At 72.9% G+C, this 56827-nt stretch carries 51 protein-coding genes, 1 pseudogene and 1 riboswitch (2 of these 53 cut by a window edge); of the genes and pseudogenes, 37 read left to right on the top strand and 15 right to left on the bottom strand.

From position 1 onward, the window contains the following. The 4 genes from murJ to ACQPZP_RS24600 all read left to right on the top strand — a co-directional run. On the top strand, positions 1-1525 hold the 3' portion of the coding sequence (gene murJ / locus ACQPZP_RS24615; protein WP_433472078.1) for a murein biosynthesis integral membrane protein MurJ. Its footprint begins 137 nt before the window's first position; only the last 1525 of its 1662 coding nucleotides appear in the window; its start codon lies beyond the left edge, outside the window; its stop codon occupies positions 1523-1525. Further along, positions 1518-2732, top strand: a complete 1215-nt coding sequence (locus ACQPZP_RS24610) for a glycosyltransferase family 4 protein (RefSeq protein WP_433472077.1) — start codon at positions 1518-1520, stop codon at positions 2730-2732. Before murJ ends, ACQPZP_RS24610 begins: the two co-directional genes overlap by 8 nt. Before the next feature lie 235 nt (positions 2733-2967). Further along, positions 2968-3972 carry a TerC family protein gene (locus ACQPZP_RS24605; protein ID WP_433472076.1) on the top strand — a complete coding sequence of 335 codons (1005 nt, stop codon included), beginning with the start codon at positions 2968-2970 and terminating at the stop codon, positions 3970-3972. 75 nt (positions 3973-4047) lie between these two features. Beyond that, positions 4048-6243, top strand: coding sequence for an acyl-CoA dehydrogenase (locus ACQPZP_RS24600; protein ID WP_433472075.1), 2196 nt, complete (start codon positions 4048-4050; stop codon positions 6241-6243). 2 nt (positions 6244-6245) lie between these two features. Here the strand turns inward: ACQPZP_RS24600 and ACQPZP_RS24595 are convergent, their stop codons facing one another. After that, positions 6246-6590, bottom strand: a complete 345-nt coding sequence (locus tag ACQPZP_RS24595) for a hypothetical protein (RefSeq protein WP_433472074.1) — start codon at positions 6588-6590, stop codon at positions 6246-6248. Positions 6591-6718: 128 nt separating this feature from the next. Here ACQPZP_RS24595 and ACQPZP_RS24590 point away from each other — a divergent pair, with 128 nt between their 5' ends. Genes ACQPZP_RS24590 through ACQPZP_RS24580 form a run of 3 tightly spaced genes read left to right on the top strand, consistent with a single transcriptional unit; the run spans position 6719 to position 9418 of the window. Beyond that, complete coding sequence (locus ACQPZP_RS24590) at positions 6719-7153, top strand: hypothetical protein (RefSeq protein ID WP_433472073.1); 435 nt, start codon at positions 6719-6721, stop codon at positions 7151-7153. Next, positions 7150-8019, top strand: a complete 870-nt coding sequence (locus ACQPZP_RS24585; RefSeq protein ID WP_433472072.1) for an AAA family ATPase — start codon at positions 7150-7152, stop codon at positions 8017-8019. The genes ACQPZP_RS24590 and ACQPZP_RS24585 overlap by 4 nt, the downstream gene beginning before the upstream one ends. A 1-nt stretch (position 8020) precedes the next feature. Beyond that, positions 8021-9418: a vWA domain-containing protein gene (locus ACQPZP_RS24580; protein WP_433472071.1), complete on the top strand. Its 1398-nt coding sequence runs from the start codon at positions 8021-8023 to the stop codon at positions 9416-9418. Here ACQPZP_RS24580 and ACQPZP_RS24575 read toward each other — a convergent pair. Next, the gene (locus ACQPZP_RS24575; RefSeq protein ID WP_433472070.1) at positions 9415-10800 is read right to left on the bottom strand and encodes an MFS transporter; all 1386 of its coding nucleotides are present in this window, start codon (positions 10798-10800) and stop codon (positions 9415-9417) included. The two genes, ACQPZP_RS24580 and ACQPZP_RS24575, sit on opposite strands and share 4 nt — an antisense overlap. A 92-nt stretch (positions 10801-10892) precedes the next feature. Here ACQPZP_RS24575 and ACQPZP_RS24570 point away from each other — a divergent pair, with 92 nt between their 5' ends. Continuing rightward, positions 10893-11387 carry a winged helix-turn-helix transcriptional regulator gene (locus tag ACQPZP_RS24570; protein WP_433461625.1) on the top strand — a complete coding sequence of 165 codons (495 nt, stop codon included), beginning with the start codon at positions 10893-10895 and terminating at the stop codon, positions 11385-11387. A 74-nt stretch (positions 11388-11461) separates the two neighbouring features. After that, positions 11462-13132 (top strand): adenylate/guanylate cyclase domain-containing protein, encoded by a 1671-nt coding sequence (locus ACQPZP_RS24565; RefSeq protein ID WP_433472069.1) that lies wholly within the window; start codon positions 11462-11464, stop codon positions 13130-13132. A 9-nt stretch (positions 13133-13141) separates the two neighbouring features. Here the strand turns inward: ACQPZP_RS24565 and ACQPZP_RS24560 are convergent, their stop codons facing one another. The 4 genes from ACQPZP_RS24560 to ACQPZP_RS24545 all read right to left on the bottom strand — a co-directional run bounded on the left by ACQPZP_RS24560 (position 13142) and on the right by ACQPZP_RS24545 (position 16341). Continuing rightward, complete coding sequence (locus ACQPZP_RS24560; protein ID WP_433479672.1) at positions 13142-13774, bottom strand: MBL fold metallo-hydrolase; 633 nt, start codon at positions 13772-13774, stop codon at positions 13142-13144. Beyond that, positions 13771-14856 (bottom strand): S-(hydroxymethyl)mycothiol dehydrogenase, encoded by a 1086-nt coding sequence (locus ACQPZP_RS24555; RefSeq protein WP_433472068.1) that lies wholly within the window; start codon positions 14854-14856, stop codon positions 13771-13773. Before ACQPZP_RS24555 ends, ACQPZP_RS24560 begins: the two co-directional genes overlap by 4 nt. Positions 14857-14999: 143 nt before the next feature. Beyond that, the gene (locus ACQPZP_RS24550; RefSeq protein ID WP_433472067.1) at positions 15000-15641 is read right to left on the bottom strand and encodes an ATP-binding protein; all 642 of its coding nucleotides are present in this window, start codon (positions 15639-15641) and stop codon (positions 15000-15002) included. Positions 15642-15675: 34 nt separating this feature from the next. Further along, positions 15676-16341 (bottom strand): MBL fold metallo-hydrolase, encoded by a 666-nt coding sequence (locus tag ACQPZP_RS24545; protein ID WP_433472066.1) that lies wholly within the window; start codon positions 16339-16341, stop codon positions 15676-15678. A gap of 191 nt (positions 16342-16532) precedes the next feature. On the opposite strand from ACQPZP_RS24545, the gene ACQPZP_RS24540 reads away from it, so the two are divergent. From ACQPZP_RS24540 to ACQPZP_RS24530, 3 genes are all read left to right on the top strand, one after another. Beyond that, positions 16533-17024, top strand: a complete 492-nt coding sequence (locus tag ACQPZP_RS24540; RefSeq protein WP_433472065.1) for a hypothetical protein — start codon at positions 16533-16535, stop codon at positions 17022-17024. A 4-nt stretch (positions 17025-17028) separates the two neighbouring features. Further along, positions 17029-20886, top strand: coding sequence for a tetratricopeptide repeat protein (locus ACQPZP_RS24535; RefSeq protein ID WP_433472064.1), 3858 nt, complete (start codon positions 17029-17031; stop codon positions 20884-20886). Between the two features lie 106 nt (positions 20887-20992). Then, positions 20993-21688 (top strand): Crp/Fnr family transcriptional regulator, encoded by a 696-nt coding sequence (locus tag ACQPZP_RS24530; protein ID WP_433472063.1) that lies wholly within the window; start codon positions 20993-20995, stop codon positions 21686-21688. Here ACQPZP_RS24530 and ACQPZP_RS24525 read toward each other — a convergent pair. Then, positions 21685-22431, bottom strand: coding sequence for a maleylpyruvate isomerase family mycothiol-dependent enzyme (locus ACQPZP_RS24525; RefSeq protein ID WP_433472062.1), 747 nt, complete (start codon positions 22429-22431; stop codon positions 21685-21687). The genes ACQPZP_RS24530 and ACQPZP_RS24525 overlap by 4 nt on opposite strands. Next, positions 22413-24206 (bottom strand): IS200/IS605 family accessory protein TnpB-related protein, encoded by a 1794-nt coding sequence (locus tag ACQPZP_RS24520; protein WP_433472061.1) that lies wholly within the window; start codon positions 24204-24206, stop codon positions 22413-22415. The genes ACQPZP_RS24525 and ACQPZP_RS24520 overlap by 19 nt, the downstream gene beginning before the upstream one ends. Positions 24207-24327: 121 nt before the next feature. Between ACQPZP_RS24520 and ACQPZP_RS24515 the strand changes: the two genes are divergently transcribed. After that, entirely contained in the window at positions 24328-25119 is a 792-nt protein-coding gene (locus ACQPZP_RS24515; RefSeq protein ID WP_433472060.1) for an MBL fold metallo-hydrolase, read from the top strand. Position 25120: 1 nt separating this feature from the next. Here ACQPZP_RS24515 and ACQPZP_RS24510 read toward each other — a convergent pair whose 3' ends face one another. Next, the gene (locus tag ACQPZP_RS24510; protein WP_433472059.1) at positions 25121-25528 is read right to left on the bottom strand and encodes a nuclear transport factor 2 family protein; all 408 of its coding nucleotides are present in this window, start codon (positions 25526-25528) and stop codon (positions 25121-25123) included. Positions 25529-25611: 83 nt separating this feature from the next. Here ACQPZP_RS24510 and ACQPZP_RS24505 point away from each other — a divergent pair, with 83 nt between their 5' ends. The 8 genes from ACQPZP_RS24505 to ACQPZP_RS24470 all read left to right on the top strand — a co-directional run bounded on the left by ACQPZP_RS24505 (position 25612) and on the right by ACQPZP_RS24470 (position 35010). After that, positions 25612-26172, top strand: coding sequence for a TetR/AcrR family transcriptional regulator (locus ACQPZP_RS24505; RefSeq protein WP_433472058.1), 561 nt, complete (start codon positions 25612-25614; stop codon positions 26170-26172). Positions 26173-26390: 218 nt separating this feature from the next. Continuing rightward, a complete protein-coding gene (gene uvrA / locus ACQPZP_RS24500) occupies positions 26391-29228 on the top strand; it encodes an excinuclease ABC subunit UvrA (RefSeq protein ID WP_433472057.1) in 2838 nt (945 codons plus the stop codon). Next, entirely contained in the window at positions 29228-30430 is a 1203-nt protein-coding gene (locus ACQPZP_RS24495; RefSeq protein WP_433472056.1) for a sarcosine oxidase subunit beta family protein, read from the top strand. The genes uvrA and ACQPZP_RS24495 overlap by 1 nt, the downstream gene beginning before the upstream one ends. A 10-nt stretch (positions 30431-30440) precedes the next feature. After that, positions 30441-30722, top strand: a complete 282-nt coding sequence (locus ACQPZP_RS24490) for a sarcosine oxidase subunit delta (protein ID WP_433472055.1) — start codon at positions 30441-30443, stop codon at positions 30720-30722. Next, complete coding sequence (locus tag ACQPZP_RS24485; protein WP_433472054.1) at positions 30719-33352, top strand: 2Fe-2S iron-sulfur cluster-binding protein; 2634 nt, start codon at positions 30719-30721, stop codon at positions 33350-33352. Before ACQPZP_RS24490 ends, ACQPZP_RS24485 begins: the two co-directional genes overlap by 4 nt. Beyond that, a complete protein-coding gene (locus ACQPZP_RS24480; RefSeq protein ID WP_433472053.1) occupies positions 33336-33938 on the top strand; it encodes a sarcosine oxidase subunit gamma in 603 nt (200 codons plus the stop codon). Before ACQPZP_RS24485 ends, ACQPZP_RS24480 begins: the two co-directional genes overlap by 17 nt. 48 nt (positions 33939-33986) lie before the next feature. Further along, positions 33987-34433, top strand: a complete 447-nt coding sequence (locus ACQPZP_RS24475; RefSeq protein WP_433472052.1) for a Rieske (2Fe-2S) protein — start codon at positions 33987-33989, stop codon at positions 34431-34433. Positions 34434-34524: 91 nt separating this feature from the next. Then, positions 34525-35010 carry a Rieske (2Fe-2S) protein gene (locus tag ACQPZP_RS24470; RefSeq protein ID WP_433472051.1) on the top strand — a complete coding sequence of 162 codons (486 nt, stop codon included), beginning with the start codon at positions 34525-34527 and terminating at the stop codon, positions 35008-35010. On the opposite strand, the gene ACQPZP_RS24465 is transcribed toward ACQPZP_RS24470, so the two are convergent. After that, positions 34997-36160, bottom strand: a complete 1164-nt coding sequence (locus ACQPZP_RS24465) for a mechanosensitive ion channel family protein (RefSeq protein WP_433472050.1) — start codon at positions 36158-36160, stop codon at positions 34997-34999. The genes ACQPZP_RS24470 and ACQPZP_RS24465 overlap by 14 nt on opposite strands. Positions 36161-36370: 210 nt before the next feature. On the opposite strand from ACQPZP_RS24465, the gene uvrC reads away from it, so the two are divergent. From uvrC to whiA, 4 genes are all read left to right on the top strand, one after another. Then, a complete protein-coding gene (gene uvrC, locus ACQPZP_RS24460; RefSeq protein WP_433472049.1) occupies positions 36371-38395 on the top strand; it encodes an excinuclease ABC subunit UvrC in 2025 nt (674 codons plus the stop codon). Next, positions 38392-39270 carry an RNase adapter RapZ gene (gene rapZ, locus ACQPZP_RS24455; protein ID WP_433472048.1) on the top strand — a complete coding sequence of 293 codons (879 nt, stop codon included), beginning with the start codon at positions 38392-38394 and terminating at the stop codon, positions 39268-39270. Before uvrC ends, rapZ begins: the two co-directional genes overlap by 4 nt. A 52-nt stretch (positions 39271-39322) precedes the next feature. Continuing rightward, positions 39323-40300 carry a gluconeogenesis factor YvcK family protein gene (locus ACQPZP_RS24450; RefSeq protein WP_433472047.1) on the top strand — a complete coding sequence of 326 codons (978 nt, stop codon included), beginning with the start codon at positions 39323-39325 and terminating at the stop codon, positions 40298-40300. Between the two features lie 61 nt (positions 40301-40361). Beyond that, positions 40362-41342, top strand: coding sequence for a DNA-binding protein WhiA (gene whiA / locus ACQPZP_RS24445; protein WP_149258125.1), 981 nt, complete (start codon positions 40362-40364; stop codon positions 41340-41342). 65 nt (positions 41343-41407) lie between these two features. Here the strand turns inward: whiA and ACQPZP_RS24440 are convergent, their stop codons facing one another. From ACQPZP_RS24440 to ACQPZP_RS24430, 3 genes are read right to left on the bottom strand one after another with little or no spacing between them, the layout of a single operon-like run. Next, complete coding sequence (locus ACQPZP_RS24440; RefSeq protein WP_433472046.1) at positions 41408-42610, bottom strand: hypothetical protein; 1203 nt, start codon at positions 42608-42610, stop codon at positions 41408-41410. Next, positions 42600-43889, bottom strand: a complete 1290-nt coding sequence (locus tag ACQPZP_RS24435; protein ID WP_433472045.1) for a hypothetical protein — start codon at positions 43887-43889, stop codon at positions 42600-42602. Before ACQPZP_RS24435 ends, ACQPZP_RS24440 begins: the two co-directional genes overlap by 11 nt. Beyond that, on the bottom strand, positions 43886-44656 hold the full coding sequence (locus ACQPZP_RS24430) for a hypothetical protein (protein WP_433472044.1): 771 nt from the start codon (positions 44654-44656) through the stop codon (positions 43886-43888). Before ACQPZP_RS24430 ends, ACQPZP_RS24435 begins: the two co-directional genes overlap by 4 nt. A 222-nt stretch (positions 44657-44878) precedes the next feature. Between ACQPZP_RS24430 and gap the strand changes: the two genes are divergently transcribed. The 9 genes and pseudogenes from gap (at position 44879) to glyA (ending at position 53317) form a co-directional block, all read left to right on the top strand. Next, the gene (gap, locus tag ACQPZP_RS24425) at positions 44879-45883 is read left to right on the top strand and encodes a type I glyceraldehyde-3-phosphate dehydrogenase (RefSeq protein ID WP_433461597.1); all 1005 of its coding nucleotides are present in this window, start codon (positions 44879-44881) and stop codon (positions 45881-45883) included. 90 nt (positions 45884-45973) lie between these two features. Further along, positions 45974-47161, top strand: coding sequence for a phosphoglycerate kinase (locus tag ACQPZP_RS24420; protein WP_433472043.1), 1188 nt, complete (start codon positions 45974-45976; stop codon positions 47159-47161). 3 nt (positions 47162-47164) lie between these two features. Further along, positions 47165-47974 carry a triose-phosphate isomerase gene (gene tpiA / locus ACQPZP_RS24415; protein ID WP_433472042.1) on the top strand — a complete coding sequence of 270 codons (810 nt, stop codon included), beginning with the start codon at positions 47165-47167 and terminating at the stop codon, positions 47972-47974. Positions 47975-48110: 136 nt separating this feature from the next. After that, positions 48111-48353: a preprotein translocase subunit SecG gene (secG, locus tag ACQPZP_RS24410; protein WP_433472041.1), complete on the top strand. Its 243-nt coding sequence runs from the start codon at positions 48111-48113 to the stop codon at positions 48351-48353. Between the two features lie 81 nt (positions 48354-48434). Then, positions 48435-48806: an RNA polymerase-binding protein RbpA gene (locus ACQPZP_RS24405; RefSeq protein WP_433461593.1), complete on the top strand. Its 372-nt coding sequence runs from the start codon at positions 48435-48437 to the stop codon at positions 48804-48806. 372 nt (positions 48807-49178) lie between these two features. Then, positions 49179-50303, top strand: a complete 1125-nt coding sequence (locus tag ACQPZP_RS24400; RefSeq protein ID WP_433472040.1) for an MFS transporter — start codon at positions 49179-49181, stop codon at positions 50301-50303. A 96-nt stretch (positions 50304-50399) separates the two neighbouring features. Further along, positions 50400-50891: an Lrp/AsnC family transcriptional regulator gene (locus ACQPZP_RS24395; RefSeq protein WP_433461591.1), complete on the top strand. Its 492-nt coding sequence runs from the start codon at positions 50400-50402 to the stop codon at positions 50889-50891. Positions 50892-51000: 109 nt separating this feature from the next. Next, positions 51001-51801, top strand: a pseudogene (locus ACQPZP_RS24390) (DMT family transporter); the annotation flags it as partial. A gap of 104 nt (positions 51802-51905) precedes the next feature. Beyond that, positions 51906-51992, top strand: a riboswitch (ZMP/ZTP riboswitch). A gap of 53 nt (positions 51993-52045) precedes the next feature. Continuing rightward, a complete protein-coding gene (gene glyA / locus ACQPZP_RS24385) occupies positions 52046-53317 on the top strand; it encodes a serine hydroxymethyltransferase (protein WP_433472039.1) in 1272 nt (423 codons plus the stop codon). Here the strand turns inward: glyA and ACQPZP_RS24380 are convergent. Then, positions 53284-54105: a class I SAM-dependent methyltransferase gene (locus ACQPZP_RS24380; protein WP_433472038.1), complete on the bottom strand. Its 822-nt coding sequence runs from the start codon at positions 54103-54105 to the stop codon at positions 53284-53286. The two genes, glyA and ACQPZP_RS24380, sit on opposite strands and share 34 nt — an antisense overlap. Continuing rightward, positions 54089-55168 (bottom strand): GNAT family N-acetyltransferase, encoded by a 1080-nt coding sequence (locus ACQPZP_RS24375; RefSeq protein WP_433472037.1) that lies wholly within the window; start codon positions 55166-55168, stop codon positions 54089-54091. Before ACQPZP_RS24375 ends, ACQPZP_RS24380 begins: the two co-directional genes overlap by 17 nt. 164 nt (positions 55169-55332) lie before the next feature. Here ACQPZP_RS24375 and ACQPZP_RS24370 point away from each other — a divergent pair, with 164 nt between their 5' ends. The 3 genes in view from ACQPZP_RS24370 to ACQPZP_RS24360 are tightly spaced (at most 50 nt apart) and all read left to right on the top strand, a layout consistent with a single transcriptional unit that may run on beyond the window. Beyond that, positions 55333-56004 (top strand): carboxymuconolactone decarboxylase family protein, encoded by a 672-nt coding sequence (locus ACQPZP_RS24370; RefSeq protein ID WP_433472036.1) that lies wholly within the window; start codon positions 55333-55335, stop codon positions 56002-56004. Then, positions 55997-56584: a GNAT family N-acetyltransferase gene (locus ACQPZP_RS24365; RefSeq protein WP_433472035.1), complete on the top strand. Its 588-nt coding sequence runs from the start codon at positions 55997-55999 to the stop codon at positions 56582-56584. Before ACQPZP_RS24370 ends, ACQPZP_RS24365 begins: the two co-directional genes overlap by 8 nt. Before the next feature lie 50 nt (positions 56585-56634). Then, positions 56635-56827: the 5' portion of an NAD(P)/FAD-dependent oxidoreductase gene (locus ACQPZP_RS24360; RefSeq protein ID WP_433472034.1), read on the top strand. It continues 1244 nt past the right edge of the window; 193 of the gene's 1437 nt are visible here — the first part of the coding sequence; its start codon is at positions 56635-56637; its stop codon lies off the right edge, out of view.

Raw genomic sequence — 56827 nt, 5'->3', positions numbered from 1 at the left:
CGCCTTCTCCCAGACGGTCACCACGTCCTGCCTCAGCCAGGCGTACTTCACCTCGACCCAGTTCCCCAGCATCGTCTACGAGATCGTCGCCGGCGGCGCCCTCGCCAGCATGGTCGTGCCGGTGCTGGCCGGTCCCGCCGAACGCGGCGACCGCGACGAGGTCCGCCGGATCGGGTCGGCGCTGCTCACCTGGATCGTCCTGCTGATGGTGCCGCTGTCGGCGCTGATGGCGCTCGGCTCCCGGCCGATCATGGAACTGCTGGCGGGCGGCTCGCTGAAGGGCTGCTCGCGCGGCGAGATCATCGACGTCGGCTCCACCATGCTCGCGATCCAGTCGGCGCAGATGGTGATGTACGGGATGGCGGTCGTCCTGTACGGGCTGCTGCAGTCGCACCGCCGGTTCGTCGCGCCCGCGCTGGCCCCGCTGATGTCCAGCCTGGTGGTCATCGTCGCCTACATCGTCTACGCGCCGCTCGGCCGCGGATTCGAGAACGACCTCGCCGGGCTCCCGCTGGACGCCATGCTGACGCTGTCGATCGGGACGGCGCTCGGCGGCGTCGCGATGGCCGCCACCGCCGGGATCGCGGCCTGGCGGCTGAAGCTCCGGCTGCGCCCGACGCTGCGTTTCCCGGACGGGGTGGCGCGGCGCGTGCGGCGGCTCGCGGTCGCCGGCCTCGCCACGGTGGCCGCACAGCAGCTGTCGGCGCTGCTGGTCGTCCGGCTCAGCTACGAGGGCACGGGCGGCGCGCTCGCCAACTACCAGTACGCGTGGGCGATCTACCTGCTGCCGTGGGCGATCCTGGCGGTGCCGATCGCGACCAGCGCGTTCCCGCTGCTGTCGGCCCGGATCAGCGCCGGGCAGCAGGAACGGTTCGACCAGGTCACCGCGTCCACCACCCGCGCGGTGATCCTGGTGTCGTGCGCGGGGGCCGCCGCCCTGGCCGCCGTCGCCGTCCCCGTCGCGGCGGTGTTCAACCCAGGCCATCCCGACCAGCAGGACGTGCTGTCGCGCGCGGTGCTGGCGTTCGCGCCCGGTCTCCTCGGGTACGGGCTCGTCGCGCACCTCGGGCGCGTCCTGTACGCGTGCCACCGGGGCCGGATGGGCGCGATCGCGGTCGTCGCGGGCTGGCTCGTGGTCATGGCCGCCGACGTCGCGCTGGTCTTCTCGGTCGACCGGCAGTGGGTCGTCGCGGCCCTCGGCGTCGGCAACGCGGCCGGGATGACCGTCGCCGGCGTGCTGCTGCTCGGGACGCTCGTCCGCGCGAGGGGCGCCGCGGCCGTGCGCGGGATTCCGCGCGCGCTGGCCGCCGGGGTGCTCGGCGGCGCCGCGGGAGGCGCCGCCGGTTACGCGACGGCCGCGCTGCTCGGCCTCGGCGGGACGGGCCCGGCCGGGGAGCTTCGCAACGTCGGGACGGGGGCGCTCGCCGCGCTCGTCGCCGGCGCGGTCTTCCTGATCATCGCATTCGTGCTCGACGGCCGGGACCTGCGGGCCGTCCTCAGCCGGAAGGTCACCCGCAATGTCTGACAAGGAGCTGGGCGGGCTGCGCGTCGCACTCGTCCTCGGCACCAGCGCCGGCGGCGTGGGCCGCCACGTCCGGTCCGTCGCCGAAGGGCTGGCCGGACGCGGTGCGCGCGTCCTGGTCTGCGGGCCCGCGTCGACGGAGGAGCTGTTCGGGTTCGCCGGCGGCGGCGTCCGCTTCGCCGAGGTCGACCTCGCCGACCGGCCCCGCCCGGTGAGCGACGTCCGGTCCGTCGCGAAGCTGCGTTCGCTGCTGCGCGGCGCCGACGTCGTGCACGCGCACGGCCTGCGGGCCGGGGCGCTCGCCGTGGCGGCCTGCGCGCGCGTCGCCCCGGGGCCGCTCCGGTTCTCAAGGGGCGGGCCCCCGCTGGTCGTCACGCTGCACAACGCCGTCATCACGGGCGGGCGGACGGCGGCCATCTACGGGACGCTGGAGCGCATCGTCGCCCGCGGTGCCGCCCAGGTGCTCGGGGTCTCGCCCGACCTGGAAGAACGGATGCGGGCGCTCGGCGCCCGGTCGGCCGGGCACGCGATCGTCCCGGCGCCCGCGCCGCAGGCGCCGCCGGGCCCGGCCGTGCGCGCCGATCTGCGGGCGGAGCTGGGCGTGGGGGAGCGGCCGCTGATCCTCACCGTCGGGCGGCTCGCGGAGCAGAAGGGCCTGCCGACGCTGCTCGACGCGGCGGCGGCCTGGGCCGGGCGCACCCCGCCGCCGCTCGTCGCGATCGTCGGGGACGGGCCGCTGGAGGACGAGCTGCACGCCCGCATCGAGGCCGAGGACCTGCCCGCCCGGCTGCTCGGCCGACGCTCCGACGTCGCCGGGCTGCTGGCCGCCTCCGATGTGGCGGTGGTGCCCAGCGTGTGGGAGGGGCAGCCGCTGATCGTCCAGGAGATCCTGCGGGCGGGCCGCCCGCTGGTCGCGACCCGTGTCGGCGGGATCCCGGACCTGGTCGGCGCCGGGGCGGGGGACCGGCCCGCCGGGGCGTCGCTGCTGCACGGGCCGGAGAGCGAGGCGGCGCTGCTGGTGCCGCCGAACGACGCCGAGGCGCTCGCGCGGGCGGTGAGCCGCGTCCTGGACGACCCGTCGCTCGCCGCTCGGCTCGGCTCGGCCGCGGCGCGGCGGTCGGCGCTGCTGCCGGGCGAGGACGACGCCGTCGACCAGCTCGCGGACCTCTACCGGGACCTGGTGGACGCCCGCCGCCGGCCCGCCGGGTGACCGGACCTTAGACGCGGTTTCCGGGTACACGGTTCGGATCGAGATCGAGAAAGTTCTCCGACGGGGGAACCACGCCCTTCCGGCCTGCGTTCAAGTAGGTAATCGGAGGGGAGTATCCCCGCGCACGGTTCCCGACAGTACGGCCGGTCCATACCGGCCCGGGTTCCGCGGCCCTCGCTCGTCAGGGCGGGAGAGACCTCCGGCCACACGTTCGTGTCCGCCGGAGGTGTTCACGTTGTCAGTCGCTCCCTGGGTCTGGGTCCTCACCATCGCGGGAATTCTCGCGATCATCGCCGCAGACCTCTTCGTCATCCACCGCAACGACACGCGGGAGTTCACCACCCGCAGGGCCGCGTTCTGGTCCGTGGTCTACATCGGTCTCGCCGTGCTGTTCGGCCTCGGCGTCTGGGCCTTCTCGGGCGGCCGGTACGCCGCCGAGTACTTCGGCGGCTTCGTCACCGAGAAGAGCCTCAGCGTCGACAACCTGTTCGTGTTCATGGTGATCCTCACCCGGTTCGCCGTGCCGAAGCACGCCCAGCACACCGTGCTGATGGCGGGGATCGTGATCGCGCTGGTGCTGCGCGGCGTCTTCATCGCCGTCGGGGCGGCGGCCATCGCGACGTTCACCTGGGTCTTCTTCATCTTCGGCGCGTTCCTCATCTGGACGGCGATCGGCCTGGTCCGCGGCGGCGACGAGGACGAGTACAAGGAGAACGCGCTGCTGCGCTGGGCGAAGCGGGTCATCCCGACGTCGGACGAGTACGACGGCTCCCGGTTCGTCACCCGGCGCGGCGGCCGCCGGCTGGTCACCCCGATGGCCATCGTCATGATCGCGATCGGCTCCACCGACGTGCTGTTCGCGCTGGACTCGATCCCCGCGATCTTCGGGCTGACCACCGAGCCGTACCTGGTCTTCACCGCCAACGCGTTCGCGCTGATGGGCCTCGTCCAGCTGTACTTCCTGCTCGGCGGGCTCACCGACCGGCTCGTCTACCTCGGGCACGGGCTGGCGTTCATCCTCGGCTTCATCGGGGTCAAGCTGATCTTCCACGCGCTGCACGAGTACGGTGTCGCCTGGGCGCCGGAGGTGCCGATCTGGCTGTCCCTGGCGGTGATCGCCGGGACCCTCGCCGCCACCACCGTCGCCAGCCTGGCCGCCGGGCCGAAGCGGTCCGGCGAGGAGCGTGCCGAGAAGCAGGCCGTCCTCGACGCCGACGCCGCCGCGACACGCGAGGGATGAGAGCGGCGTCACCTCGACACATGACCCGAATCCTGTTCTAGAATCTCGGTCAAAGGGTCTGAGAGAGGGTGACGCATGGCCATCGGGCTGACCGAGGAGCACGAGGCGCTCGCCGAATCGGTGCGCGGCTTCGCCGAGCGCAACATCCCCGCGACGGCCGTGCGGGCCGCGCTGGACGCGGACGAGGAGGCCAGGCCCGGGTTCTGGCCCGCCCTGGCCGAGCAGGGCCTGCTGGGCCTGCACCTGGACGAGGAGCACGGCGGGCAGGGGTTCGGCCTGCTCGAACTGTCGGTCGTGCTGGAGGAACTGGGCCGCGCCGCCGCGCCCGGCCCGTTCCTGCCGACCGTTCTCGCGAGCGCCGTGATCGACGCGTCCAGCAACGCCAAGCTCCGCGCGGAGCTGCTGCCCGCCCTCGCCGACGGGTCGAAGACGGCCGCCGTCGCGCTGGACGGTGCGCTGACCGGCCGCCGCGACGGCGACTCCCTCGTCGTGTCCGGGACGTCGGCGACGGTGCTCGGCGCCGCGCTCGCCGACGTGCTGGTGCTGCCGGTCGCGGCCGGCGACGGCGAGCAGTGGGTCGCGCTGGACGCCGCCGATCTCACCGTCACCCCGGTCACGAGCCTGGACCGGGTCCGCCGCGTCGCCGCCATGGAGGTGTCCGGCGTCGCGGTCGCCGCCGACCGTGTCCTGGACGGCGTCACCGCCGGCCGGGTCAAGGACGTCGCCGCCGCCCTGTTCGGCGCGGAGGCCGCCGGACTCGCCGGCTGGCTGGTGGAAACCGCGGCAGAGTACGCCAAGGTCCGCGAGCAGTTCGGCCGCCCGATCGGGCAGTTCCAGGGCGTCAAGCACAAGGCCGCGCGCAGCCTGATCGCGCTGGAGCAGGCCCGCGCCGCCGCCTGGGACGCGGCCCGCGCACTGGACGAGGGCACCGAGGAGGCCGGGTTCGCGGCCGCCGTCTCGGCCGTGATCGCGCTCGACGCGGGCGTGCAGACCGCCCGCGACGCCATCCAGATCCTCGGCGGAATCGGCTTCACCTGGGAGCACGACGCGCACGTCTACCTGCGCCGCGCCCTCACGTTGCGGGCGCTGCTCGGCTCGTCCAAGGACTGGGCCGCCAAGGTCGCCGCGCTCGCGCTGGACGGCGGGCGCCGCGAGGTCGTGCTGGAGCTCGACGAGGACGCCCGGCCGCTGCGCGAGCGGATCCGCGCCGAGATCGCCGAGCTGGCCGCGACCGAGGACAAGGACGCCCTCGCCGCGAAGCTGGGCGACGAGGGCTGGACCGTCCCGCACTTCCCGAAGCCGTGGGGCCGGGAGGCCGGACCGGTCGAGCAGATCCTGATCCAGCAGGAGCTGAAGGCCGCCAAGGTCAAGGCCCCGAACCTGGGCATCGGCGCCTGGCTGGTGCCCTCCCTCGTCCGGTACGGGACCGAGGAGCAGAAGGAGCGGTTCCTGCGGCCGACGCTGCGCGGGCAGATCGTGTGGTGCCAGCTGTTCTCCGAGCCGGGTGCCGGCTCCGACCTTGCGTCCCTGTCGATGAGGGCCGAGCGGGTCGAGGGCGGCTGGAGGCTCACCGGCCAGAAGATCTGGACCTCGCTCGCGCACCACGCCCAGTGGGGTTTCTGCATCGCCCGCACCGACCCGGACGCTCCCAAGCACGACGGCATCACCTACTTCCTCGTGGACATGAAGTCCGAGGGGGTGGACGTCCGGCCGCTGCGCGAGCTGACCGGTGACGCCCTGTTCAACGAGGTGTTCCTGGACGGCGTGTTCGTCCCGGACGACCGCGTGGTCGGCGAGGTGAACAAGGGCTGGCAGGTCGCGCGCAACACGCTGTCCAACGAGCGGGTGTCGCTGTCCACCGGCGGCGGCCTCGGCATGGGCGTCCCCGAGCTGCTGAAGTTCTTCGCGAAGCGGGACCTGGACGCCGTCGCCGCCGCCGAGGCCGGCCGGCTCGTCGCGCAGGGCCAGTCGATCGACCTGCTCGGCCTGCGCACCACGCTCAAGCAGCTGAACGGCGTCGAGCCGGGCGCGGAGGCCAGCGTCCGCAAGCTCCTCGGGGTCCAGTTCAACCAGGACGTCGCCGACCACTGCTGGGCCGCGCAGGGCACGGCCGCGGCCACCGAGGTGCCGATGGCCGAGAGCGGCATCGTGGGCCGGGCCATGCTGTTCAGCCGCGCGATGACGATCTACGGCGGCACCACCGAGGTGCAGCTCAACATCATCGGCGAACGCATCCTCGGCCTCCCCCGCGACCCCGAACCGGGCAAGTAGCCCTAACGCCGCGGCCGGAAGGTGTAGGTGACGTTCACGAGGACGATGCCGGTGATGACGAACAGCAGGCCGGGGAGGCCGGCGTTGACGACGCCGATCGCGCTCAGCGGGATCGCGGCGATCAGCGACAGCACCGCCATGGCCAGGCTGTGATCGCGTTCGCCGTGCCGCGGCGCCGGGCTCGGGCGGGACCGCGGCCGGGGCGCGGCGGCGGCGCGCGCGTCCAGGGCCTCCTCGATGCGGTCGACGACCGTCTCGATGAAGGCGTCGTCGTACTCGGGCCCGAGCTCGCGCCGGGCCGCCATGGCCGCCGTGAGGTCCTCGCGCGGCAGTCGTGGGCTCGTCATGGTTCCGTTATAGGCGGACGCGGCCGCGGGCCGCGTCACCCCTCGGGGCCAGGTACCCGCTACCCCTCAGGTGTGAGCGGGTCCGCAGGTAAACTTCCGCTTCCGCCCCAGATCATCCGGAGGTCCCCGTGACACCGCGGACCCGCTCGACCGTCCTCGCCGTCTGCGCCTGCGTGGCCGGGCTGGTCCTCGCGGGCTGCGGCGGCGGGGAGGAGAAGAAGGACGCCGCCGGACCGTCCGCCGCGCCGACGACCCTGGCGCCGCTCCCCGCGGTGCGGCCCGCCGATGTCAAGCCGCTCGTCGGACGCTGGGTCGGCACGGCCAAGGACTACTTCCAGTTCAAGGCGGACGGCAGCGGGGTGTGGGTCCGGGGCGGGCAGAAGCTCTGGAGCGGCTCGGCCATTCCCGAGGGCGGCGGCAAGTACCGCTTCTCCTGGAACGGCGGCGACCCCAAGACCGCGTCCTACTGGGGGGTCTCCCTGGACGGGAGCAGGACCTCCCTCGTGTTCGCCGGGACCAACCAGACCTACAAGAAGGCCGTCGCGAAGAAGGGCAAGGGATGACCGACGGGATGTTCGCCTCACCGGCCGACGTGGCGGGCAGGCTGGCCGGTGTCCGCTACCTCACGGACGAGGCGATCGCGACGACCGTGTTCCTCGCGCAGGCGCTCGGCAAGCCGCTGCTGGTGGAGGGCCCCGCCGGGGTAGGCAAGACCGAGCTGGCCAAGGCCGTCGCGGCGGCCACCGACGCGGAGCTGATCCGGCTCCAGTGCTACGAGGGACTGGACGAGGCCCGCGCGCTCTACGAGTTCAACTACAAGAAGCAGCTCCTCGCGATCCAGGCGGCGCCGGCGGACCGGGCCTGGCAGGAGACCCACGACGACATCTTCTCCGAGGAGTTCCTGCTGGAGCGGCCGCTGCTGGCGGCGATCCGGCGCACGAGCCCGACGGTCCTGCTCATCGACGAGGCGGACAAGGCCGACGTCGAGGTGGAGGGGATGCTGCTGGAGGTCCTGTCGGACTTCCAGGTCACGATCCCCGAGCTGGGAACGGTCGCGGCCGTCCGGCGGCCGTTCGTGCTGATCACCTCGAACGCGGCGCGGGAGCTGTCGGAGGCGCTCAGGCGCCGCTGCCTCTACCTGCACCTGGACTACCCGGCACCGGACCGGGAACGTGACATCGTCCTCGCGCAGGTCCCGGGGATCGAGGCCGAGCTGGCCGAGCAGCTCGTCCGCACCGTCGGGACGCTGCGCGACCTGGAGATCAAGAAGGCCCCGTCGATCGCCGAGACCGTCGACTGGGCGCGCACCCTGCTGGCCCTCGGGCTGGACGACCTGGACGAGGCCGCCGTCGCCCGGACCCTGGGCGTCGTCCTCAAGCATGTCTCCGACCAGGAACGCGCGGCCAGGGAACTGGGGCTGAGGGGCTGACATGGCGTCCCTCGTCGACCGGCACACCGGGTTCGTCGCGGAGCTGCGCCGGGCCGGGCTGCCGGTGTCGGTCGCCGAGGGACTGGACGCGGTGCGCGCCATGCAGGCCGTCGACCTGCTGGACCGCGAGTCGCTGCGCGCCGCGTACGCCGCGACGGTCGTCAAGCGCCACCAGCACCGGCCGACGTTCGACACCCTCTTCGACCTGTGGTTCCCGGCGGCGGTCGGGGACGGCGCCGGGACCCGGCACGATCCAGAGCGTCCCTCCAGGACGGTGGGCGACGACGGACGTCCCGTCCCGCCCGCGCTGGACCCCCTGGTGCAGGAGCGCCGCGACGAACTCGCCGAGCTCCTGCTCTCCGGGGACGACGCCGCGCTGCGGCAGTTCGCCCGTATGGCCGTCGCCGAGTTCGGCCAGACCCCCGGGCAGGAGTCGTGGTTCTCCTCCGGCGTGCTGAACGCGCTGTCGCCGGAGACGTTGATGGCGCGGCTGCTCAGCGCCGTACTCGGTGGGCAGGAGCGGGGCGGCATGGCCGAACGCGTGGCGCGCCGCACGTTCCGCGACCGCATCGCCCGGTTCCGGGACCTCGTCGCGGGCGAGGTGCGGCGCCGCATCGCCGAGGACACCGGCGTCGAGCGGACGGCGCGGATCGCCGTCCGCCCGCCGCTGGAGCGGCTCGACTTCGCGGGCGCGAACCGCGCCGAGATGGAGGCGCTGCGCCGCGAGGTTCATCCGCTGGCGCGCAAGCTCGCGTCCCGGCTCGTGCAGAAGCAGCGGCGCGGCAGGCGCGGCCGGCTCGACTTCCGCCGGACGGTCCGCGCGTCCCTCGCCAGCGGGGGAGTGCCGCTCACCACCCACCACCGGCCCCGCCGCCCGCACAAGCCGGAGCTGGTCGTGCTGTGCGACGCCAGCGACTCGGTGTCGGCGTTCGCGCACTTCACGCTGCTGCTGACGTTCGCGCTGCGGGAGCAGTTCAGCAAGGTCCGCGCGTTCGCGTTCATCGACGCGACCGACGAGATCACCAAGTACTTCGCGCCGGGCGTGGACGTCGCCGACGCGATGACCCGCCTCGCCGCCGAGGCGGACCTCGTCTGGATCACCGGCCGGTCCAACTACGGCCATGCCATCAAGGTGTTCGACGACAAGTACCGCGACGCCATCACGCCCAAGACGTCCCTGCTGATCCTCGGCGACGCCCGTTCCAACTACGGCGAGCTGTCGCTGCCGATCCTGCGCTCGATGGCGGGCCGGGCGCGGCACGCGTACTGGCTCAACCCCGAGCCGCGCGGCCAGTGGGACACCGGCGACTCCGCCGCGTCCCGCTACGGAGAGCTCGTCCCGATGTACGAGTGCCGCAACCTGACGCAGCTCGCCGCCTTCATCGAGGAACTCGCCTAGGGCTTTTCGCGGATCACCAAGGCCAGGGCGGCGTAGGCGAGGGCGATGACCGCCGAGGCGACCATCGCGACGTTGGTGCCGTGCGCCAGCGCGGCCGGGTCGTGCCCGGAGCCGGTGGCGACGGCCCCGACGATCGCCACGCCCAGCGACGCCCCGATGTAGCGGGCGGTGTTGTTGGCGCCGGCGCCCATGCTCGCGCGGTCGGCGGGGACGCTCTCGACGGCGAGCCGGGCGAGCATCGCGTTGGTCAGTCCGCTCGCGACGCCGGCGACGGCGAGGCCGGGGGCGAGGCGCCACCAGTGCCCGTCCGGCGCCATGTCCGCCATCGCGAACTCGCTGATCGCGGCGAGCGCGAACCCGGCGGCCAGCAGCCGGCGGACGGGAAGGTGCGCCGGGAGCCGGTGCGCCTGGAGCGCGACGACGAACGACAGCGCCGACCAGATCGCCAGCACCAGCGCCGCGGCGACCGGCGACAGGCCCATCACCAGGCTCATCATCGTGGCCAGGTAGGTCATCACGCCGATCACGGCGAGCCCGGTGACGAGCGCCCCGGTCACCGACAGCAGGAACGCGGGCCGGCGGAACAGCGCCAGGTCGATCATCGGCTCCCGGCGCCGCGCCTCGACCAGGGTGAACGCGGCCAGCAGCACGGCGGCCGCCGCGAACAGCGCGAGGACGCCCGGGGCCGTCCAGCCGGTGCGGCCCCAGGTGATCGCCGCGACCAGCGCCGCCACGCCGAGGCTCATGGTGACCAGGCCGGGCACGTCCACGCCGCGCGGGCGCTCGGCCCGGGACTCGCCGAGCGCCCGCGCGGCCACCAGGGCGAGCAGCGCCGCCGCGGCGACGGTCGTCCAGTACCAGAGCCGCCAGCCGCCGAGCACGGTCAGCCCGGCCGCCGCGATCGGGCCGAGGGCGATGCCGAGGCCGACCATCGCGCCCCACATGCCGGTGGCCCGCGCCCGCCGCGGGCCGGGCTCGAACGAGGCGCCCACGATGCCGAGGCCGGTCACCAGCAGCGCGGCGCTCGCCGCGCCCTGCGCGATCCGGCCCGCGATGAACACCGATGCGTTCGGCGCGAGGGCGCAGGCGACGCTGGACACGGCGAGCGCGACCGCGCCGATGACGAACGTCCGCTTGCGGCCGTGGTCGTCGGCAAGGCTCCCGGCGGCGAGCAGGGCCGCCGCGAGACCCAGGCTGATCGAGCTCATCAGCCAGATCTGCGCGGTCCCTCCGGCGCGCAGCCCGCGGGCGGTGTCGGCCAGCGTCGCCGCCGGGGCGCAGTAGTTCATGAGGGCCAGCAGGGTGGCGGCGGCCGGCAGCGTCAGCGCGGCGGCGGTGCCGGGCACGCGGTGCGCGGCCCGGGGAGTCGCCAGAGTCGTCATGCGGTCTCCAAGTTCATTGAACGAACCGAATGGGGCGACGGTAGCACGAGTAAGTTCAATCAATGAACCCCCTGGCGGGTACTGTGGTGCACATGGCACTCGGGAAGGACTACGCGGCGCAGGACTGCTCGCTGGCCCGCGCGCTGGAGGTCGTGGGGGAGCGCTGGACGCTGCTCATCGTCCGGGACGCCTTCTACGGCGTCCGCCGGTTCAGCGACTTCCTCATCCACCTGGACATTCCCCGCGCGGTGCTGTCCGCGCGGCTGCAGTCGCTCGTCGACACGGGCGTCCTCGTCAAGGACGGCCACGACTACGTGCTGACGGACATGGGCAAGGAGCTGTGGCCCGTCGTCCACACGCTCGCCCGCTGGGCGGAGGACCACCTGTCCGCCGAGCCGTGCCGCATCTTCGTCCACGCCGCCTGCGGAACCAAGGTCGGCCCGGACGGGGCGTGCGCCGCCTGCGAGCGCCAGGTCCGGCCGGAGGAACTGGAGATCCACGCAGGTCCCGGCGTCCGCCGCCGCACCGACCCGGTGAGCATCGTCCTGCGCTCTCCGCACCGCCTCCTCGACCCGATCCGCACCTGACTGAGCAATCCCTCCCGGAGGTCGCGCGGGCGATGCGGGGATATGGGGGATTCGACCGGCTAACCTGCACGCTCATGGACACCGAAGAGGCCGAGCCTGCGCCGCGGCCCAGGCGGACCCTGTTCGGTCCTCCCGCGCGGGACGACGACCGGAGCGAGCTGGCACCCGTCGCCCTGCCTGCGCTCCGCTCCGGCAGGCGGCTCCGCCCGCTCTGGCAGCTGATCGACGGCGCCCCCGGCGACTCGCGTGCGCGGATCGCCCGCCGGGCCCGCGTCCTGGTCACGATCGCCACCGGCCTCGCCAACCTCGTCGGCGCGCTCGTCGTGCTCGCGTTCGCGGTGGTCGTCCCCGACCCGGTCGGGCACGTCTCCGAGCGGCTCCAGCTCATCAACCTGATCGTCTTCACCGCCTACGTCTCCGCTGCGCTGCCCGTCGGCCTCGTCCTCGGCGAGCGGTTCTTCCGCCGCGTGCGCCGCCTCGTCGAGCGGCACGATGAACCCGACCGGCACGAGCGCGCCCTGCTGCTGTACGGGCCGCTGCGGCTGATGGCCCTGCACCTGACGCTGTGGGCCGTCGGCACGGTCGGCTGGGTCGCCGTCAACGCCCCCTTCTCCGGGCTGCTGGCCGTCAAGCTCGGCCTCACCAGCCTGCTCGGCGGCCTCACCACCTGCACGGTCGTCTACCTGCTGACCGAACGGCTGCTCAGGCGCGCGGTGACCACCGCGCTGCGCAGCGAGCTGCCGCGCCGCACCGGCCTGCCCGGCGTCGTCGCGCGCTCGGTGCTGGCCTGGGCGCTCGGCACCGCGATCCCGATCCTCGGGCTGATCACCCTCGCCGTCGGCACCTTCCTCATCGCCGAGATCACCGTGCGGGACTTCGCGGTCGCGGTGCTCGCGCTCGGCGGCATCGCGCTGGTCGTTGGCCTCGGCGTCACCTACACCGCCGCCCGCGCCATCGCCGACCCGGTCGAGTCGGTGCGGCTCGGCCTCGCCCGGGTACAGCGCGGCCAGCTGGACGTCGAGGTCCCCGTCTACGACGCCAGCGAGGTCGGGCTGCTCCAGGCCGGGTTCAACCACATGGCCGCCGGGCTGCGCGAGCACGAGCGGCTCCAGGACCTGTTCGGCCGGCAGGTCGGCGCGGACGCCGCCCGCCTCGCCCTCGAACGCGGCATCGACCTCGGCGGCGAGCTGCGCGAGGTCGCGGTGGTCTTCGTGGACATCATCGGCTCCACCCGGCTCGCCGCCGGCAGCCCGCCCGCCGAGGTCGTCCGGCTGCTGAACGACTTCTTCGCCGTGGTCGTCGAGGTCATCGGCGCGCACGGCGGCTGGATCAACAAGTTCGAGGGCGACGCCGCGCTCGCGATCTTCGGTGCGCCGCTGGCGCTTGACGGCGCGCCCGGCCGCGCCCTCGCCGCCTCCCGCGAGCTCGCCCGCCGGCTGCGCGAGGACGTCCCCGGGTTGCAGGCGGCGATCGGCGCCTCGGCGGGGGAGGCCGTCGCCGGCCACATCGGCGCCGAGGAGCGCTTCGAGTACACGGTGATCGGCGACCCGGTGAACGAGGCGGCCCGCCTCACCGACCTCGCCAAGAACACCGAAGCGCGGGTGCTGGCGGCCGGGTCCCTCCTCACCGGCGCCGACGCGGACGAGGCGCGGCACTGGTCGCTCGGCGAGGAGGTCACCCTCCGCGGACGGACGCGGGTCACCCGCCTCGCCTCCCCGCACCCGCCCGAACGCGTCGCGTCCTAGGACGTCCGGTCAGTGGCCGCGCGCTATCCACTCCTCCAGGTGCGGGGCCTCCGCGCCGATGGTGGTGGAGTCGCCGTGGCCGGTCCGGACGATCGTGTCCGGGGGCAGCGTCAGCAGCCGCTCGCGGATCGAGGTGATGATCGTCGGGAAGTCGGAGAAGGACCGGCCGGTCGCGCCGGGGCCGCCGCTGAACAGGGTGTCGCCGGAGAAGACCGTGCCCAGTGCGGGCGCGTGGAGGCAGACCGCGCCGGGGCTGTGGCCCGGCGTGTGCAGGACGGTGAGGTCCGTCCCCGCGACGCTGATGACCTGGCCGTCCGCCAGGTCGCCGTCCGGGGAGGTGTCCGGGTGCTTCTGCTTCCAGAGCATCAGGTCGTCCGGGTGCAGCAGGACGGGCGCGCCGGTGCGGGCCCTGAGGGCGGGCGCGGCGTCGATGTGGTCGTCGTGCCCGTGCGTGGACACGATCGCCACCAGCCTGCGGCCGCCGACCGCGGCCGCGATCGCCTCCGCGTCGTGGGCGGCGTCGATGACGATGGCCTCACTGTCGTCCCCGACGATCCAGACGTTGTTGTCGACGTCCCAGGTGCCGCCGTCGAGCGAGAACGTCCCGGACGTGACGACGTGGTCGACGCGGGCCGCCATCAGAGGACCACCACCGAGCGCAGCACGTCGCCGTGGTGCATCTTCTCGAACGCGGCCTCGACGCCGTCCAGCTCGATCGTCTCCGACACGAACGTGTCGAGGTCCAGGCGGCCCTGCAGGTAGAGGTCGATGAGCATCGGGAAGTCGCGGGAGGGCAGGCAGTCGCCGTACCAGGACGACTTCAGCGACCCGCCGCGCCCGAACACGTCCAGCAGCGGCAGGTCCAGCCTCATCTCGGGGGTCGGGACGCCGACGAGCACGACCGTCCCGGCGAGGTCGCGGGCGTAGAACGCCTGCTCGTAGGTCTCCGGGCGGCCGACGGCCTCGATGACGACGTCGGCGCCGAACCCGCCGGTCAGCTCCCGCACCGTCTCGACGACGTCGGCGTCCCTGCCGTTGACGGTGTGCGTGGCGCCGAGGGAGGACGCGGTGGTGAGCTTGCGCTCGTCCAGGTCCACCGCGATGATCTTCGCCGCGCCGGCCAGCCGGGCGCCGAGCACGGCCGCCGCGCCGACGCCGCCGCAGCCGATGACCGCGACCGAGTCGCCGCGCCCGACCCCGCCGGTGTTGATCGCCGCGCCGAGCCCCGCCATCACCCCGCACCCCAGCAGGCCCGCCACCTCCGGCTTGGCCGCCGAGTCGACCTTCGTGCACTGCCCGGCGGCCACCAGCGTCTTGTCGGCGAACGCGCCGATTCCGAGCGCGGGCGACAGCTCGGTACCGTCCTCAAGGGTCATCTTCTGCGCGGCGTTGTGCGTGTTGAAGCAGTACCACGCACGTCCCCGCAGGCAGGCCCGGCACTGGCCGCACACCGCGCGCCAGTTCAGGATGACGAAGTCGCCCGGCTCCACCTCGGTGACCCCGTCGCCCACCGACTCGACGACCCCGGCGGCCTCGTGGCCCAGCAGGAACGGGAACTCGTCGTTGATCCCGCCCTCGCGGTAGTGCAGGTCGGTGTGGCAGACCCCGCACGCCTGGACCTTGACGACCGCCTCGCCGGGACCCGGGTCCGGAACGACGATCGTCTCGATCCCCACCGGCCGTCCCTTGCCGGGTGCGACGACCCCGCGTACCTGCTGCGCCATGCTGCCGCCTCTCGTCGTCTCGATCTTCCCCGACCCTATCCACCCGGCGCGCCGGCCTGCCCCGCCGCTTCTGACCGGCGGAAGGCCTCTTGCACGCCGGTCCCGCGGCCGGTGAACGACGCGGCCGGTGGACGACGCGTCCGTCAGGTGAAGCGGATGGCCTGCAGTTTGTCGGCGGCGTCGCGGTCGAGGACCGTGACGCCGGAGGCGGGCGGGAGGGGGCCGCCGCTGCGGGCGCGGGCGATGAGGGGACGCCAGCGGCGGCAGTGCCGGGCGAACGTGGTCGAGGTGGTGACGCGGCCGCGGGCGAACTGGCCGGCGCGCGCGGTCTCGGGGGCCACGTCGAGGAGGATCAGGTGCAGCCGGCCGCCGCGGCGGCGGGCCAGCCAGGCGAACAGGTGCAGGATGTGCGGCCAGGTGCCGCGCGTGTGGGCGACGACGCCGTGCCCGGCGACGATCGCCCGTCCGATGCGCCAGACGTGGGTGGACTGGACGATGGGCGTCCGCAGCCGCACCGGGACGGGCCGCAGGAACCGCGCCCACCAGTTGCGGGACTGGCGTGAGTCGATCACGCGGACGTCGCCCGCGCGCACCGGCTCCGTCTCGTCGCCGTTGAGCCCGTACAGGCGGTTGAGCAGTGTGCTCTTGCCCGCTCCCGGAAGGCCGGCGACCAGCACCAGGGAGCCCGCCGGGTAGCTCAGCGCGGGGCCCGGGTCCACCTCGTGGGGTTCGCGGATGGTCGCCTCCTGGGCTCGGGCCTGAAGTGTGTTGTGGCCAACGAACACCCAGCACCGCTTGTTCCGGGGCGACCTGGGAGGGTCACCAGCCGCGGGCGCGCCATTCCGGGATCGAGGGACGCTCCCGGCCGAGCGTCGAGTCCTTGCCGTGGCCCGGGTAGAACCAGGTGGCGTCGGGGAGCCGGTCGAAGACGCGCTCCTCCACGTCTGAGAGCAGCTGCTTGAAACGCGTCGGGTCGCCCCAGGTGTTGCCGACGCCGCCGGGGAACAGGCTGTCGCCGGTGAACAGGTGCGGGCGCTCGGCGAGCTCGCCGCCGGCGTCGTACAGCAGCGCGATCGAGCCGGGCGTGTGACCGCGCAGGTGGATGACGTCCAGGGACGCGTCGCCGACGGTGACGGTGTCGCCGTGGTCGACGGGTTCGGCGACCGGCTCCGGGAGGGGCGCGGCGTCGCGCGGGTGCGCCACGACGGGGGCGCCGGTGGCCCGCACCACCTCGCTCAGCGCCATCCAGTGGTCCTCGTGGCGGTGCGTGGTGACGATCCGCGCCAGGGGACCGTCGCCGATCAGCTCCAGCAGCCGGGACGCCTCGTTCGCCGCGTCGATGAGCAGCTGCTCGCCGGTCGCGGTGCAGCACAGGATGTAGGCGTTGTTGTCGTACGGGCCGACCGCCACCTTCGTGACCGTCAGCCCGGGCAGCTCCCGGACGTCCGGGCGTCCGCCCGCCTCGACGTTCCCGGTGTAGGTCATGGGTCCTCCCGTGGGTCGTTCGAAGACCATCTTCCATCATCGGCGCCCGCGATCTCCGGTACCCCGGGTACGTGGCGCGAATGAGTCACCAGACGCAGCCGAACCGTGCGCATACGGACGGACGTTCCCGTCTTGCCAGCGCAGTATGAGAAATGGAAGATCAGGATCGACCCCGTGAGGACGGTGAAGCGTTGGTAACCGCATTCCGTCCCGGACCGGACAGGGAGAAGCCCGAGGACCTCCTCGGGCACGCCTGCACACTGGTCCGGCTGTGCGGCCGGGACTCCGCCATCGCCGCGGTGTTCCTCGCCCTCGTGCTGGTCGGGACCGTCACCCGGCTGGCGGCCGGTCTGCCCGGCCTCGCCGCGCTGGCGCTGCTGCCGGTGCTGGCCGGCTCGTTCGCGATCTCGGCCGGCTACGCGGTCCGGTCGCGCCGGACGCTCGTGGCGGTGCTCGGCGAGGTGCGCGGCCGCACCGGCTCGCCCGTCGACCCGGGCGCGCCGTGGACGCCGTTCGCCTCGTCGGTCGCGCTGGACGACCGGGTCCGCGACGTGGAGCTGCGCCGGCTGCTGTCGGCGGCGCACCGCTGCGGGGAGCTGTCCTGGCAGGCCGTCGCCTGGGCGGTGGCCACCTCGGTGCTGTTCCTGTTCTGGACGCTGGCGGCGGCGATGGCGGGAGGATGACCGGGTGATCGGCGACGTTCGCGGCGGGGGGACGGCCCCGGGGTTCGCCCTGGACGTCCGGCCGGGCAGCTTCTGGGAGCGGCTGGCCCCCACCGACCGGCAGGCCCTGCGCGCCATGGGCCGGCGCACCGACATCCCGCCCGGCGGCATGCTGTGCCACCAGGGATCGGTCGCGCCGGCCGTCTACGTGGTGTTCAAGGCGTCGCCGCGGGCGGCGAGCAACGCGGTGGCCAAGGAGTTCGTGGACTCCAGCGACGGCGACGAGTCGATCATCGACCTGTTCGGGGCCGGGGACCTGGTCGGCGTCCTCGGCCCGTGGGGGCATCCGCAGCGCGGCACGGTCTCCGCGCTGGACCATGTCACGGCGCTGCGCGTGGACCGCGGCAAGTTCCGCAGCCTGCTGGCGGCCAGCCCGCAGGTCGCCGAGGCGATGATGCACGCGATCTCGGAGAGCGTCACCTACGGCGGCCGCCGCCACGCGGTGCGGGCGGCCGACCATCCGCAGCGGCTCGCCTACCACCTGCTGGAGCTCGCCCACCGGTTCGGTGAGCCGCGCCCCGGGCCCGGGACGCAGATCCCGCTGCGGCTCAGCCAGGCGGAACTGGCGAACTGGGCGGGGATCTCCCGCGAGACGCTGGTCCGGTGGTTCCGGATGTGGCGGTCGAAAGGGATCCTCGACCGGCGGGCCCGCCCGCTGACCGTGCTGGACATGGAGCGGCTGCGCCGCGCCGCCAGCCCGTGGGGGGACGAGTGGCCGGCCGCCGAACCCGAGCGGGGACCCGAGGCCGGGCGGGGACCGGAGGGGGACGCGGGGATCGCGGCGCGCGAGCCGGTGCGCCTGGACACCCCGGGCGGGGACACCCCGGGCGGACCGCCCGCGGTGCGCCTGCCCGCCGACAACCCCTACTTCGCGGGCCGGACGGTCAGCCTCGGCAAGCTGGACCTGCTGGTCGGCCAGTCGGTGTGGCCGCGCGCGGTGATCGTCCAGGGGATGGCCGGGGTCGGCAAGACCACCCTGGCGCTGCACTGGGCGCACCGGGTCGTCGACCGTTTCCCGGACGGTGTCCTGTTCGCCGACCTGCGCGGCACGTCCCGCAGCCCCGTCACCCCGGCGGAGGCGATGGGGCAGGTGCTGCGCGCGGCGGGCGTGCCCGGCGACCAGGTCCCGCGGACGGAGGCGGAGCTTGCGGCGCAGTGCCGGTCGCTGCTCGGCGACCGCCGCATGCTGCTGATCCTCGACAACGCCGTCCAGCCCGAGCAGGTCAGGCCGCTGCTGGCCGCCATGGTGTCCGGGCTGGTGGTCGTGACGAGCCGGCGGCGGCTGCCGGCCCTGCTCGAAGGCGCCGACATCCGGACGCTGGAACTGCGGGAGATGGCGACGCAGGAGGCGGTGGACCTCATCTCCAACGTGCTCGGGCCGGGGGACGCCCGCGTCCGGGACGAGCACCGGGCCGCCGTGCGGCTCGCCCGCGAGTGCGGCCACCTGCCGCTGGCGCTCGGCGTCATGGCCGGCCGGCTGGCCGAGAACCCCGGGGTGTCGATCGCCGGGACCGTCCGGGAGCTGGCCGCCCGGGACGTGCGGGACGCCGCGCCGTACGGACCGGGTCTCGCGGGGGCGGGCCTGGGCGACGGCGCGGCGCACGGCGCGTCCGGACCGGGGCTGAGCGCCGTCGTGAACCCGACGTTCGACGTCGCCTACCGGGGCCTGCGCCGCGGGCAGCGCCAGGCGTTCCGCAGGCTCGGCCTCGTCGCGGGTCCCGACTTCACGCCCACCGCCCTCGCCGCACTTCAGGACGGCACGGTGGACGAGGCCCGCGAATGCCTTGAGGGCCTGCGCCAGGCTTACCTGGTCCACGACGTCGGCCCGGACCGCTACCGGATGCACGACCTGCTCCGCGAGTTCTCCCGCGAGCGCGGGCTCCTTGAGGACTCCGACGGGGAGCTCCAGGCGGCGCAGCGGCGGCTCCTCGCCGGCTACCTCGCCGAGGCGCGCGAGGCGGGCGCCGCCCTGGCGGGCCGGCCCCGCCCCGCGACGCACAAGGGCGAGACTCGGGAACGTCCGTCCGGTGCCGAACGCGCGTCCGCGCTCGCCTGGTTCGAGGCCGAGCGGCGCAACCTGGTCGCCGCGGTGCACCAGGCCGCCCGGCTCGGCCTGCACCGGACGTGCTGGGAACTCGCCGACGCGCTCTTCGACTTCCAGGAGTTCCGCCGCTACAGCGAGGACAACATCGCCGTCCACCAGGTGGGCCTGCACGCTGCCCGCACGGAGGAGGACTGGGCTGCGGCGGCCGTCATGCTGCACAACCTGGCGATGGCGCACTTCGAGCTGGGCGGCTCCGTCGAGGCCATCGGGTACGGGGAGGACGCGCGGCGCGGGTTCCGGGCCGTCGACCCGCCCGACCGGTACGGGGAGGCCGCCACCCTGGCCACCCTGGCCGGCGTCCACGTGACGCTGGGCCGGTACCTGACGGCGATCGACCACGCGCGGCGCTCCCTCGACATCCACGAGCAGCTGCGGAACGACGCGGGCGCCGCGAAGAGCCGCAACACGCTCGCCCGCGCCCATCTGGGCCTCGGCGACTATGAGACGGCTCTGGAGCACGCCGCGAAGGCGCTCGGGGTCCGCCGCCGGATCGGAGACCAGGCGGGGGTGGCCGAGACCCTGCTGATCGTGGCCGGCGTCCACCGGCGGCAGGGAAACGTCCACGGTGCGGTGTCGCACGCGCTGGAGGGCCTGTCCATCCGGCAGGAGCTCGCCGACATGCACGGCGCGGCCGAGGCACTGACGGAACTGGCGCGGATGAACGCCACCCTCGGCCTCCGCGACATGGCACAGCAAGACGCCGAACAGGCACTCCGCACCTATCGCGCCCTCGGTGCGCGCCACGGGGAGGCGCGGGCGCTGACCACGCTCGGCATGCTCATGTGCGACGCCACCAGGTTCGCCGAGGCGTTCACCTACTGCGGGCAGGCGCTGCGCCTGCACCGTGACACCAGCGACCGGCACGGCGAGGCCGAGGCGCTCGCGCAGATCGGGATCGTCCACTGGCGCCTCGGACGGTACCGGGAGGCGCGCGAGCACCTGCTGCGCGCGCTGGAGATCCGGCGCGAGATCGGCGACCAGCACGGCGAGGCCAACGACCTGGAGCACCTGTCGGTGGTCATGCGCCGGCTCGGCCGCCACCAGGAGTCGTTCGTCCTCGGCCTGGAGGCCCTCGACCTGTGGCACCAGCTCGGCGCGCAGGGCGGGATGGCCGGGACGCTCGGCAGCCTGGCCCGCACCTACTCGCGGCTCGGCCTCCCCGAGGACGCCGAGCGCGCCGCCCGGCAGGCGCTGAGCATCCGCGAGTCCGGCGGCGACTGGTACGGACTCGGCGTCGGCATGGACACCCTCGCCGCCGTCCTGCGCCGCGCCGGCCGTCCCGAGGAGGCGCTGGAGCGGGAGCTGGAGGCGCTGCGCTTCCTCGGCGAGGTCGGCGACCGGCACAGCGAGGCCACCGGCCTGGTCCACCTCGCCGCCATCCACCTCGATCTCGGCCACGCCGACGAGGCGCTGGAGAACGGGCGGCGGGCGCTCGACCTGGCCGCCGAGCTCGGAGCCACCCGCGAGCAGGCGTACGCGCTGCACACGATGGCCAGCGCGTGCCGGCTGATCGGCAAGCACGCCCGCGCGGTGGAGCACGTGACCGGCGAGATCGTCATCCGCCGCGACATGGACGACCGGCGCGGGCTGCGGCAGGCCCTGGAACTGCTGCGCGACCTGCACCAGGCGCTCGGCGACCAGGCCGCGGCGGCGGACTGCGTCCGGCGCGTCCGCGCCCTCGACAACCTGCTTGAATCCGAAAGATCACTCGACATGTGACAAACGACGTAGTCCATCGGCGCAGCGCCGCGTTCACTGGACCACGGGCACCCGATCATGGGCTGCCGCGGTCCCGGCCCGGGGTCGGGTCCGGTGAGGAGGCGAGATGGAGACGACCCGGTTCTGGGACGCGCTGACCCCGCGCGCCCAGGAGGCGCTGCGGCAGGCGGGCGCCACCGTGGTGATCAGGCCGGGAAGGTTCCTGATGCGCGAGCACACCCGCGCGTCCCAGGTGTTCGTCCTTCGCTCCGGCGCGGTGAAGGTCTGGGTGGACCGGGCGGGCGAGATCGCCATCCTCGACGTCCTCGGGCCGGGCGACCTCGTCGGGGAGCTGGAGGCGGTGGACGGCGGCATCCGGCACGCCAACGTCGAGGCGGCGACCCGCGTCGAGGCCCTGGTGCTGCCCGCCGCACGGTTCCGCAGCGTCCTGGACGCCCACCCCGGCGCGGTGTGGGCCGTCGCCGCCGTCCTCGCCGAACGGCTCCGCGACTCCAACGAGCTGCGCGTCGCCCACTTCCCCGACGACCCCGAACGCCGCCTCGCCGGCCGGCTGCTGCGCCTGGTGGCGCGGTTCGGCTCCCCGGCCAAGGAGGAGCACCCGGACGGCGTGACCGAGGAGGGCGTCCTCGTGCGGGTGCCCGTGTCCCAGCAGGACCTCGGCCGCTGGGCCGGCATGGGCCGCAGGAAGGTCGCGCAGATCCTGGCGGCCGAGCCGGTCCGCGACGGCCTGACCGTCGCCCGGAGCGCGATCATCGTCCGCTCGGCGGACGTCCTGCACCGGCTCGCCGGCGACGACGACTAGAAGCCGGCCGGTTCGTGCGGCCAGGGCGGCGGCGCCGGCAGCGGCCCGTCGGGCCGGACGCCGACGCCCGCGCCGTCCGACCGGCCGCTCAGCCAGCCGAGCAGCGCCCGCGCGGATCCGGACGCCTCCGGGGCCCCGGGCGCCCAGCCGAGATCGGCGGTGTCCCCGGAGTCGGTCGCGGTGATCCGGTATCCGGCCAGCGCGCCCAGCGACTTCTCCGGCAGCGCCGCCATGTCCGCGAGCGTGGCGGCCGACGCCCACCGGACGTACGGCTCCGGCCAGTCGGCCGGTCCGTACCCGGCGGCGAGATCGACATGGTGCGCCTCCACCTCGTGCCAGCGCCGGAACACCGTGTACCAGGCGGGGTGCGGCCAGCCCAGCATCGCCTTCACCGGAGCGTTCCAAACGTCCTCGGGAAGCGTCCGGGCCTGCTCGGAGAACCGCGCCGCCGTGGCCAGGACGTCCTCGATCAGCTCGGGGCCGCTGCGTCCGGCGCCTTCGTCCAGCGCCGCGTTCCGCGCGTCCAGGCTCGCGTACTGAGGGATCTCGACGCCCGTCCGCGCCCCTTCGAGCAGATTCCACAGGGAGTCGGCGTTCCGCGCGATGTGCGTCGCCACATGCCCCCGGCTCCACCCGGGCAGCGCCGACTGCCCCCGCAGATCATCGTCGGTCAGCTTCCCCAGCGTCCCGGCGATGCGCTCCACGCCCGCGTCCACCTCGTCGATCACGTCGCGCCAGTCCATGACCGTTCCTCATCAGTTTTCAGGAGTGAGTCTTGCCCCCACATCCTGGCACTGCGCGCATCCCGAACGGTGCTGGGTGCACTGGTTCCCCGCGTTCTGGTTGTGCCCGTCCGGCGGCGTGCATCGTGTGCACGGTCCGTGACGGGGTGGCGGGGTCCCTCACGTCCTGGGGCACTGCGGCCAGCCTGGATGCTCCGATGCCTGTGCCCATCGCTCTGGTGGGTACGGGGCGGTGGCGTCCGTCGCCGGATCGCATGCCCGAGGGCGCGTCGCCCGATCGCGATGCTCGCCGCATCGTGCCGGGTCACCTTCCTGGTCTTGCCGGTCAGGGGCTCCCGCCAATGCTGGGAGCCCCATTTCGAGGTGTAGGCGGGGTCCACGGCCACGATCGCCACACCGGCCTCGGCGGCCATCGACACCAGCCGGGCCTTGAACTTCCCGGTCGGCATCCCGCAGATCAACTGTCGGAACCGTTTGCGGCGGCCGTGCTTCTCGCGGGTCTTGTCGGCGGTGAAGTCCAGATCCTCGATCGCGATCGCGGCCACCCCGCACTCTGTGGCCCAGTGCAGCAGGCGGGTGATGGCGTGCCGGATCTGGGCGTCGCGGCGGGTGGCCGGGCCGGACAGGTCATAACCGAACCGTCTGGGGTCGCCGATCGGGTTGCCGTGCCGGTCGAGCCGCCAGGCGGCAAGGTGGTCGGCGTTGGTGTCGACCCCGATCATGCCGCGGGCGCGTGCGGCGTGTAGTGGGATCGTCGGGACGGTGGCGCGTTGCCAGGACGCGGTCAGATACCAGCGGTCCCGTCCGGTATCCAGGTGGATGCGGTAGGCGACCGCCCGGTTCGCCTCGACCCGGTCGGCCCACTCGACGCCCCGATGGGCGAAGGCGACCCGGGCCGTCAGCACGTACCGGCCATGCTTGGCATTGGCCAGATGCGCCAGCGGGGCCGGCAACCGGATCGACACCTCCCCCTCGGGAGTGACGCGGATGGTCTCGTTACCGAATCGCTTGCCCGACTCGCCATCGGCCTGCAGGAACCAGCGCCGAGTCTCCCACTGGTCCCGCCATTGGGCTTCGGTGAGCCCGGCAGCCTCCAGATGATGCCGGGTGTTGAGCAATCTGCGGCTACCACGGACCACCCGCACGACTCCGGCGTTCCAGTCGGCGCGCCCGGTGGTGAGGCGGTCCCGCTGGACCCCCAGACGGCGCGACTTGGCGAACCACTCCTTCTTGGAGCGGTAACCGCCCGGCGCCCGCCGGGTGCCTTTTTGCCCGATCGGCAGCGACAGCCTGTGCTCCAGCGTGCGCACCCCAGCCTCAAGGGACTGGATGTGTGCGAGTTCGCCCCGGCGGGCCAGCGCCCACTGATCGTGCGTGTGCTTGGTGATGCTCCCGGCCCACCGCGCCGACGACTCCGCGGTCAGTTCCCGCTTGCGGGCTGCCCAGCGATCGGCGTCGTGGTCCAGGGCATCGGCGCAGCGGGCCCTCAGATCACGACCGGCCAGCGACCCCAGATGCGCGCCGACCAGCCGCAGCACCCGCTCATCCCCGGCCGACAGGCCCTTGAGCCGGTCACGCACCGCCACCCCCGACGGCCCGCCAGCCACGAACGTTGCAGCAACCGGTCTCAGCCGGTCCAGCACGCACCCGGCCACGTCCCTGGGCTTGCTCGCGGCTTGGGCCTCGATCCCGGTGTCGGTCTTGGCTGCGGGTTGGATCGGGGGCGTGTGGTGGTCGCGCGCGCTCGGGAAGGCAGGGCCCTCGGCGGCGCCCATCTCGCCACCGAGAACGGTACGCAACATGTCGGACACTCTACGTCACTTGATTCGAACCGCAATCGATATTGCCGGACGCGCCACCTCGCACCGGCCCGTCCGGTCGCCGCACAATATGATCATGGAGTTTCCGATCTGCGTGACCTGCGGGGTCCAGTACGGCGGTCCACGGGCGGACTGCCCCATCTGCGAGGACGAGCGGCAGTACGTGGGCTGGGACGGTCAGAAGTGGACCACCCTGGAGCGGCTGCGCGCCGATCACCGGGGCCGGGTCGCCGAGGAGGGCCTGGACGTCGTCGGGATCGGTGCCGAGCCGTCCACCGCGATCGGCCAGCGCGCCCTGCTCGTCCGCACGCCGTCCGGCAACGTCCTGTGGGACATGATCACTTACCTGGACGACGACCTGATCCGGCGGGTCGGCGAGCTCGGCGGCGTCTCGGCCATCGCGATCAGCCACCCGCACTTCTACGGCAGCATGATCGAGTGGGCGCACGCGTTCGACGCGCCCGTCTACATCCACGAGGCCGACCGGCGGTGGGTGGCGCGCCCGGACGACGCGGTGACCTTCTGGACGGGCGAGACCCACGAGCTGGCCGACGGTCTCACGCTGATCAACGCGGGCGTCCACTTCGACGGAGGCCAGGTCCTGCACTGGCGGGACGGCCGGGCGCTCTTCTCCGGCGACATCCTGACGGTCGTCAACGACCGCGACTGGGTGAGCTTCATGTACAGCTACCCGAACTTCATCCCGGAACGTCCCCGCACGATCCGCCGCGCCCTCCGCCTCATGGAGCCCTACGACTTCGACCGCGTCTACGGCGCCTGGTGGAAGAAGACCGTCCACACCGACGGCAAGAACGCCGTCCGCCGCTCCGCCGACCGCTACCTGTCCTTCGCCCTCGACGACGAGTAGCTCAGGAGATCGCCGCTTCGATCGCGGCCCGGTCCTGGTACTCGCGCCAGTGCACGATGCGCCCGTCCCGCGCCCGCAGCACCGTGACGAAGTTCGCGGACCCCCTCTTGCCCGTGCCGGGGACCGCTGCCACCAGTTCGTACTCGGCGACGATCACCTCGGGGTCGGCGGTCTCGTGCACCACCACATCGCGGAACTCCTCGAAGACGATCGGCAGCGCCGCGCGCCCCTCACGCAGCCTCGCCGCGATCGCGTCGCGCCCCTCGGAGCGCCGCTCCTGCCCGGCGGGCGCGAACGGCATCTCGATCACGACGTCCTCGGCGAGCATCTCCTCGTCCAGGCCGGCCCGCCCGGCGAGGGCGTTGCGCTGGAAGCGTGCGAACAGATCCTTCGGACTCTGTACGGGCATGGGTCATCCCTTCGAACTAAGATGAGTTGCGACTCACGTTCAGAAAATATGAGTCGCAACTCATCTTGTCAACGGACGGACGAATGACCCCGAGCAAGCCCCTGCGCGCCGACGCCCGGCGCAACCGCGCCCGCATCCTCGCCGCCGCCGAGGAGGTCTTCGCCGAGCGCGGCGCCTCCGCATCCACCGAAGAGGTCGCGGCCCGTGCCGGTGTCGCCATCGGCACGGTCTTCCGCCACTTCCCGGCCAAGCGCGACCTGCTCGCCGCGATCATGAAGGAGCTCCGGCGGCGGCTTGTCGACAGGGCCGAGACGCTCATCGCGGACGGCGACCCCGCCACTGCGTTCTTCGACTACTTCACGTACCTCGTCGAAAGCTCGGCCGAGATCGGCACCGTCGTGAGCCTCCTCGCCGAGGAGGGCACGTCCATCGAACCCGACGACCAGATCATGGCCCTCACACAGGCCTTCGGCAGGCTCCTGGAAGCCGCGCAACAGGCCGGCACCGCTCGCCCGGACGCACGCCTGGACGAGGTCATGGCCCTGGTGACCGCCACCACCCACGGCGCCCTGGCCGGGTCGTGGACCGACGACCTCCGCTGCCGAACCCTCGCCCTCGTCCTGGACGCCCTCCGCCCCCGTTGACGGTGCTCTGGGTGTTGTGGTGGCGGGGGGTGTTCGAACACGTGTACGGTGCGGTGGTGCCGTCCGGACCGGTGGGGACGGGCGGGTAGCGTCATGAAATGCAGCGGTGAGCGCCGCTGTTGAGGAGTCGGGGGATTCTGTCGTACCCCGTGGCTAGCCTTGAATCCGACCTGTATCTCCCTGTCGCCGCGCCCCAGAAGAGGAACCGGAAGAACGCCGTGCATGACCGACTCATCGTGCGTGGAGCACGCGAGCACAACCTGAAGGACGTCTCGCTCGACCTCCCGCGGGACTCCATGATCGTGTTCACCGGTCTGTCGGGTTCCGGGAAGTCGAGCCTGGCCTTCGACACGATCTTCGCCGAGGGCCAGCGCCGGTACGTGGAGTCGCTGTCGGCGTACGCCCGGCAGTTCCTCGGGCAGATGGACAAGCCCGACGTCGACTTCATCGAGGGGCTGTCCCCGGCGGTGTCGATCGACCAGAAGTCGACCAGCAAGAACCCCCGGTCGACGGTCGGGACGATCACCGAGGTGTACGACTACCTGCGGCTGCTCTACGCGCGGATCGGGCATCCGCACTGTCCCGAGTGCGGCCGGCCGATCAGCCGGCAGGCGCCGCAGCAGATCGTCGACCGGGTGCTGGAGCTGGACGAGGGCACCCGGTTCCAGGTGCTCGCGCCCGTCATCCGCGGGCGCAAGGGCGAGTACCTGGAGCTGTTCCGCGAGCTGCAGTCGAAGGGGTACTCGCGGGCGCTCGTCGACGGGCGGATGATCCGGCTGGACGAGCCGCCCAAGCTGAAGAAGCAGGAGAAGCACGACATCTCCGTCGTGGTCGACCGGCTCTCGGTGAAGGACTCCGCGCGGCAGCGGCTCGCCGACTCGGTGGAGACGGCGCTGGGCCTCGCCGGCGGCACGATCGTCCTCGACTTCGTCGACCTGCCCGAGGACGACGAGCACCGCACGCGGATGTACTCCGAGCACCTCTACTGCCCCTACGACGACCTGTCGTTCGAGGAGCTGGAGCCGAGGTCGTTCTCGTTCAACTCGCCGTACGGCGCGTGCCCGGACTGCACCGGTCTCGGGACGCGCATGGAGGTCGACTCCGAGCTCGTCGTCCCCGACGGGGAGCTGTCGCTGGGCGAGGGCGCCATCCAGCCGTGGTCGAACGGGCACGTGAGCGACTACTTCCTGCGCCTGCTGTCGGCCTTGGGCGATGCCATGGGGTTCGACCTGAACACGCCGTGGGACAAGCTGCCCGCCAAGGCGCGCAAGGCGGTCCTGAACGGGCACGAGACGCAGGTCCACGTCCGCTACAAGAACCGCTACGGCCGGACGAGGTCGTACTACACGTCCTACGAAGGCGTGATCCCCTACATCCAGCGGCGGCACGCCGAGTCCGAGAGCGACTCCAGCCGGGAGCGGTTCGAGGGCTACATGCGGGAGATCCCCTGCCCGACGTGCGAGGGCGCCCGGCTCAAGCCGGTCGTGCTGGCGGTCACCATGGGCGGGATGTCGATCGCCGAGGTCGCCTCGATGCCGATCGGCGAGGCGGCGAAGTTCCTCCTCGCGATGGAGCTGAGCGAGCGCGAGACGCACATCGCCGAGCGCGTCCTCAAGGAGATCAACGCCCGGCTCGGATTCCTGCTGGACGTCGGCCTCGACTACCTCACCCTCGACCGGGCGTCCGCGACGCTCGCCGGCGGGGAGGCGCAGCGCATCCGGCTGGCGACGCAGATCGGCTCCGGCCTGGTCGGCGTCCTCTACGTGCTGGACGAGCCGTCCATCGGCCTGCACCAGCGCGACAACCACCGGCTGCTGGAGACCCTGCTCCGGCTCCGCGACATGGGCAACACCCTGATCGTCGTCGAGCACGACGAGGACACCATCGCCGCGGCCGACTGGATCGTCGACATCGGCCCCCGCGCGGGCGAGCACGGCGGCGAGATCGTCGTGTCCGGCACCGTCGAGGACCTGAAGAAGTCCGACCGCTCCCTGACCGGCGCCTACCTCGACGGGCGCCGCGAGATCGCCGTCCCGCAGATCCGGCGGCCCCGCACCAAGGGCCGCGAGGTCACCGTCAAGGGCGCCCAGCAGAACAACCTGCGCGACGTTGACGTCGCGTTCCCGCTCGGCGTCCTCACCGCGGTGACGGGCGTGTCGGGCTCCGGCAAGTCGACGCTGGTCAACGACATCCTGTACAGCTCGCTCGCCAAGAAGCTGAACGGGGCGAAGACCGTTCCCGGCAAGCACAAGCGCGTCAACGGCGTCGACCAGCTCGACAAGGTCGTGCACGTCGACCAGTCGCCGATCGGCCGCACCCCGCGGTCCAACCCGGCGACCTACACCGGGGTGTTCGACCACATCCGCAAGCTGTTCGCGCAGACGACCGAGGCGAAGGTGCGCGGCTACCAGCCGGGCCGGTTCTCCTTCAACGTCAAGGGCGGCCGCTGCGAGAACTGCTCCGGCGACGGCACCATCAAGATCGAGATGAACTTCCTGCCGGACGTCTACGTCCCGTGCGAGGTCTGCCACGGCGCCCGCTACAACCGGGAGACCCTGGAGGTCCACTACAAGGGCAAGACGATCTCCGAGGTGCTCGACATGCCGATCGAGCAGGCCACCGAGTTCTTCGAGCCGATCAAGGCGATCCACCGCCATCTGAACACGCTCAACGACGTCGGCCTCGGCTACGTCCGGCTCGGCCAGCCCGCCCCCACCCTGTCCGGCGGCGAGGCGCAGCGCGTCAAGCTGGCGTCCGAACTGCAGAAGCGCTCCACCGGCCGCACCATCTACGTGCTGGACGAGCCGACCACCGGCCTGCACTTCGAGGACATCCGCAAGCTCCTCGGCGTCCTGAACGGCCTGGTGGACAAGGGCAACACGGTGATCGTCATCGAGCACAACCTGGACGTCATCAAGACCGCCGACTGGATCATCGACATGGGCCCCGAGGGCGGCTCACGCGGCGGCACCGTCGTCGCCTCCGGCACCCCCGAGGACATCGCCAAGGTGGACGCCAGCCACACCGGCCAGTTCCTCCAGAAGATCCTGGACTAGTGGCCGGCGGGACGCTGTGGGAGGACCGGGAGCCCCGGCACTCCTACGACGTCGTGATCGTCGGCGCGGGCGGGCACGGGCTCGCCACCGCCTACTACCTGGCCCGCGACCACGGCATCACCGACGTCGCCGTCCTCGAACGCGGATGGCTCGCGGGCGGCAACATGGCCCGCAACACCACGATCATCCGCTCCAACTACCTCTGGGACGAGAGCGCCGCCATCTACGAGCACTCCCTGCGGCTCTGGGAGGGCCTGGAGGACGACCTCGGCCACGACCTGAAGTTCAGCCCGCGGGGCGTCCTCAACCTCGCGCACAACCTCCCGGACGTGCGCGAGGGCGTCCGGCGCGTCAACGCGAACCGGCTGAACGGGGTCGACGCCGAATGGCTCACCCCCGGGGACATCAAGCAGCTGGTCCCGATCCTGGACACGAGCCCGTCGGTGCGGTTCCCCGTCCTCGGCGGGACGTTCCAGCCGCGCGGCGGCATCGCCCGGCACGACCAGGTCGCCTGGGCGCTGGCGGGGGCGGCGCACGAGCGCGGCGTCCACCTGATCCAGAGCTGCGAGGTGACCGGTTTCTGCCGTACCGCCGGTGGTGCGGTGACCGGGGTGGAGACCTCCCGCGGTCTCATAGCCGCGGGGCGGGTCGCGTTGTGCGCGGCCGGGCACACCTCCGTGCTCGCCGACATGCTCGGCTTCCGGCTGCCGCTGCAAAGCCACCCTCTGCAGGCGCTCGTGTCGGAACTGCTGGAACCGGTCCTCGACACCGTCGTGATGTCGAACGCCGTGCACGTGTACGTCAGCCAGGCTCACAAGGGAGAGCTGGTCATGGGGGCCGGCATCGACGCGTACAACGGCTACGGGCAGCGCGGGTCGTTCCACCTCATCGAGCAGCAGATCGCGGCGGCGGTGGAGCTCTTCCCCCTCTTCGCGCGAGCGCACGTCCTGCGGACTTGGGGCGGCATCGTGGACGTCTCCCCGGACGCCTCACCCATCATCGGGCCGGCACCCGTGCAGAACGTCTTCATCAACTGCGGCTGGGGGACGGGAGGTTTCAAAGCCACGCCCGGGGCCGGACACGTGTACGCCGACACCATCGCCCATGCACGTCCGCACCCTCTCGCGGAGCCGTTCGGGCTGGAACGCTTCACGACCGGCGCGCTCATTGACGAACATGGTGCAGCCGCCGTCGCGCACTAGGGAGGAACCCGTGCTGCTCATCCCTTGCCCATGGTGCGGAGACCGCGACGAGGTGGAGTTCCACTACGGGGGACAGGCGCACGTGGCGTATCCAGCCGACCCCGAAGCATCGGACGATGCCGCCTGGGCCGACTACGTGTTCATGCGCGACAACTCGAAAGGATGGTTCCGCGAGCGGTGGATGCACAGCGCGGGCTGCCGCCGCTGGTTCAATGTGCTCCGCCACACCGTCACGTACGAGATCGCGGGTTCGTACCGTCCCGGAGACGTCCCGCCAGGGGCCGCTTCGTGACCGGACTCTTCCGCGTCGCGTCGGGTGGCTCGCGTATCGACCGTTCACGCACGCTCAGCTTCACCTTCGACGGAAGGTCGTACACCGCGCATCCCGGGGACACCCTGGCGTCCGCGCTGCTCGCCCATGGGGTTCGCATCGTCGCGCACGGCCCGTACACGGGCCGCCCGCGCGGCGTCTACAGCGCGGGTGCCGAGGAGCCGAACGCGTTCGTCCAGGTGGAGTCGGGGCTTGGAGAGCCGATGGTGCGGGCGACGCGCCTGGAGGTCCACGACGGGCTGGAGGTCTCGTCCCTGGCCGGACGCGGGCGGCTCCCGGACGGCCCCGACACCGGCCGCTACGACAAGACGTACGCCCACTGCGATGTGCTGGTGATCGGCGGAGGGGCGTCCGGTCGCGCGGCGGCCAGGGACGCGGCCGAGGCCGGCGACCGGGTCATCATCGCCGACGACCGTCCCGGCATCGGGATCGAGGCGTCCGATGAGCTGACCGTACTGCCCCGCACGACGGTGACCGGCTATTACGACCACGGATTCTTCGTGGCCGTCGAGCGCCGCACCGACCACCTGGGCGAGGCCGCTCCCGCCCGCACGGCCCGGCGGCGGCTCTGGCACATCCGGGCGCGGCGGGCCGTGCTGGCGACCGGCGTCCTGGAACGTCCCCTCCTGTTCCCGGACAACGATCGTCCAGGGATCATGCTCGCCGGGGCCGCGGCCGCCCACGTCCGGCGCTACGGCGTCCTCCCCGGCCGCGCGGCCGTCGTCTTCGCCGCCCACGACGGCGCCCTGCGAGCAGCGCTCGATCTTCTGGACGCCGGCGTGGAGATCGCGTGCGTCGCCGACCTCAGGCCGTCGGCGGGCCCGCTCGGCGAGCGGCTCAGGGCACGCGGCGTCACCGTCCGCGAAGGGCAGGCCGTCACCGGCACGGAGGCCGACGCCGCCGGAGTCCTCACCGCGGCCCGCATAGGGGACGACCTCGTGCCCTGCGGCCTGCTCGCCGTCTCCGGCGGCTGGAACCCGGATCTGCACCTGTACACCCAGGCCGGCGGACGCACCCGCTGGTCCGCAGAGCACGCGGCCTTCGTTCCGGACGAGCCGCCCCGCCCGCGCATGGACGTCGTCGGTTCGGCGGGCGGCATACCGGGCGAGGCGGCGGGCCACGTCCCCGACGGCGCCGACGAGCGGGTCTTCGTCGACCTGCACCGCGACGCCACCCTCGCCGACGTGCGCGGGGCGCTCCACGCCGGCATGACGTCGAACGAGCACGTCAAGCGGTACACGACGATCGGGACGGGCGCCGACCAAGGGCGCACCTCCGGCGTCCCCGCGCCCGAGGCGGTGGCGCGGCTCCTCGGCCGCGCGCCCGGCGAGATCGGCACCACGACGCAGCGCCCGCCCGTCGAGCCGATCCCGTTCGCCGTGCTGGCCGGACGCGACCGCGGCGACCTGCTCGCCCCCGTCCGCCGGACCCCCATGCACGCCTGGCACGAGGAGCACGGCGCCGTCTTCGAGGACGTCGGCGAGTGGAAACGCCCCTGGTACTACCCGCGCCCCGGCGAGCCGGCGGGCGACGCGGTGCTGCGCGAATGCCGGACGGTCCGCTCCCGCGCCGGCGCCCTCGACGCCTCCACCCTCGGGAAGATCGACGTCCAGGGCCCCGACGCCGCCGCGTTCCTCGACCGGATCTACACCGGCCGGATCTCGACGCTCGCGCCCGGCCGCTGCCGCTACGGCGTGATGTGCGGCACCGACGGGATGATCTTCGATGACGGGGTGGTGGCGCGGCTCGGCCCCGACCGGTTCCACCTCACCACCACCACCGGGAACGCCGCCCGCGTCCTGGACTGGCTGGAGGAGTGGCTGCAGACCGAGTGGCCGGACCTGCGCGTCCGGTGCACGTCCGTCACCGACCAGTGGGCCGTCGTCGCACTCGCCGGTCTCCGCTCGCGGGACGTCCTGACCGCCCTCGCCCCCGGGCTCGACGCCGGCGCGTTCCCGTTCATGTCCCTGCGCGAGGCCGATGTCGCGGGCCTCCCCGCCCGCATCTTCCGGATCAGCTACAGCGGGGAGCTCGGCTACGAGATCAACGTCCCGTCCTGGCACGGCCTTGCGCTCTGGGAGGCCGTCATGGCGGCGGGCGAACCGCACGGCATCGCCCCTTACGGTACCGAGACCATGCAAGTCCTGCGCGCCGAGAAGGGCTACATCGTCGCGGGCCAGGACACCGACGGCACCGTCACCCCGCACGACGCCGGCCTCGGCTGGGCCGTGGAGCCCGGCGGCGGCTGGATCGGGCACCGCTCGCTGCGGCGCCCCGACACCGCCCGCGCCGGACGCAAGCGCCTCGTCGGGCTGCGGCCGCACGATCCCGACGTCGTCATCGCCGAGGGCGCGCAGCTGGTCGCCGAGCCGCCGCCCGCCGAGATCACGCGTCCGATCCCGATGCTCGGCCACGTCACCTCGTCCTACCGGGGGACGGTCGGCTCGTTCGCGCTCGCCCTCCTGCGGGACGGCCTGGAGCGGGAGGGCGACACCCTCTACGCCATCGACTCCGGACGCATGGACAGGGTCATCGTGACGCATCCCGTGCACTACGACAGGGAAGGAGCCCGCCGTGACGGCGACGGCTGAGGGACGGGCACCGCGCAGCGCCGTCGCCCACCTGGCGCCGGACTTCCCCGACCGTCCCGGCGGCGCGGTCCGGCTCCGCGAGGTCGCGTTCCCCGCCCAGATCGAACTGCGCCTCGACGACGAGGACGCCGGGTCGTTCGGCCCCCGGGCCGGCCGGCTCCTCCGCTGCGACATTCCCGCTCCAGGTCACGTCACGGGTGGCGGTGACCCCCACGTTCTGTGGCTCGGGCCGGGCTGGTTCCTGGTCATGGTCCGTCCCGGCAGCGCGCACGGCCTCCTCGCCGGACTGGAGGACGCCCTCGGCGCCGACGGCGGCGGCGTCCGCGGCTCGGCGGTGGACGTGTCGGCGGCCCGCACCGTCCTGAACCTGTCCGGCCCGAGCGCGCGTGCGGTGCTGGCCCACGGCTGCCCGCTCGACCTGCACCCGAGCAGGTTCGGGCCCGGCCACTGCGCGCAGACCGTCCTGGCCCAGGCGCAGGTGATCCTGCACCGGACGGACGCCGCCAACTACCGGATTCTCGTCCGGACCTCCTACGCCGACTATCTCGCCCGCTGGCTCCTCGATGCGATGACCGAGTACGTCTAGCGGGCGGGTCGATGCGGGACTGATGGGCCCGTCCACCAAGATGGAGCCATGGGAGAAAACGTGACGCCCGAGGCCGGACGGGGCGCCGGGGACGGCGGGATCGGCCGGCGCGCCGTGCTCTACGGCGGAGCCGGGGCCGTCGGCGCCGCCGCGCTCGCCGGATGCGGGGCGGGGGGCGGCGGGGCCAAGTCCGCCGCGGACCTGAAGGGCAAGGAGATCGCGAAGGTCGCCGACGTCCCGGTCGGCGGCGGCAAGGTCTACGGGGACGAGAAGGTCGTGGTGACGCAGCCTGCCCAGGGCTCGTTCAAGGCGTTCACGGCGGTGTGCCCCCACCAGGGCTGCACGGTGGGCAGTGTGGCCGGCGGACTCATCAAGTGCCCCTGCCACGGCAGCGAGTTCAAGGCCGCGGACGGATCGGTGCAGCGCGGCCCGGCGAAGGAGCCGCTCAAGGAGTACCCGGTGCAGGTCAAGGGCGACGGCATCGTCGTCACCTGATCAACGTTTTGGTTCCGGTTTGAACCAACTCGCTCGCGCATCCGTGCTTCCTGGTGACGTACAGGAACCGAAGGTCACCGGAGGGGCGAGCATGCCACAGAAGTCCGAGACGCAGGCGGACGGGACGGAGCAGAAGCCGGGGGAGACACCGGCCGGAGGCACCCGCAGAGGACTTCTCATCGGGGTCGGGCTCGCGGGCGTGGCCGGGCTGGCGGCGGCCTGCGGCGACTCCGGCGGCGACGACGCGGGCGGCTCCGGCGGCTCGGGCGGGGACTCGGGCGGCTCCGGCGGCGAGGCACTGGCGTCGGCGAGCGAGATCCCGGTCGGCGGCGGCAAGGTCTTCGAGGACGCCAAGGTCGTCGTCTGCCAGCCCCAGCAGGGCCAGTTCACGGCGTTCTCCGCCACCTGCACCCACCGGGGGTGCAGCGTCGGGTCCGTGTCCGGCGGCACGATCAACTGCCCGTGCCACGGCAGCAAGTTCAAGATCACCGACGGGTCGGTGGTGAACCCGCCCGCCGACAAGCCGCTGGAGGAGAAGAAGGTCACCGTCCAGGGCGGCAAGATCACGCTCGCCTGAGCGGCATGCCGTGCGACGGGCCGTCCTCCCGGGGGACGGCCCGTCCGCCGTCCGCGTGCCGTCCCTCCGCGGCGCCGTCCACCGCGACGTCGGAGTCCGGCGCGGGCTCGGCGTCGTCCGCGACCGGGGCGGGGTCGACGCGGAACCGGGGGAGTGCCTCGGGATGGCGGTCGCGGATGTGGGAGACCAGGTGCTCCCGGACGTCGCAGCGCAGGTCCCAGGTGCTCGCCGAGTCGGCGGCGCTCATCAGCGCGCGGAGCTTGACGACGCCGTTCGGCAGGACGTCCACCACCTGCAGCATCCACTCCCGCCGGTCCCACAGCGGGTTCTCCTTCAGTGCCGTGTAGAGCTCGGCGCGCAGCTCCTCGACCGGCACCGTCCAGTCCACGTGCAGCTCCACCGAGCCGAGAAGCCGGCTGGAGTGCCGGGTCCAGTTCTCGAACGGCTGCTCGGTGAAATGCGACACCGGGAAGATCATCCGCCGGTCGTCCCACAGCTGCAGCACCACGTAGGAGAGGGTCAGCTCCTCGACCCGTCCCCAGATGCCGTCCGTGACGACGACGTCGTCCAGCCGCAGCGCGTCGCTGAACGCCAGCTGCAGCCCGGCGAGCAGGTTGCCGAGCGTCGGCCGCGCCGCGATTCCGACGACCAGCCCGGCGACGCCCGCCGAGGCCAGCACCCCGGCGCCGACGGCCCGCACCGCCGGGAACGTGAACAGCGCCGCGCCGACGGCGAGGATCACGATGATCACCGCCGCGATCCGGCGCAGCAGCAGCATCTGCGTGCGGGCCCGCCTGGCCCGCCGGTTGCGTTCCCCCTCGATGCGCATCAGCCGCGCCAGCGGCGGGTCGCTCAGGGCGTAGCCGATCCGCAGCACGAGCCAGGTGGTGGCGCCGATGGCCGCGATCCGCAGCGCGTGCCGGACCGCGCCCTCCGACTGGTCGCCGATCAACTGGTACGGCATCGCGGTGCTCGAACTCGTCACCGTCGCGAACGCGAACGCCGGCGCGGCGCAGCGCCGGGCCACCCGGCCGGCGCCCGGCCAGCGCGCGGACAACCGGCCGGCGAGCAGCCGCCGGCCCCCTTCCACGATGATCACGGATGTGGCGGTGACGACCGCCAGGACGATCCATGCCCAGAACGCGGACACCTGCGCAACGACCCCCTTCCGGCTGTGCCGAACGTCTGCTCGACCTGCGCCTGCCCTTCTCTTTCCGATCAATTTACGGTCATCCAGGCTCAAAGGGGAGATCTACGTCACCTTCGGGCGCGCCGGGCCGCGGGGCGGAACGCGCCCGGCCGCGGGCCGGAACACGCGCGAGCGCACGGCGTGTCGGTGCGGCCCATTAGGCTTTTGAACGTGGCAGATCCGGCGACCTACCGACCCGCACCGGGCTCCATCCCGGATTCCCCCGGGGTGTACCGATTCCGCGACGAGCACGGCCGGGTCATCTACGTGGGCAAGGCCAAGAGCCTGCGCTCGCGGCTGAACTCCTACTTCGCCGACTTCTCCTCGCTGCACCCGCGCACCCAGACGATGGTGCAGACGGCCGCGAGGGTCGACTGGACGGTCGTCGGCACCGAGGTCGAGGCCCTCCAGCTGGAGTACTCCTGGATCAAGGAGTTCGACCCCCGGTTCAACGTCCGTTACCGCGACGACAAGTCGTATCCGTATCTCGCCGTCACCCTGAACGAGGAGTTCCCGAGGGTGATGGTGATGCGGGGCGCCAAGCGGAAGGGCGTGCGCTACTTCGGGCCGTACTCCCACGCGTGGGCGATCCGGGAGACGGTCGACCAGCTGCTGCGCGTGTTCCCCGTCCGGACCTGCAGCGCCGGCGTGTTCAAGCGCCAGCACCAGCTCGACCGGCCGTGCCTGCTCGGCTACATCGGCAAGTGCTCCGCGCCCTGCGTCGGCCGCGTCTCCCCGGAGGAGCACCGCCTGCTCGCCGAGGACTTCTGCGATTTCATGGCGGGCAACACGTCCCGGTTCATCAAGCGTCTCGAACGCGACATGCGGGAGGCCGCCTCGTCCCAGGAGTACGAGCGCGCCGCCCGCCTCCGCGACGACATCCGCGCCCTGGAGCGCGCCCTGGAGAAGCAGGCGGTCGTCCTGCCGGACCGCACCGACTGCGACATGATCGCCTTCGCCGAGGACGAGCTGGAGGCGGCCGTCCAGGTGTTCTACGTGCGCGGCGGCCGCATCCGCGGGCAGCGCGGCTGGGTCGTCGACAAGGTCGAGGACGTCACCACCGCCGACCTGGTCGAGCACTTCCTCATCCAGATCTACAGCGAGAGCGAGTCGGTGCCGCGCGAGGTCTTCGTCCCGGCCCTGCCGCCGGAGGAGGGCGCCATGACCGAGCTGCTGTCGGAGCAGCGCGGCGGGCCCGTCCGGCTGCGCGTCCCGCAGCGGGGCGACAAGAAGGCCCTGCTGGAGACGGTCGCGCGCAACGCCCACGAGGCGCTCAAGCAGCACAAGACGCGCCGCGCGTCCGACCTCACCACCCGCAGCCGCGCCCTGCAGGAGATCCAGGACGCCCTGGAACTGGACGACGCCCCCCTGCGCGTCGAGTGCTACGACGTCTCCAACCTGCAGGGCACCAACGTGGTCGCGTCCATGGTCGTCTTCGAGGACGGGCTGGCCCGCAAGAGCGAGTACCGCCGGTTCACGATCAAGGCCGTGGAGGGGCAGGACGACGTCCGCTCCATCCACGAGGTCATCACCCGCCGGTTCCGCCGCTACCTCGCCGAGAGCGAGAAGACAGGCGAGCTCGACGCGCTCGGCGATCCTTCCGAAGCGGTTGCCGGGGGGTCCGGGGGGTCGTCCCCCCAGAATGAGACGGAGGAGGGTGCGCACCAGCCGATCGACCCGGAGACGGGCCGGCCGCGCAAGTTCGCCTATCCGCCGAACCTGGTGATCGTCGACGGCGGCCCGCCCCAGGTCGCCGCGGCGCAGCGCGCCCTGGACGAGCTGGGCGTCGACGACATCGCGGTCTGCGGGATCGCCAAGCGGCTGGAGGAGATCTGGCTGCCCGGCGAGGACGACCCGGTCATCCTGCCGCGCAACAGCGAGGGCATGTTCCTCGTCCAGCGGGTACGCGACGAGGCGCACCGGTTCGCCATCACCTTCCACCGGCAGCGGCGGTCCAAGTCCATGACGGTCAGCGAACTCGATAACGTTCCGGGTCTGGGCCCGGCGCGGCGCGCGGCGCTGCTGAAACACTTCGGTTCGCTGAAGCGGCTGAAGGACGCGACGCCCGAGCAGGTCGCCGAGGTCCCGGGGATCGGCATGCGCAGCGCCGAGAGCATCGTCGCGGCGCTGCACGGCGGCACCGTCCCGGCAGGCGGCGGTGCGGGCGACGGGGAGCACAGGGGGAGACGGCCATGACCAGCGAGACGAAGATCCCGGACATCGTGATAGTCACCGGCATGTCCGGGGCGGGCCGCAGCACCGCGGCCAAGTCCCTGGAGGACCTCGACTGGTTCGTGGTCGACAACCTGCCGCCTGGGCTGCTGGCCACGATGGCCGACCTCGGCGGACGGGTGAAGAACGCGGTGCCCCGCATCGCCGTCGTCGTGGACGTCCGCAGCCGCGCGTTCACCGAGGACCTGCACTCCTCGATCGCCGAGCTGGAGGCGCGCGGCGTCCACCCCCGGGTGGTGTTCCTGGAGGCGAACGACGCCGACCTGGTGCGCCGGTTCGAGAGCGTCCGGCGCCCCCACCCGCTGCAGGGCGAGGGGCGCCTCGTCGACGGCATCGCCCGCGAGCGCGAACTGGTCCGCGAGGTCCGCGCCGAGGCCGACCTGGTCATCGACACCAGCGGCCTCAACGTGCACGAGCTGCGCAACAAGATCATCGGGTTCTTCGGCAACGACACCGGCGAGTCCAGCCTGCGCGCGACCGTCGTCTCGTTCGGCTACAAGTACGGCCTGCCGGTCGACGCCGACCTCGTCGTCGACTGCCGGTTCCTGCCGAACCCGCACTGGGTCCCGGAGCTGCGCCCGAAGACGGGCCGCGACGCCGCCGTCCGCGACTACGTCCTCGGGCAGCGCGGCGCCAAGGAGTTCCTGGACGCCTACTCCGAGGTCCTGCGGCTCCTCGCCGACGGATACGAACGCGAGGGCAAGCACTACGTGACCCTTGCCGTGGGATGCACTGGCGGAAAACACCGTAGTGTTGCCATGGCGGAACAGATCGCCGCCCGGCTGCGGGACGAGGGCATCGAGGTGCAGGTCGCCCACCGTGACCTCGGCCGCGAGTGACGGCCCGCGCCGGGACCCGGCGGGGGTCCCGGACGAGGAGAGAGACGGCACGGTGAAGCCCCCTGCCTCGAAGGCGGGCCCGAAGGTCGTCGCGCTCGGCGGGGGCCACGGCCTCTACGCCTCGCTGTCGGCGCTGCGCCGCGTCACCGACCGGCTGACCGCGGTCGTCACCGTCGCCGACGACGGCGGCTCCAGCGGCCGGCTCCGCCGCGAGCTCGGCGTGCTGCCGCCCGGCGACCTGCGGATGGCGCTCGCCGCCCTCTGCGGCGACGACGAGTGGGGCCAGACCTGGCGGGACGTCGTCCAGCACCGCTTCCGCAGCCAGGGCGACCTGCAGGACCACGCCGTCGGCAACCTCCTCATCGTCGCGCTGTGGGAGCTGCTCGGCGGCGCCGCCGCGCCCGGCTCCACCGTCGCCGGTCTCGACTGGGTCGGCCGGCTGCTCGGCGCGCACGGCCGGGTGCTGCCGATGGCGGCCGTCCCGCTGGACATCGTCGCCGAGGTGCGCGGCGCCGACCCGTCCCGCCCCGGGGAGATCACCCACGTCAAGGGACAGGTGGCGTGCGCGAAGACGCCCGGAAGCGTGCTCGGCGTGTCGCTCGTGCCCGCCGACCCGCCCGCGTGCCCGGAGGCGCTGGCCGCCGTCGACGAGGCCGACTGGATCGTGTTCGGCCCCGGCTCGTGGTTCACCAGCGTCCTGCCGCACCTCAAGGTGCCGGCGCTGGCCCGCGCCCTCACCACCGCCCGCGCCCGCCGCGTCGTCGCGCTGAACCTCGCGCCGCAGCCCGGCGAGACCGACGACTTCTCCCCGCAGACCCACCTGGAGGTCCTGCAGGCGCACGCACCCGACCTCAGCGTGGACGTCGTCATCGCCGACCGAGGGGTGGTGGACGACCCGGCCGCGCTCGACAAGGCGGTCCAGGACCTCGGCGGACGCCTCGTCCTCGCCGACGTCGCCGCCGACGACGGCTCGCCGCGTCATGAACCCGCCCGGCTGGCCCAAGCCTTCGTACAGATATTCACCGAGTGACGACCGGCCGGGCCGGAATCGGCCACACTGCTGGAAGTCCGATAGGGGGAGGGTTCATCAGATGGCGATGACCGGTGTGGTCAAGGACGAGCTGAGCAGGCTCACGGTGCTGAAGCCGTGCTGCCGCAAGGCCGAGGTCTCGACGCTGCTGCGCTTCGCGGGGGGCCTGCACCTGGTCAGCGGGCGCATCGTGATCGAGGCCGAGATCGACACCGGCGTGGCGGCCCGGCGGCTGATCAAGGACATCGCGGAGGTGTTCGGGCACACCTCCGAGGTCGTGGTGCTCGCGCCGAGCGGCCTTCGCAAGGGCAACCGCTACGTCGTCCGCGTCTTCCGGGACGGCGAGTCGCTCGCCCGGCAGACCGGTCTCATCGACAACAACGGCCGGCCGGTCCGCGGCCTGCCCCGGCACGTGGTCGCGGGGGCGGCCTGCGACGCCGAGTCGGCCTGGCGCGGCGCGTTCCTCGCGCACGGCTCCCTCACCGAACCGGGCCGCTCCATGTCCCTGGAGGTCACCTGCCCCGGCCCGGAGGCCGCGCTCGCCCTCGTCGGCGCCGCCCGCCGCCTCAAGATCCACGCCAAGGCCCGCGAGGTCCGCGGCGTCGACCGCGTCGTGGTCCGCGACGGCGACGCCATCAGCGCCCTGCTCACCCGGCTCGGCGCGCACGACAGCGTCCTCGCCTGGGAGGAACGCCGGATGCGCCGCGAGGTCCGCGCCACCGCCAATCGGCTCGCCAACTTCGACGACGCCAACCTGCGCCGCTCCGCCCGCGCCGCCGTCGCCGCCGGCGCCCGCGTCGCCCGCGCTCTGGAGATCCTCGGCGACGACGCCCCCGAGCACCTCGTCAACGCCGGCCGCCTCCGCCTGGAGCACAAGCAGGCGTCCCTGGAGGAACTCGGCCAGCTCGCCGACCCGCCCCTCACCAAGGACGCCATCGCCGGCCGCATCCGCCGCCTCCTCGCCATGGCCGACAAGCGCGCCGGCGACCAGGGCATCCCCGGCACCGAGGCCAACCTGACGGCCGACATGCTCGCGCAGTGACTCCCCCGGGGGCGACCCCCTGGAACCCCCGTCACGAGCCGTGCCCCGGCTGAGGTTGTTGCGGGTCAGTCGCCTCTGAGGATTCGGTGGATCAGGTCGTCGCGCAGTTGGCCGTAGCCGGTTTCGGCCCAGACGCTCTTGGACGGGTCGGCCTCGTAGTAGGGGACGTCGCGGCCGTCCCGGCGGTCGGTGAGGGCGTCGGGGGTCTGCTTGTCGCGGGCCGCGCGGGCGCAGGCGCGGCAGGTCTGGACGCGGAGGCGTTCGCGGGAGCCGATGGGCCGCCAGTCGAGCCGGTTCGTGGCGTCGCCGTGGAGCGGGTTGAAGAAGCACAGCGGGACCGGCGGGACCTCCGGCCTGCCCTTGGCGACGGCCTGGGCGGAGGAGAGGGCGTCCCGGCCCTGGTCGAGCAGGACGAGGACGCCGGCCAGGTCGGGGACGCCGCCGGCCGCGTCGAGGGTCTTGCCGGCCGCCTGGTAGGCGTCCAGGGCCCTGGCCATCAGCACGCGCGTGCGCTCGTCGGTGGTGGGGACGGTCGTCTCGTCCAGCAGCTCGCCGAACGCGATGACCTCGCGGGACGCCTGCTCGCGGAGCTGGTCCTCGGTGGCGCGGCTCGCCGTGGCGAACACCGTGCGCGGCATCAGGAGGGCGTCGCCCTCGCGGCGGACGGACGCCATCCGGCGCCGCCGCCACAGCAGGAACCCGGCGACGCCGACCACGGCCACCCCGGCTCCGGCGGCGCCGATGGGGAGTGCGAGGCCGCCGTCGTCGTCGGCTTGGGTCGTGCCTTTGGGCTCGGCGCTGTGCCGCGCGTTGTAGCGCTTGTCGATCTCGGCGGAGATCCGGTCGTACTCCTGCTTGCCGGTGCCGGAGATGATCAGGTCGGCGATGCGGGACAGCCTGGCCGCGAGCGGCGCGTCGTCCATGGTGCGGTCCAGGGTGACCGCCCAGGCGGCGTCGCGGGCCTGGTGGTCGCCGCCCCACTCGCGGGCGGTGAGGTCCTCGGTGGCGTCGTCGAAGGTGATGAAGATGCCGTCGCGGCCGAGGCGGTCGTGGACGACGGTCGCGAGCTGGTCGGCGTCCGCCCAGGTGCCGCCCTTGACGATCGGCACCAGGACGACGAAGACCGGTGCCGGCGCCTTCTTCAGCTTGGCGATGAGACTGCGGCGCTCCGCCGTGGGGAGCGCGGACGCCAGGGACGGGTCCACGTGGATCGGGGAGCGGCGGAGGGCGGCGGCCAGCCGTTCGCCGGGGGAGGGGTCAGTCAACACCGAGGTACCTCATCACACGGGGAAGGAAGTTCTTGCCGCGGGCGCCCCACGCCGTGTCCCGCCACACGCCGGGGACGAGGGTGTGCGGCCGGCGGCCGTCCGGGCCCGGGATCTTGAGAAGGCGGGCCTCGGTCAGCCCGTGCCGCTCCTCGGACTCGCCGCAGGTCTGGCAGAGGGGGCACGGCTTGGGCAGGGCGTCGTGTTCATCCAGCCTTGGGAGCCGCTTGCGCACGGTGGACTCGCCGTGCAGCGGGTTGATCAAGCACGGGGCAGGCGGCGACGCCGTGTCCCGGGTCAGCGCGATGCGTCCCTGCCTGGCCAGGACGATCGCCCCCACAAGATCGATCGCCTTCTCCTCGTCCTCCTTGGCGTCGTCGTAGAGGATCTGGGCGGCGTCATAGGCGGAGACGGCATAGGGGCGGCCCTGCTCGGCGTCGGCCGTGGTGAGCCGGCGGCGGAGCCGCTCCAGCTCCTTGGCCGCGTTGCGGCGCAGCCGGCGGGTGCCGGGGGCGGTGGGTGCCCAGGTGTGCTTTTCGATCTTCCGCTCGTCCGGCTCGGCGGTACGGCCTCGACGCAGGACGAGGACGCCGAGGCCCAGCCAGTACAGGACGGCGGCCCCGATGGGCCCTGCGAGAAGGAGGCCCGTCAGGAGCGGCGCCTTGATCTCGGGGTCGCTGGGCGTGAACGCGTCCTCTTTGCCGAACGGGTCCGGGCTGGAGTACAGCGTCGGCATGGTGGGGGACGCCGAGGGCGCGGTGGCGTAGCCGTCCAGCCGCTGCGTGATCCGGCCGGCGAGCCCGGCGAACGGGTGATCGGAGTCGGCGGGCCGGGAACTTCCCGGCTCGTCCTCGTCCAGCGAGGAGTAGTCGTAGCGGCGCGGCACGTTGAACGTCTCGGACTCCAGGGAGCCTCCCGAGTCGGCCATCACGTAGAGCCCGTCGCGACGCGTGCGGTCGTGCAGCATGAACAGGAACGCGTCGTCCCGGCCTTGCGACTCCGAGTCGTTCGGATTCGGGATCACCACGACGTAGACGGGCGTGCCGATCCGCTTGGCGGCCTTGCCGACGGCCGCGCGGAGCCGGGCGCGGTCGGCCGTGCCGAGGGCCTCGCCGACGTCCGGGTCGACGAACAGCGGATCCTTGGCGAGCGCGGCGCCGACCCGGTCCAGCCGGTGGTAGGCGTAGGGCGGCGGCTCGTTCGCGGCGGCGCCGGCCGGCCAGGTGCCGAGCGCGACCAGGACGAGGGTGGCGAGCAATCCCCGGGCGCGGAACCGTGTCATCGGCGCCCCTTCGCCTTCTGCCTGTTCGGAGGTTTCTTCCTGACCGGCTTTTTCCCGGCCGGCCTCCCGGTGGCTTTCGGCCGCGGCTTCGAGCGGCGGACGCGGCGGCGGATCAGCAGGGCGAGGATGGTCCCGCCGCTGAGGGCGGCGCCGCCGCCGAACACGGCCCACTCCACGTAGCCCGCCCGCCGATCCGCCGCGTCGTCGGCGTCCAGCGCCTTGCGCAACTCGGACTTCGGCTCCGGGCGCGGATGATCGCGGCGCTCCCTGGCGTGGCCGGACAGCGCGATCTCCACGAACCGCTCGATCATGTCGGCCGCGCCCGCGTCGTAGGGCATCTCGAAGTCCGCGGCCCACCAGGCGTCGTCGACCGGAAGCCGCCGCGTCCCGCCGAACTGCCGCGCCTCTCCGTGACCTCCGGACGGTGAGATCACGATGTAGATCCCGTCCTTGCGCAGCCGGTCGCGGAGCAGCGCCACGAACGAGTCGCCCGGATTGTCCTCCCCGAGGCCCAGCGTGGGCGTCACGGCCACATAGGTGGGGACGCCGAGCCGGGCGACGGACGCCTTGATCCGCGCGGCGGTGTCGGGAGGCAGTGACCGCGGAGAGTGGTCGGTGACGTACACCGGATCGCGGCGGAGCGCCGCGGCGATGCCGTCGGCCCTCCCCGCGGGCTTGGCACGGTCCACCGGCGCCGCCGCGGCCGGGCAGCCGAGCAGCAGGGCCCCCGCAAGTCCTGCCATCAGGACGAACCACCCGCGCCACATGAACCGGGAGTTTAGTGATGATCGACGGAGGTCGTGACGGGGACGGTGCGCGGCGATCCCCCGGGAGGGGGAACGGGGACTCACCCCGTTTTCCCACGAAACCGGTGGCAAGCTACCCGCGGGTCATTGGATAGGGTCAGTGGCGGGGGAGAAACCCCGGATGGACCGTAGTTAACAGTCCGGCCGGCGCCGGGCGATACGACGTACGAGGAGAGCCGTTCCGTGACCATCCGAGTAGGCATCAACGGGTTCGGCCGGATCGGCCGCAACTTCTACCGCGCGGTGAAGGCGTCCGGGGCCGACATCGAGGTCGTGGCGGTCAACGACCTGACCGACAACACCACGCTCGCCCAGCTGCTCAAGTACGACAGCATTCTCGGCCGTTTCCCCGAGGACGTGCGCGCGACCTCCGACGAGATCGTCGTGGGCGGCAAGGCGATCAAGGCGTTCGAGGAGCGTGACCCCGCCAACCTCAAGTGGAGCGATGTCGGCGCCGACGTCGTCGTGGAGTCCACCGGCTTCTTCACCGACGCCACCAAGGCCAAGGTGCACGCCGACAACGGCGCCAAGAAGGTGATCATCTCCGCGCCGGCCAAGAACGAGGACCTCACCGTCGTCCTCGGCGTCAACGAGGACAAGTACGACCCGGCGAACCACACGGTGATCTCCAACGCGTCCTGCACCACCAACTGCCTGGCCCCGCTGGCGAAGGTGCTGCACGACAACTTCGTCATCGAGAAGGGCCTGATGACGACGATCCACGCCTACACGCAGGACCAGAACCTCCAGGACGCGCCGCACAAGGACCTGCGCCGCGCCCGCGCCGCCGCGCTGAACGTCGTGCCGACCTCCACCGGCGCCGCCAAGGCGATCGGCCTGGTGCTGCCGGAGCTGAACGGCAAGCTGGACGGCTACGCGCTCCGCGTCCCGGTGCCGACCGGCTCGGCCACCGACCTCACCGCCACGCTGTCGCGCGAGGTGACGGCCGAGGAGGTCAACGAGGCGTTCAAGGCCGCCGCCGAGGGTCCGCTGAAGGGCTACCTCACCTACACCGAGGACCCGATCGTCTCCAGCGACATCGTCACCGACCCGGCGTCCTGCATCTTCGACTCCGGGCTGACCAAGGTCATCGGCGACCAGGTCAAGGTCGTCGGCTGGTACGACAACGAGTGGGGCTACTCCAACCGCCTCGTCGACCTCGTCAAGCTCGTCGGCTCGCAGCTGTAACCGAAAACCGTCGCCGCCGTGGCCGCGCGCCGTCCCAGGACGGGGCGCGCGGCCACGGCGCGGCCGTGTACGGAAGGACACCGCATCCCGATGCGCACCATTGACGACCTCGACGTCGCCGGTAAGCGCGTACTCGTCCGCGCGGACTTGAACGTCCCGCTGCAGGACGGCGCCATCACCGACGACGGGCGGATCCGGGCCAGCCTGCCGACGATCGAGACGCTGCGGGCCCGGGGCGCCAAGGTCATCGTCTGCGCCCACCTCGGCCGCCCCAAGGGGCAGGTCAAGCCCGAGTTCTCGCTGGCCCCGGTCGCGAAGCGGCTCGGCGAGCTGCTGGGGACCGACGTGACGTTCGCGGCCGACGTCGTCGGCGACTCGGCCAGGGCCGCCGCGGAGGGCCTCGCGGACGGCGGCGTCGCGCTGCTGGAGAACCTGCGCTTCGAGCCGGGCGAGACCAGCAAGGACGACGCCGAGCGCGGCGCGCTGGCCGACCGGCTCGCCGCACTCGCCGAGATCTACGTCGGGGACGGGTTCGGCGCGGTGCACCGCAAGCACGCGTCCGTCTACGACGTGCCGCAGCGGCTCCCGCACGCCGCCGGAGGTTTGATCGCCGCCGAGGTCGAGGTGCTGAAGAGGCTCACCGAGGACGTCGAACGCCCCTACGCGGTCGCGCTCGGCGGGTCCAAGGTGTCCGACAAGCTCGGGGTGATCGACAACCTGCTCGGCAAGGCCGACCGCATCCTGATCGGCGGCGGCATGGTGTTCACCTTCCTCAAGGCCCAGGGCCACGAGGTCGGCCAGAGCCTGCTGGAAGAAGAGCAGCTCGACACCGTCCGCGAGTACCTGCGGCGCGCCGAGGAGTCGGGCGTGGAGTTCGTCCTGCCCGTAGACATCGTCGCGGCCGCCGCGTTCGCGGCCGACGCCGACCACGACGTGGTCGCGGCCGACGCGATCCCGTCCGACCGGCTCGGCCTGGACATCGGCCCGGAGTCGGGCAAGCTGTTCGCCACGCGTCTCGCCGACGCCAGGACGGTGTTCTGGAACGGCCCGATGGGCGTGTTCGAGATGGAGCCCTACTCGCACGGCACCCGCGCCGTCGCGCAGGGCCTCATCGACTCCGGCGCGTTCACCGTGGTCGGCGGCGGCGACTCGGCCGCGGCCGTCCGGCAGCTCGGCTTCGACGAGGCCGCCTTCTCCCACATCTCGACCGGCGGCGGCGCCAGCCTCGAATACCTCGAAGGCAAGACGCTGCCCGGCCTGCAGGCTCTGGAGGACTGACCGATGGCTCCCGCGACCCCTTCCGGTAAGCAGAGCGGCCGCAAGCCGCTGATGGCCGGCAACTGGAAGATGAACAACACCCACCTTGAGGCGATCGCGCTCATCCAGAAGCTGGCGTTCGCGCTCAAGGACGCCGACTACGACGCGGTCGACGTCGCCGTGCTCCCGCCGTTCACCGCGCTCCGCTCGGCGCAGACGCTGATCGAGGCGGACAAGTACGCGATCCAGTACGGCGCGCAGGACGTCTCCCAGCACGCCTCCGGCGCCTACACCGGCGAGATCTCCGCCGCCATGCTCGCCAAGCTCGGCTGCACCTACGCGGTCGTCGGGCACTCCGAGCGCCGCCAGTACCACGCGGAGGACGACGCGATCGTCAACGCCAAGGCCAAGGCGGCGCTCGCCGCCGACCTCACCCCGATCCTGTGCATCGGCGAGGGCCTGGAGGTCCGCAAGTCCGGCGGGCACGTCGCGCACTGCATCGCGCAGCTCGACGGCGGGCTGGAGAAGATCCCCGCCGACCAGGTGCGGCGCACCGTCATCGCCTACGAGCCCGTCTGGGCGATCGGCACCGGCGAGGTCGCCACCCCGCAGGACGCGCAGGAGGTCTGCGCCGCGATCAGAACGCGGCTCGCCGAGCTCTACGACGGCGGAGTGGCCGACGAGACGCGTATCCTGTACGGGGGTTCGGTGAAGAGCGGCAACGTCGCCAAGCTGATGGCGCAGGACGACGTGGACGGCGCCTTGGTCGGTGGTGCCAGCCTGGACCCGGGAGAGTTCGTCAAGATCTGCCGGTACCGGGATCTCCTCGCCTGATCAAATCTGATCAATTCTGCGTGAACTGGGGGTTCTTGCCGAACCAGCGGGCGCTTCGTCGTACCCTTCGTAGCTGACGGGTAAACGCCCGGCCCGAACCTCCGTCCAGGAACTACAGACAAGGCGCTGAAGAAACGTGATCATCGCATCCTCCATCGTGCTCATCGTCTCGAGCCTCCTGATGGTGGTCCTCGTCCTGATGCACAAGGGCAAGGGCGGCGGACTGTCCGACATGTTCGGCGGCGGCGTCACGTCGTCCCTGGGCGGGTCCTCGGTGGTCGAGCGCAACCTCGACCGGCTGACCATCGGCGTCGGGGTGGTCTGGTTCGCCTCGATCATCGTGCTCGGGCTGCTTTACACGCACAAGGGCGTCGGCTGAGCCGCCCGTTCAACACATGCGAGCGCCGCGCCGTCCTCGGAGGTCACGGGCGGCGGCGGAACACCAAGCGAGGAGTAATCCGTGGGTAGTGGCAACGCGATCCGGGGCAGCCGTGTCGGGGCCGGTCCGATGGGAGAGGCGGAACGCGGCGACGCCGCGCCCCGCGTCTGGGTGACCTTCTACTGCGCCAACCGGCACGAGACCCGCCCCAGCTTCGCGACGGACGTCGCGGTCCCCGACACGTGGGACTGCCCGCGCTGCGGGTTCCCGGCCGGTCAGGACTCGGAGAACCCCCCGGCCCCGCCGAAGACGGAGCCGTACAAGACGCACCTCGCGTACGTGAAGGAGCGGCGCAGCGACGAGGACGGCGAGGCGATCCTCGAGGAGGCGCTCGCCAAGCTCCGCAAGAAGCGCGCCGCCGTCAAGCAGGCCATGGAGGCCGCGGCCCGCTGACACCACCGGCACCGACGTGGCCCGGTCCCCGATCGAGGGGGGCCGGGCCGCGGCCTGTTCAGGGGTCGCCCGCCGTGGTCTCCGACCAGGCGTGATATCTGTTCGCGTATTGAGTTGCGAGCAATATCCATATTGGACGTCGCCAGGGCGTTTCTGGTCTGCTGGGCGCGATCGACCCCACGCCGAAAGCAGGTACGACCGCATGTCCTCGGGACGCTCCGTTCCGTCTCCCCGGGATCCGCTGGTGGGGGCGGTCGCGCCGCCGCCGGCGGGGTGCGGATCGCCTCCGACTTCGGCCGGGCCCCGTCTGTGATCGTCGCCGCTCCCGCACCCACCGAAGCGCCGCCGGCCGCGGACCCGTCCGATCGCCGGGTGATCGTGACGGTGGTCGCGATCCAGTTCGTCGTCTGTATCGGGTTCTTCTCCGTGATGGCGCACCTGGTCGCGCACCTCCGGCACGACCTCGGGCTGCTGGCCGGCACGGTCGGGCTGATCCTCGGCGTGCGGGTCGGCCTGCAGTTCGCGCTCCTGCTGCCGGTGGGGACGCTCACCGACATGATCGGCCCGCGGCTCACCGGGGCGCTCTCGTGCGCCGTGCGCGCCGTGGGCTTCGGCCTGCTCGGGGTCGCCGACGGCCTGGGGGCGCTGCTCGGCGCCGCCGTGCTCGTCGCCGTGGGAGGCGCGCTCTACAACCCCGCGGTCCACACGATCCTGGCCGGCGTCGAGCCCGCCCGCCGGTCCGGCGGCTTCGCCGCCTACGTCACCACCCAGCACCTCGCGACGGTCACGGGCCCGCCCGCGGGGCTCGTCCTGCTCTCCTTCGGGCCGGGGTTCGCGCTCGTCACCGGGACGGCCGCGGCCCTGTGGGCCGTCGCCGGCGTCCTGTTCCTCCTCCTGCCGCGGCGCCGGACGCGGCCGGTGCCGGCGGGCCTCCGCGACGTCGTCAGGGGCGTGCGGGCGGTGCTCGGCGACCGCGCGTTCCTGCTGTTCGCGCTGATGACCGCGCCCACGACGCTGCTGGCGAACAACATCATGACCGCCGTGCCGCTGCTCGGCTTCGGGTCCGGCGCGGCGACCCTCAGCTTCTGCCTGCTGGCCGCCGTCGCCGCGGCCGTGCAGCCCTTCGTGGCCGCCCGGCACCGGGGCGAGCGCCCGTGGGTGCTGCGCCTCGGCCTGCTCTGCTCGGCGGCGGCCTTCTGCGTCCTCGCCGCGCTGGACGGCACGCAGACCGGCCCGCTGATGGTCGCCGCCGTCCTGAACGGGGTGGCGAACGGCCTGGTCCAGCCGTCGATCTTCCAGCGCGCCGCCCGGCACGCCCCGCCGGAGCGCTTCGGCTCGTACTACGGCGTCCTGGCGTTCTGCGCCGGCATGTTCGCCTTCGCCGGGGACCTGGTGATCGGCCGGCTGTTCGATCTCGGCCCGGCGGGCGCGGCGGGGGCGCTGATCGGGGTCGGCGCGTTCGCGTTCGCCGCCGCGATCGGCACCCGGGGCCCGTGACGCGGTCCGTGTCGAATAATCTTCGGGGGACGGGACGTCCGGGCGCGTTTCCCGCGCGGGAGTTCGGCGTCCGGGGAAGACTTCGGGAGGACGCACATGGACGCGGTCGACCAGGCGATCCTGCGGCGCCTGCAGCGCGACGGGCGGCAGACCAACCGGGAGCTGGCCGAGGCGGTGGGCATCGCCCCGTCCACAGCCCTGGAACGGACGCGGGCGCTGCGTTCCCGGGGCGTCATCACCGGATTCCACGCGACCGTCGACCTGGAGCGGCTGGGGCGCGGCGTCCAGGCCCTGATCTCGATCAGGATCCGGCCGCAGTCGCGCGAGGCCATCGAGTCGGCCCGCGACAGCATGGCCTCGATGCCCGAGACGATCGGGGTCTTCGTCGTGACCGGCAACGAGGACCTGCTCGTCCACGTGGCCGTGTCCAGCACCGCCTACCTCCGCGATTTCGTGCTCGACCGGCTGGCCCGCCGCAAGGAGTACGTCGACGTCCGCACCATCGTCGTGTACGACTACGTCCAGCCGGTGGAACAGTCCGAACTTCCCTCGGCCGGGCGACTTGAAAGCCGAACGCCGTACAGCTGACCCATGATTTCCAGGCGCGGAACCGAATGATCGACGGGCAGGACCCCTGTGCCCGAACGAACGACGGCTGTACGAGTGCAGGGCCGCATGTTCTCCTAGCGTCGGTGCCATGGACCGACGAAACACTTCATCCGGTGCATTGCTGGTGCTGGCCGCGGGTGTGCTCTGGGGGACGGTCGGGCCGGCCCAGGTGCTCGCCGGCTCGTCCGCGAGCCCGGTGGCGGTCGGCGGCGCCCGGATCTTCTCCGGCGGGCTGATCCTCGCCGTGCTGGTGCTCGCGACGAACCGGCGTGCGTTCCGCGCGCTGACACGGCGCGCCTGGCCGCCCCTCGCCGCGGCCTCGGCCGCCACGGGCACGTTCCAGGCGACGTTCTTCAGCGCGGTCGACCGGACGGGCGCCGCCGTCGCGACCGCGGTGGTGTTCGGGCTCGCGCCGGTCTCCACCGGCCTCTGCGAACGCCTCGTGCTGGGCACCCGGCTCAGCGGCCGCTGGTGGGCGGGGACGGCCAGCGCGGTCGGCGGCGTCGCGCTGCTGATGGTCCCGGGCTCGGCGGTCCACGCCGACCCGGCCGGGATCGCGCTGAGCCTCGTCGCCGGGACGTGCTTCGGCGTCTACACGGTCTCCGCCAAGGTGCTGACCGGCCGGGACGTGGGCATGGCCGCCGCGGTGTCGGTGACCCTGCTGGTCGGCGGGGCGGCCCTGCTGCCCTGGACGCTGGGCGAGCTGCCCGCCCTGGCCGCGCCCCGGTCGGCGGCGCTGGTGGCCTGGCTGGGGATCGCCGCGACCGCCGCCGCGTACATGTTCTTCGTGACCGGGCTCGGCCGCGTGACGGCCGCGACCGCCGGCACGCTCAGCCTCGCCGAGCCGCTCGTCGCCACCGGGCTCGCCATCGCCGTCCTCGGGGAGCGCATGTCCGTACCGGTCGCCGCCGGGTCGCTCCTCCTTCTCGGCGGCCTGTTCGTCGTCTCGGTTCCGGCGCGGGCGCCGCGCGGACGGGAGGCGGCTCGGTATGATGGCGGCCACGCGACTGGCGCAGTCAAGGTGGAGATGACCACCGGGGAGCGAAAGTAGTCCGCACACCGCGCGCCTGGGTGTACGGGTCCCCATCGCCGGGGCGCCCGAAGCCCCGGCGCGAGCAGCGCGGAGGCTTGTGATGCACGAACCGGCCGTACCCCATCTGCAGGGCCAGGACCCCGAGATCGCGGGGCTGGTGGAGGCCGAGGCCCGCCGCCAGTACGAGAAGATCCGGCTGATCGCGTCGGAGAACTACGTGTCGGCGGCGGTGCTGGAGGCCGCCGGCACCGTCCTGACCAACAAGTACTCCGAGGGCTACGCGGGCAAGCGGTACTACGAGGGCCAGCAGAACATCGACCCGATCGAGCTGCTCGCCATCGACAGGGCGAAAGAGGTGTTCGGCGTCGAGCACGCCAACGTCCAGCCCTACTCCGGTTCGCCCGCGAACCTCGCCGTCTACATGGCGTTCCTGGAGCCCGGCGACCCGGTGATGGGCCTGTCGCTGCCGATGGGCGGGCACCTCACGCACGGCTGGTCGGTCTCGGCCACCGGCAAGTGGTTCCGTCCCGTCCGGTACGACGTGCGCGCCGACACCGGCCGCGTCGACATGGACCAGGTGCGCGACCTCGCCCTCAAGGAGCGGCCGAAGCTCATCTGGTGCGGCGGCACCGCCATCCCGCGGACGATCGACTTCCCGGCCTTCGCCGAGATCGCCCGCGAGGCGGGGGCGGTGCTCGCCGCCGACATCGCGCACATCGCCGGCCTGGTCGCGGGCGGCGCGCACCCCTCGCCGGCCGGGCACGCGGACGTGATCTCCACGACCACGCACAAGACGCTGCGCGGCCCGCGCGGCGCGATGGTCATGTCCACGGCGGAGCACGCGAAGGCGATCGACAAGGCCGTCTTCCCCGGCCTGCAGGGCGGCCCGCACAACCACACCACCGCCGCGATCGCCGTCGCGCTGAAGGAGGCGGCGCGGCCGGACTTCGCGGTGTACGCGCGGCAGGTCGTCGCGAACGCCAAGGTCCTGGCCGCCGCGCTCATGGACCGCGGTTACGACCTGATCTCCGGCGGCACCGACAACCACCTGATCCTGATCGACCTGACGAACAAGGGCGTCGCGGGCAAGCCCGCCGCGCAGGCCCTCGACCGCGCCGGGATCGAGCTGAACTACAACGCGGTCCCGTTCGACCCGCGCAAGCCGTTCGACCCGTCCGGGCTGCGGCTCGGCACCGCCGCCATCACCACCCGGGGTGTCGGCGAGGAGCGGATGCCGCAGGTCGCGGCCTGGATCGACGAGGTCGTGCAGGCCACCGCCAAGCAGGACGAGACCGTCGTCGACCGCGTCGCCGGGCAGGTCCGCGAGCTCCTCGCGTCCTACCCGATGCCCGGCTGGACGTCCGGGTCCTGACGGGCCCCGTCCAGGCGGAGCAATGTGATCATGCGCCAGGCTTCCGGGTCGGTGAGGGCCACCGTGCTCTCGCCGGCCCCGAAGTCGCCGTACTGCGCCACCACGGCCAGGCCGCCGGCCAGCCGGATCGCGGCGTCCAGCTCGGTGGCGCTCCAGAACCGGTAGGGGACGACGTCCCGGATGGTCCGCGTCGCCCCGTCTCCGGTGATGGTCATCGTGACATGGTCGTCGGCGATCTGGGTGACCGGGTCCAGACGGTCGGTCGGCTCGCCCCAGCGCACGCTCGCCCGGACGCCGTTCCGCTCGACCGTCCAGCCCGTGCTGACGCTCGGGTCGCCGCCCAGCCGGTCGCGCGGGTGCGACATCTCCACGATGTAGAGGCCTCCGGGGGCCAGATGCGCGGCGGCGCGGCGCAGATGCGCGACGAACGCGTCCAGTGTCATGAGGTGGGACGTGGAGTCCAGCATGGTCACGACGAGGTCGAACCGGCGGCGCAGATCGAACCGGGTCATGTCGCCTCGGACGACCTCCAGCTCGACGCCGCCGCGATCGGCTTCGCGGGCGGCGTGGGCGCACATCTCCGGGTTCAGGTCGAGCGCCGTCGCGGCGACGCCCCGGCGGGCGAACTCGCGGGCGTGCTCGGCCGGCCCGGCGGCCAGCTCCAGCACCGTCGCGGGCCCCGCGCCGCGCTCGGCGCACCAGCCGAGGAGCACGTCCACCTCGGCGGGCACGTCGCGGAACGAGCACGCCAGCTCGTACGCCCAGGGGTCGTCATAGATGCCGCTCACCCGGCCATCCTGCCAGCGCCTCCGGCCCGGCGGGACGGCCGTCCAGCCTGAGCCTGATCTCCACGACCGAAGCGTCCCCGGTGCGCAGCGTCCGCCCGCCGAACGACGTCAGCAGCCGCCGCATCCGCGCGTTCTCGCTCAGCGCGGTCGCCCGCAACTCCACCAGGCCGCGGTCGCGTGCCAGGGCCAGGAGCAGCCCGGCGAGCCCACGCCCGAGCCCGCGCCCCTGCCAGGCGTCCTCGACCAGGAAAGCCAACTCGGCGACACCCGGATCGAGCACATGGACGAGGTGCGCCAGCGCGAGCAGCGAACCGTCCGGGCCCTCCGCGACCAGGGTCAGGCCGCGCGAGGGGTCGCAGAAGCGCTCGATCACCCGCCGCGGCGGGTACGGTTTCGGGCTGAAGTACCGCATCCTGCGGCTGTCCAGCGAGCAGCGCTCGTGGAGCGCCCGGACGGCGTCGGCGTCGCGCCGTTCGATCGGCCGGACGACGACCTGTGTCCCGTCGCGGAGCGCGATCCGGCGGCGGGCGGGGCGCCGCGGCGCGGCGGGCAGCGCGGCCCGCACCAGCGCGTCCGCCCGCGCCGCCTCGGTCGCGGTGAACGGCAGGCCGGTCCTGCGCAACCGCACGGACCGGCCGCGGACCGGGACGTCGAGGACGCACGCGTCCGGCTCCGGGCGGTCCGGTCCGCCGTTGCCCGGCGCGGTCCATCGCGCCTCGTCCGCGCGGAGCAGGTCGCCGAGGATCTCGGGCGTGGCGTGCGGCTCGGCCCGCAGCCGGGACGCGAGGGCGAGGACGCGGGTCGGCTCGTCCACGAGTTCGTGGGGACGCGCGGGAAGGACGGCGGTGCGGTCACCGCCCGCCGCGCTCAGCGTCTCGGCGAGGGCGCGCGCGCCGGCGCCGCCGGGTGGGACGTCGACGATGAACTCGTCCACCACCCCGCCGCAGTCCAGCTGGACGGACAGGCCGAGGATGTTGGCGCCGCGCCGGCCCAGCGCGGCGGTGAGCAGGGCCAGGCGGCCGGGCCGGTCCTCGATCTCGGTGCGGATGCGGAACAGCGGCATGGGGATGTTCCCTCCGGGGCCCGGACGCCCCGTTCGTGTCCGGTGCGGTCGATGATCAGACTCGCCGAGGTCGGTTACGCGACCGCTACGTCATCGTGTGCCAGGGGTTTCACATTCCGGACGAGGGGTTGAGCCGCCCGCGCCGACCGCCTAGCGTGCGGTGAGTGATCGACCCCGTGAGCGGTGAGCACGTCAACGATCGACCCCGGCCCGCCCAGGCCCCGGCGCGGCTGCCGCTGCTGCTCCCCGGTTCGCTGAGCGACGAGCAGCGCGCCGTCTACGAGGCCGTGACGGGTACGCGCCGCACCCCCGGCCAAACCCCGCCCTTCGGCCTCGTCGACGACATCGGCCGCCTCCAGGGCCCCTTCAACGCCATGCTGTACAGCCCGTCCGTGGGACTGCCCCTCCAGGACCTCGGCGCCGCGGTGCGCTTCCGCACCGGGTTCACCAAGCGCGAGCGTGAGATCGCGACGCTGGTCGTGGCCGCGCACGTCCGGTCCGACTACGAGTGGTACGCGCACGAGCGCATCGGGCGGCGCCACGGGCTCGGCGAGGACGAGATGGAAGCGCTGCGCGAGGGACGCGCCCCGATGCTCGCCGACGTCCGCGAACGCGTCGTGTACGAGGCGGCCCGGCAGCTCGCCGCCGAGGGCGACCTCGCCGACGCCGTGTTCACCGAAGCGGTGGCGACGCTCGGCCGTACCGCCGTCGTCGAGCTGGTCACCCTCGTCGGCTACTACAAGGCGCTCGCGCTGCAGCTGCGCGTGTTCAGGGTCGGCGTCCCGGACGGTGAGAGCGCGCCCGAGTGGCCCCCCGCGGGGGACGAGGATGAGTGAGGTGCTGCGCACGGTGCGGCTCGTCCTGCACCCGGTGTCGATGCGCGACCACCCTGCCCTGCTGACGCACTGGACGGGGCCGCTCGTCCGGCGCCACCTCTTCGACGACCGGGTGGTCACTCCCGTCCAGGTCAGCGAGATCATCGAGGCCAGCGAGCGGGACTTCGCGACCGAGGGCTACGGGCTGTGGGCGCTGCGGCCCGCCCGCTGGTCCACCGGCATCGACGCCCCCGTGCCGGGCGACCCGCTCGTCGGGGTGGCCGGGCTCAGCCATCACGAGGGGCCGCTCGGCCACGGTGTGGACGTCGAGATCCTCTACAGCCTGGAGCCCGACCACTGGGGGCACGGGCTGGCCGCCGAGGCGTCCCGCGCGGTGCTCGACTACGCGTTCGGGGTGGTCGGGGTCCACCGGATCACCGCCGAGATCGACATGGCCAACGCGGTGTCGGCGGAGATCGCCCTGCAACTCGGGATGCGCCGGTGGCGGGACGGCGCCGCCGGTCCCGACGGCGCCGCCTACTATGCGGCCGACCGCTCGCGCTGGATCGGATCCCGTCGAATCGTCGATGCGGTTCCATAGAATCCGTCGTCAATAGTTGCTTTCGATGTGGAATACAGCAGTATGAGCGCATGAGCTCCTCCTCGGGCCGGGCGCCGCTGGCTCCCGGTTTCGTCAACGGCGGCGTGTCCTTCTGGTACCGGGCGGCCGGGCGTCCCGCCCCCGGGCCCGGCCTGCCGGGCCCGCGCAGCGCCGACGTGTGCGTCGTCGGCGCCGGCTACACCGGCCTCTGGACGGCCTACTACCTCAAGCGCGCCCGCCCCG

This window comes from Spirillospora sp. CA-142024, assembly GCF_050942325.1.
Classification (GTDB): Bacteria; Actinomycetota; Actinomycetes; order Streptosporangiales; family Streptosporangiaceae; genus Spirillospora.
The sequence above is the reverse complement of the archived record's forward strand: the minus strand, read 5'-3'. Positions and strand labels throughout refer to the sequence as shown.

What these genes read in the sequence shown, in the direction of transcription:
- ACQPZP_RS24580 (WP_433472071.1), top strand. Translation starts at nt 8,021, where the DNA reads ATGGCGTCCCTCGTCGACCGGCACACCGGGTTCGTCGCGGAGCTGCGC.
- ACQPZP_RS24430 (WP_433472044.1), bottom strand. Translation starts at nt 44,656, where the DNA reads ATGTGGCGCGGGTGGTTCGTCCTGATGGCAGGACTTGCGGGGGCCCTG.
- ACQPZP_RS24470 (WP_433472051.1), top strand. Translation starts at nt 34,525, where the DNA reads ATGCCACAGAAGTCCGAGACGCAGGCGGACGGGACGGAGCAGAAGCCG.
- ACQPZP_RS24505 (WP_433472058.1), top strand. Translation starts at nt 25,612, where the DNA reads ATGACCCCGAGCAAGCCCCTGCGCGCCGACGCCCGGCGCAACCGCGCC.
- ACQPZP_RS24600 (WP_433472075.1), top strand. Translation starts at nt 4,048, where the DNA reads ATGGCCATCGGGCTGACCGAGGAGCACGAGGCGCTCGCCGAATCGGTG.
- ACQPZP_RS24515 (WP_433472060.1), top strand. Translation starts at nt 24,328, where the DNA reads ATGGAGTTTCCGATCTGCGTGACCTGCGGGGTCCAGTACGGCGGTCCA.
- ACQPZP_RS24595 (WP_433472074.1), bottom strand. Translation starts at nt 6,590, where the DNA reads ATGACGAGCCCACGACTGCCGCGCGAGGACCTCACGGCGGCCATGGCG.
- ACQPZP_RS24575 (WP_433472070.1), bottom strand. Translation starts at nt 10,800, where the DNA reads ATGACGACTCTGGCGACTCCCCGGGCCGCGCACCGCGTGCCCGGCACC.
- ACQPZP_RS24475 (WP_433472052.1), top strand. Translation starts at nt 33,987, where the DNA reads ATGGGAGAAAACGTGACGCCCGAGGCCGGACGGGGCGCCGGGGACGGC.
- tpiA (WP_433472042.1), top strand. Translation starts at nt 47,165, where the DNA reads ATGGCTCCCGCGACCCCTTCCGGTAAGCAGAGCGGCCGCAAGCCGCTG.
- ACQPZP_RS24420 (WP_433472043.1), top strand. Translation starts at nt 45,974, where the DNA reads ATGCGCACCATTGACGACCTCGACGTCGCCGGTAAGCGCGTACTCGTC.
- ACQPZP_RS24510 (WP_433472059.1), bottom strand. Translation starts at nt 25,528, where the DNA reads ATGCCCGTACAGAGTCCGAAGGATCTGTTCGCACGCTTCCAGCGCAAC.
- ACQPZP_RS24365 (WP_433472035.1), top strand. Translation starts at nt 55,997, where the DNA reads ATGAGTGAGGTGCTGCGCACGGTGCGGCTCGTCCTGCACCCGGTGTCG.
- ACQPZP_RS24375 (WP_433472037.1), bottom strand. Translation starts at nt 55,168, where the DNA reads ATGCCGCTGTTCCGCATCCGCACCGAGATCGAGGACCGGCCCGGCCGC.
- ACQPZP_RS24520 (WP_433472061.1), bottom strand. Translation starts at nt 24,206, where the DNA reads ATGGGCGCCGCCGAGGGCCCTGCCTTCCCGAGCGCGCGCGACCACCAC.
- ACQPZP_RS24570 (WP_433461625.1), top strand. Translation starts at nt 10,893, where the DNA reads ATGGCACTCGGGAAGGACTACGCGGCGCAGGACTGCTCGCTGGCCCGC.
- ACQPZP_RS24525 (WP_433472062.1), bottom strand. Translation starts at nt 22,431, where the DNA reads ATGGACTGGCGCGACGTGATCGACGAGGTGGACGCGGGCGTGGAGCGC.
- ACQPZP_RS24565 (WP_433472069.1), top strand. Translation starts at nt 11,462, where the DNA reads ATGGACACCGAAGAGGCCGAGCCTGCGCCGCGGCCCAGGCGGACCCTG.
- ACQPZP_RS24545 (WP_433472066.1), bottom strand. Translation starts at nt 16,341, where the DNA reads ATGACCTACACCGGGAACGTCGAGGCGGGCGGACGCCCGGACGTCCGG.
- whiA (WP_149258125.1), top strand. Translation starts at nt 40,362, where the DNA reads ATGGCGATGACCGGTGTGGTCAAGGACGAGCTGAGCAGGCTCACGGTG.
- rapZ (WP_433472048.1), top strand. Translation starts at nt 38,392, where the DNA reads ATGACCAGCGAGACGAAGATCCCGGACATCGTGATAGTCACCGGCATG.
- ACQPZP_RS24555 (WP_433472068.1), bottom strand. Translation starts at nt 14,856, where the DNA reads ATGGCGCAGCAGGTACGCGGGGTCGTCGCACCCGGCAAGGGACGGCCG.
- glyA (WP_433472039.1), top strand. Translation starts at nt 52,046, where the DNA reads ATGCACGAACCGGCCGTACCCCATCTGCAGGGCCAGGACCCCGAGATC.
- ACQPZP_RS24530 (WP_433472063.1), top strand. Translation starts at nt 20,993, where the DNA reads ATGGAGACGACCCGGTTCTGGGACGCGCTGACCCCGCGCGCCCAGGAG.
- ACQPZP_RS24395 (WP_433461591.1), top strand. Translation starts at nt 50,400, where the DNA reads ATGGACGCGGTCGACCAGGCGATCCTGCGGCGCCTGCAGCGCGACGGG.
- ACQPZP_RS24585 (WP_433472072.1), top strand. Translation starts at nt 7,150, where the DNA reads ATGACCGACGGGATGTTCGCCTCACCGGCCGACGTGGCGGGCAGGCTG.
- ACQPZP_RS24435 (WP_433472045.1), bottom strand. Translation starts at nt 43,889, where the DNA reads ATGACACGGTTCCGCGCCCGGGGATTGCTCGCCACCCTCGTCCTGGTC.
- ACQPZP_RS24610 (WP_433472077.1), top strand. Translation starts at nt 1,518, where the DNA reads ATGTCTGACAAGGAGCTGGGCGGGCTGCGCGTCGCACTCGTCCTCGGC.